The organism is Streptomyces himalayensis subsp. himalayensis (genome assembly GCF_013778455.1).
In the GTDB taxonomy this organism is placed as follows: domain Bacteria; phylum Actinomycetota; class Actinomycetes; order Streptomycetales; family Streptomycetaceae; genus Streptomyces; species Streptomyces himalayensis.
Genome location: NZ_JACEHE010000047.1, coordinates 1 through 44029, shown reverse-complemented (window position 1 = coordinate 44029; position 44029 = coordinate 1). Strand labels below are relative to the sequence as shown.

Here is a 44029-nt window from a genome sequence, read left to right as displayed (position 1 = left end):
CCCGAGAGCGTGGACCCGGGGCGCTAGCCCTGAGGCCGCGAGTCGTGCGGCCGGAAGAACTCCGAGTGACCACCCTGTCGGGCCTCCGCCCGGCTGATGATGACGGCGAGCTCGCCCGTCGCCTGACGAAGCGCCAGTTCGAGGGCGGCCGGGGTGTGCAGGTCGCCGCTGCCGTCGGGCGGAACGAGCCACTGCAGAGAGCGTCCGGACCGGTAAGGGGGAGGCACGGCGACCCAGGATCCCTTACCTGCGTAGCGGATGCCGGAGCCGATCCAGCGGCAGGCCGGATCCGGCGGCAGGAAGAAGCCGACTCTGTGCGCTGCGAAGTCCGCGAGTGTCGGCCCGGGCTCGTACTGCGGGGTGCGCAGCAGGGTGTCGAGCGTGAGCAGGCCGAGCTCCTCGGGAACGCTGAGCACGTCCCAGAACCGTCCGGAAGCCAGTACCACCGTCCCGTGTTCGCCGTATTCCCACTCCCGTTTGCACGCGCGGGGATCCTTCGCGGCCGCGGCGAGCCACTCCATGGCTTGCCTCGAGGCCGAATTCCTCATGACCCTCCTCCATAAAACATCTGCTCGGCATGATCGGACGGAGAATCAACTCCCAATGGGCACAAACCTGTTCGGATTGGTGCACCGGGTCCGACGCGCTCATGCTGGTAGATATTTCTACGGCGCGGAAGGGGTGGCGAAGCCTGGCGTTTCGTGGAAATGCGTTCGCATGTGGTGGCGCGTTCACAATCCGCCCACATGTCCGGCGTCACGACTTCACCCATGGGACGACTGTCCGATCGCCGTGGGGCCGTGGGGCCGATTGAAGCCGCAGCGCGGCGGACCTCGATGGCGAACCGCCTGAGGGGAAGGGACCCGCCGCGCGCGGAACGGAGCGGGGGACCGGCTCGCGAGGCAGGCAGCGCCGCCCACGGCGCTCCGGCAACATCCGCGTCCTCAAGGTGTGGTGCGTGATCGTGTGGAGAGGTTCTGCCGCAGCAGGTCAGATGCTGTACGCCACGACGGCCTCCACGAACCGGCCCACCTCCTTCTCCGGCAGGTTGCGCGCCAGGTCGGCCTCGCTGATCATGCCGACCAGCCGCTTGTTCTCGTCGATGATCGGAACACGGCGGATCCGGTGCTCCTCCATGGTCTCCAGCACCTGCTTGATGTCCGCGTCCGCCTTCACCGTGACGGGCTTGCCCTGCGCCAGTTCGCCGGCGGTCATCTTCGTCGGATCACCCCCGGCGGCCAGGCACTTCACCACGATGTCGCGGTCGGTGATGATGCCGTGCAGCTTGTCGTCGTCACCGCAGATCGGCAGCGCGCCCACATCGAGGTCCCGCATGCGCCGTGCCGCGGCATCCAGCGTCTCGTGCTCGCCCACACAGTCCGCACCGGTGTGCATGACGTCTCGCGCACTGGTCATGACAGCCTCCTTGGCAGCCTCCTTGGCAGCGGATCGGCCTGCGGAGGCGCGAGGATGCCACGGCATCCCTGATCTGCCACGGTATCTCTGGTCCGCCACGGCATCCCTGGTCTGCCACGACTCCCCTGGTCGCCTCCTGTGCCTTGGCCCAGATCCATTCTCACTCCGGCCGATCCACGATGCATCCGAGGCAGTCGGCGCTACCCGCCCGCGGTGGCGATCCCCTCACCGTCGGCGCGCCGCCTCCACGGCCGCCGCGACAGCGGCGCTCAACCGTCCGCGTCCGCCCCGATGACGGTCGGCGGCATCATCTGCCGGCGCTGTTCCGTCAGCCGCTGCCGTTCCTCCTCGCCGAGCCCGGCGAACACCTGCTCACGCCTCCGGTGGAGTTCGGCGAGCTCCACCGGCCGTACGCCCGGACGGCGAGAGCAGGCCCAGCTGGCCGTAGTGGCGCAGTGTCCGTACGGTGTGGCCGGTTTCGCGCGCCAGCTCGCCGATCTTCCGCATGCTCTCGTCCGTCTCTGCCATCCGTCTCCTCCCAGGGATGCAGGACTCACGCCAGAAGGTGACGTAACGTCAGTTTCAAGGGATGGGGGGGTCACCTGCGCGGCCCCAGGGACTACGACACCCAGGTCGTCGCCGTGTCCGAGTAGCGCAGCAGCACGCCTACCCCGTCTGCCAGCCGCGGTTCCTCGTGTGGCGGTACGACGACCAGCTCGGCGCCCGTACCGACGGCTGCGCGGATCAGGGCGGCATCGGCCGGTTGCTCCTCGACGGCGTTCACGCCGAAGGACCGCAGGTCCACAGGGGACAGGGCGATGTGCATCGGCGCGGGCCCGGTCCACACGCGCGCGTCGAACTCCGTGTGCTCGTTCACGAGGAGGGACCTCGCCTGGCCTCGCTGCAGCGCGGCGACGGTGGCCCCCATGCCCTCCGCCGCGCTCCCGTACCGGGCCCTGTGCGCCATGAACGTCTCCGCCTGGGCCCGGTCCCGCACCGCCATGCGTCCGCGGAACACCTCCTCGAGTTCCTCCTCCAGCAACGCCCGGCCCCCGTCGCCTTCACCCGCGCCGCCCTCGGCGACGATCGCGCGTTCGCTCAGGCGCCGGGGCAGCCTGTGCAGCAGGACGCCACGCGCCCACACCTCCCCGCACACGACGATCACCTCCGCACCGCCCCGGTCAGCCAGCTCCTCCAGCTCGCCCACGACCTGCGCCACGCCCCTCTGCCAGTCCGCTGCGGGGATCCGCCGACAGGAATGCGTGCCGGGGGTGACCCTGCTGATGGGCCACCGACCCGTCTCCAGGTCGACCTGCAGTTCCTCCTGGGCGCCGGTCTCGCCTCTCAGGTCGGCGCGGTGCACGACGACGGCCGCGTACGGAATATCCGGTGCGTGCTGAACCGCCAGCGGCATGGCGTCCGGCAGTGAGGTGAACTCGGCCAGGTCACGGACGGGCGGATCGGGCAGCTCCTCCACCAGAGCGAGCCGCCCCTGTGCCGCGAAGATCGCCTGGCCGTGCCGGCCCGGCACGGTCCTGTCGGTCCCGATCACGGCGGCCACGGCTGCGACGGTGGCGGTATCGGCCCCCTGTGCGGTCAAGTCGTCCCGCACATGACGTCGTCGCAGGTCGTTGGCTGTCTCAGGGTCCTCGATGTCGCGGGACGTATCCACATAGGCACATGCGTAGGGACCCGGCCGTGCGTACAGCGGTTCAAGAAAGGACAGCTTCACGGTTGCCTCCTGGCCTCACCCCTTGTCCTTGCCGGTGCCGGTGCCGGTGCCGTCGCCCCTGGTCACACGAGGGTCTTCACACGAGGGTCTGATGGTCGGCGGCGCGTCGGCGGGACGCCTCGATCTCGGCGTAGGCCTGCTCTCGGCCCTCCCAGTGGGAACCCTCGACGGACTTGCCGGGTTCCAGGTCCTTGTAGACCTCGAAGAAGTGGGTGATCTCCAGCCGGTCGAACTCCGGGACATCGCCGATGTCCTGCGTGGCGGCGTAGCGCGGATCATGGGCGGGCACGCACAGGACCTTCTGGTCCATGCCCTTCTCGTCGCGCATGACGAACATCGCGACCGCGCGGCACTCGATGACGCAGCCGGGAAACGTCGGATCACCGGTGATGACCAGGGCGTCCAGGGGGTCGCCGTCGCTGCCGAGGGTGCCGTCTATGTATCCGTAGTCGGCCGGATACTTCGTGGAAGTGAACAGCATCCGGTCCAGCCGGATCCGCCCCATCTCGTGATCCATCTCGTACTTGTTGCGGGAGCCCTGCGGGATCTCCACGATCACGTCGAATTCCACGGTGGCTCTCCTTGTCCGCGTCCTCGGCCCGCCCACCGGGACCCGGCCGCTCACAGGCGCGGGTCCAGGTGGGGGTCCCCTTGTGTCGCATCGCAGGTCGGCCGCTTCCTGCCGTCCGGCTACCCCGTGGGATCGGCCATGAACGGAATCGGTGCGCGCGTTTTCCTGGATTTGCCTGCGCACGGCCGGATACCCGGTGCGGGATTCCTGCCGTGATCTCCGGCGGAATGCGATTACGTCGGTGCGGAAAGCAGAGCGGATACGGCAGGAAGAGCAGTGACGTCAGTAGGGGCCGAAGACGTTGTCGATCGATCCGTACCTGTCGGCCGCGTAGTTGCACGCAGCAGTGATGTTGGCGACCGGGTCGTAAATGTCCATCGACGTACCGGGCACGTGATAGGCCTGGAACGTGGGGTCGATGACCTGGAGGAGACCCTTGGAAGGTGTTCCCTTCGCGGCGTTGGAGTCCCAGTTGTTGATGGCCTTCGGATTGCCCGAGGACTCACGCATGATGTTCCGGTGGATTCCGTCGTAGGTGCCGGGAATCCCGTTCGCGGCCATGACGTCCAACGACTCCTTGATCCAACCGTCCAGGTTGTCGGTGTACGTCTTCGCGGATGCCGGCGTGACGGTGGTCGTGGTCGGCGTGGCCTTCTCTCCGAGAGTCAGCTTGAGGCCGGCGCGGATCTTCGACGGATCGCTGCCGATGATCGCCTTGTTGTCCTCGTACAGCTTCTTCCAGCCACCCTTCAGGTTGTGCGCGGCCGCGATCTTGGCCAGGGTGTCGCCGGCAACCACCGTGTAGGTCGTCGGGCTGCCCTTCTGGGCGGCGACGACAGGCGAGAGCGCCGCTGCGGCGGTCGCGTAGTGCGCCGCCGGAGCCGCGTCGGCAGTGGCCGCGGTCGCCAACGGTACGGCGAATACGGCACCACCCACGCCCATGGCCATGAGGCCTCGAGCGAATGGATTGGTCCTGGGACGACGGTGCTTGCCGTTTGCGCGCATGACGAATTCCTCTCCGTCGCCTGCGAGGTGAGCTGTCGGGTTCGGGCTGGAGATGCCCGGCCGCATGTGATTGCGACTTCACCCCGAGCCGGTCCGGTTTCCGGATCGGCGACTTACCTGGGTTCCCCGCTCCTGCCATACGTGGGTGATTGCGGTTTTCCGGGCGGCGGCAGGATTCGGCGCGGACCCCCGGATTGGCGCGAACGTAAGCGAGAGCGCCCGACCGGAACAAGGGCCGAAATCACAGAGAAATCCCCATTGCGAATCAAGCCGGGACAGATGCGGTTACGCGTCGGCCGCCGGGGAGCCCAACTCCCCTTGTCTGACGACGACATGGACGAGGGCGTGGGAACGGCAGAGAACGGTCAGCTCGCCCTGAAGTGAGGCATATCACGGTTTCGTGGGAATTCCTCTCTTCGCAACCCCAAGTGAATCACTGCAAGTTGGACCAACAGGCTTAATACGAGCTTTAGTGAGAAAACGAATAAATCGCCCATATATGGTCAGTGGGATTGCTCACCGGGTCGCCCTCCAGGGCGGCCCGCTGCCAAGCCGCCTCCCTCAGCAGCCGCAGTCCGTTGAGGCCGACGATGACGGTGGAGCCCTCGTGACCGGCGACACCGAGCGGAAGCGGAAGAGTGCCCACCAGGTCCCAGGCGACGAGGCCGCCGATGAACACCCCGGCGATCACGAGGTTCTGCACCACCAAGCGCCGTGCCCGGCGGGAGAGCGCGATCACCGCGGGCACGGTGGTGAGTTCATCGCGGACGATCAACGCGTCGGCGGTCTCCAGCGTGAGGTCCGAGCGTGCCCTGCCCATGGCGACGCCGGTGTGGGCGGCGGCCAAGGCCGGGGCGTCGTTGGCTCCGTCTCCGACGACCAGGAGCTTGCGGCCGGCGGTAACGGGCCACGGAGCTGACACCAACACCGCCGCCACGGCACGCGAGGGCCTCGAGACCGTGGGCGCCGCCGATGTGGCCGCCACGCTCCAGGCCCTCGCCACTCCCTCCCGGCTGCGGATCCTGACCCCTCTCACACCGATCCGGAGCGCACCCGCCTTACGACGCGGCGCGCTCGCTGCTGCCCGTACGACGCGGCGCGCTCGCTGCTACGGATGTTCGCCCCGCTGGCCGTTTCCATGGGGGCGGTTACCGTGAAATGGGCAGGACCGGCTGGGGAGGTCACCGCAGATGTCGCCGCTGTCGAACATGCGCCTTCCGGCGCTTTCGGTGCTGGGGACGCTGGCCGGTGGTGTGGCGGGCGGGGTGGCCCTCGGGGTACGCGGCGTGGCGGACGCGACCGCGCTCCTGGTCGGCCTCGACCGGCGCGATGTGTGGTCGCGGCCGGGGCGGTGCCACATCGAGGTCCACGGCGTGCACGGCCCCCGGGGGATGCGGGTGGGCCGGCTGGTGGAGCGCGCCCTGGAGGAGCATCCGGGTGTGGAGTGGGCTCGGGTGAACGCGCCGTCGGAGCGGGTGGTGGTGGCGCTGGGCTCGCCGCCCCCGTCCGAGCGGGAGCTGATCCGGCTCGTCGCGCATGCGGAGGCACACGGCATGGCGGCGCCGGCGGAGCCGAGCGAGTTCGACGAGTGGTGCCCGGAGCCGCACCATCCGAGCGAAGGGCCACGCAGGCGGAAGGAGCTCCCGGCGCTGGCCGCGGACGCGGTGGGGCTGCTGCTCTCCCTCGCCACGCGCCTGTCGCCGTGGACACCGCTGCCGGCCGAAGTCGGTGCGGTGGCCTCGGCCCTCCAATACCACCCTCGGCTGCGGAAGTGGACCGCGCGGGGCCTGACCGGCCGGGAGGAGGCCGAGTCGGTGCTGCCGGTGCTGAACGCGCTGGCCCAGGGCGTGGCCACCCGCGGCGGAGGGCTGGTACTCGACGTCGTCGCGCGAATCTCGCAGTGGCGGGAGGCGAACGCGGACCGCGACGCGTGGGGGGCGGCCGAGCCGCACCTGATGCGCGAGCCGGAGGACGCGGCGGCCGAGCCCATCGTGGTGGAGCGGCCGGGTCCGGTGCACCGGGACGTCACGGCACGCTATGCCGAGCGGGCCATGGGCCTCGGCGCGCTGGCCGGCGCCGCGGCCGCGCCGTATGCCGGCTGGCGGCGCGGGCTGGCGGTGGCGCTGGCGAGCGTGCCGAAGGCGCCGGAGGCCGGACGCGAGGGGTTCGCCACCAGTCTCGGCCGGTTCCTGTCGCTGCGCGGGGTCGTGACCATGGACCGCGGCGCCCTGCGCCGGCTCGGCCAGGTCGACACCGTGGTGTTGGACCTGGAGGCGCTGCGCAGCGGCCGGCACGAGCTGACCGATCTGGTACCGCTGAGGGGGGCCGATCCTGAGCAGATCTCCGACCGGCTCTTCGCCCTGTTCGACCCGGAAGCACCCGGTCGGATGCACCAGGACGACGAGGGCTGGGTGCTGGGCCCGCTGGAGGCGTCGGAGCCGGCCGGGCGCCAGGCCGCGGCCCGGCTGCGACGGCGGGGCAGCGAGCAGATCCTCGGCCTGTCCAAGGCAGGGCGCCTGAAAGCGGTGGCGGGGGTGTCCGCGCAGGTGCTGCCGGGTGCGCAGGCCCTGGCGACGGCCGCCCGCCGCTCGGGCATCCGCGTGGTGCTCGCCGCCGACGAACCCGACCCGGCGCTCGGCTTCGTCGACGCCATGGTGCCCGCCGGTGGGCGACTGGTGGCGTCCGTGCGCGGGCTGCAGGCCGACGGCGCGGTGGTGCTGCTGATCTCGGGCAACCGCCGGGCGCTGGGGGCCTCCGACTGCGGAATCGGGATCCACCTGCAGGGTGAGCCACCGGCCTGGGGCGCCCACCTGCTGATCGGCGACGACCTGGAGGCGGCCGCGCTGATCCTGGCCGGTGTCGGGGTGGCCCGGCAGGTGGACCGGGACAGCGCCGTGCTGGCCGCGGGCGGCAGCGGCGTCGGCGCGGTCGCGGCCTTGCAGGCCCCGCCGGCCATGGCGTGCTCACGGGGCCAGGCCGCGGGCAACACCGCCGGAGCGATCGCCTTCTGCCTGGGCCTTTGGCGGGCCCGGCAGCTGCTCTCCCGCCCGCTCACCCCGGCCGTCGAAACCATCCCCTGGCATCTGATGCCCGCCTCGCGGGTGCTGGAGCGGTTGAACACGAACCTCGACGGACTGACCGCCCAGGAGGCCGCGGCGCGAGCCACGGACACGTCGCTGGGCCGTGAGCCGCTGCACACCAGCCTCCCGTCGGCGTTCATCGACGAGCTGGCCAACCCGCTCACCCCGGTGCTCGCCGCCGGGGCCGCCCTGTCCGCCGCCGTCGGTTCCCGCACCGACGCCGCGCTCGTCGCCGGGATCACCGCCACCTCCGCGCTGGTCGGAGGCGTCCAACGGGTACGGACCGAGCGCGCCCTGGCCGAGCTGACCGCCCGCTCCGCACTCGGCGCGCGGGTGCGCCGTGCAGGTGCCGAACTGCTGGTATCCGCGGAGGAGTTGGTGCCAGGGGACGTCATCGCGCTGCGGCCCGAAGACGTGGTACCCGCCGACTGCCGACTGCTCCAGGCCGAGGGACTGGAGGTCGACGAGTCCTCGCTGACCGGCGAGTCGCTGCCCGTGGCGAAGGACCCGGCGCCGGTGGTCGCCGCGCAGATCACCGACCGCACCTCGATGCTCTACGAAGGCACCACCGTCACCGCCGGGGAGGCGACGGCCGTCGTCGTGGCCACCGGGGCGGCCACCGAGGTCGGGCGGAGCATCGCCACCGCCCGCCAGGCGGCCCCGGTGACCGGCGTCGAAGTGCGCCTGAACAAGCTGACCAAGGCGAGCCTGCCGGTCGCGATCGCCTCCGCGGCCGCGGTGACCGGATCCGCGCTGCTGCACGGGCAGCCACTGTCCAACAGCCTCGCCTCCGCGGTGAACCTGGCCGTCGCCTCCGTCCCCGAAGGGCTGCCGTTCCTGGTCAACGCCGCCCAGCTGGCCGCCGCCCGCCGCCTGGCCGACCACGGCGCCCTGGTGCGCAACCCCCGCACCATCGAGGCCCTCGGCCGCGCCGACGTGCTGTGCTTCGACAAGACCGGCACCCTCACTCAGGGCAGGCTCCAACTCACCGCCGTCAGCGACGGGAACCGGCCTCTGACCGTCGACCGGCTCCCTCTCTCCCACAAGGTGATTCTGGGCGCCGCGCTGCGCGCCACCCCGCCCGCCCGCCATGCCGAGCCCATGGCCCACCAGACCGACCACGCGGTGGCCTCCGGGGCCCGCCGGGCCCGGGTGTCGGTGACCCGCGGCGCTCCCCGCTGGCGCCGTACCGACGATCTGCCTTTCGAATCCGCCCGCTCCTACCACGCCACCGCCGGCCGCACCCAGCGCGGCCTGCTGCTCAGCGTCAAGGGTGCACCGGAGAACATCCTGGCTCGCTGCCGGTACCGGTCCTGGGACGGCAAGGACATCGCCCTCGACGACGCCGCACGCAAGGAACTCACCGCCGCCACCGAGGAGCTCGCCGGTGCCGGCCGCCGCGTACTCGCCGTGGCCGAACGCCCCCTGCGGGCGGGCGAGGAGCTCACCGACGAGGCCGTGGACGACCTGGCCTTCCTCGGCTTCCTCATCCTGGCCGACCCGGTGCGCCCCGGTGCCGCCCCGGCCACCGCTCGGCTGCGCGAGGCGGGGGTGCAGACCGTCATGCTCACCGGCGACCACCCCGCCACCGCCGACGCCATCGCCGCCTCCGTCACCGGGCAAGCGGAGCATGTCGTGTGTACGGGGCCGGAGTTGGACGACCTCAGCGACGACCAACTCGACGCCCTGCTGCCGACCGTGGATGTGATCGCCCGTTGCAGCCCGCATCACAAGGTCCGCATCGTCCAGGCGTACCAACGTCTGGGCAAGGCCGTGGCGATGACGGGCGACGGCGCCAACGACGCCCCCGCCATCCGCCTCGCCGACGTGGGCATCGCCCTCGGGCGCCGGGGCACCCCTGCCGCCACTGCGGCCGCCGACCTGGTCATCAGCGACGACCGGCTGGAGACCATCGTCGCCGCTCTTACCGAAGGCCGGGCGATGTGGACCTCAGTCAGGACGGCGCTGGCCATCCTCATCGGCGGCAACCTGGGCGAGGTGACCTTCAGCGTGCTCGCCTCAGCCGTCACCGGCAGCGCCCCGCTGAACGCCCGTCAGATCATGTTGGTCAATCTCCTGACCGATCTCGCCCCCGCCGTCGCCATCGCGGTGCGGGCACCAGCCGAAGAGGCCGGGGAGCAGCTGCTCCAGGAGGGCCCCCACCAGTCGCTCGGCGCCGCGCTGAACCAGGAGATGCTGCTGCGCGGCCTGACCACCGCCCTCGGTGCAGGCCTCGCCTGGGTGGTCGCCCGCATCACCGGCACCGAGCGCCGCGCGAGCACCGTCGCCCTCGCCGCCGTGGTCGGCACCCAACTCGCGCAGACCCTCACCAGCGGCAGTCTGGACCGCAACGTCCTCCTCGCCGGCCTCGGTTCGGCCGCCGCCCTCATCGGCATCATCCAAATCCCCGGCGTCAGCCACTTCTTCGGCTCCACCCCGCTGGGCCCGTTCGCCTGGGGCATCACGCTCGCCGCGATCGCCGCGGCCACCCTCCTCCACACCGCACTGCAACCGCTCACCCGTCGGCTCGCGGAGTCGGAGGCACTGTCCGCCGCGGCCGGGGGGCAGAGGTAGGAGCAGGCCCAAGGCTGCCTTTTCCCACGGTGGTTGTGGCCACGGGGTTCACGGCGCCGGCGTGGATTCCGAGGACCTCGCGCTGTACCGGGAGAAGTTTCGGCGACGTCCGCCGGAGTCGCTGGACGAGTTGCGCGGCCCGGCCCAGGAGGTCGTGGAGGAAGCGGGAACCTGAGGCCGGTCCGCCCACGCGATGACGTTCCCGCAACGAGTTGCTGAGCGTCGCGCCGTGGCTGGGACGCCAAAGTGCCAGGAGTTCGAGGCCGCCTTGAACCCACCCCGCCGTCCGCAACGACCACGGCTGCGGGACCCGTCACGAGGACGGGGCCCGCAGCCGGTTGTTCGCCGGACAGCGGTCAGCCGCTGACCGTGATGTTCGAGCTTCCGCTGCTCTGGTAACCCTCGGTGGCCATGATCATGTAGTACCTGAACTGGCCCATGTTCATGCCCGCGCGGGCCCAGGCGTCGAAGTGGTTGCCGGTGGTGATGGTGCCGGAGCCGCTGGTCACCTTCGACTGCCGGACGCTCCAGTACTGCTGGAAGGTCTTGGTGCCTTCCACGGACGGGGCGTTGTACCGGGTCGTCTGGTAGATGTCGTACGTGCCGCCGTCACTGTAGACGGTGCCCTTGTGGGTGCCGGTGGGCCGGTAGCTGCCCCAGTTGTCGACGATGTAGTACTCCACCAGCGGGTTCGAGGTCCAGCCGTAGAGGCAGCCGTAGCCGTTGCCCGACGGGTTGAAGTAGCCGGTGTAGCGGACCGTCCTGCGTCCGCCGGTGCTCCAGCCCTTGCCGGCGACGAAGTTGCCGCAGTTGGTCCACCTGGTGCTGTAGCTGCCGCCGCCGTTGAGCGTCATGGAGACGGAGCCGCCGCCGTCGGTCCAGAACGAGTAGTACATGCCGTCGGTGCCGGTCTGGTTGGTGGTGATGGTGGTGGCGGCATGGGCGGTGCCGGGCAGCAGCAGCCCGGACGCGGTGGCGAGCGCGACGGTGCCGGCGCCGCCGAGGAAGCCTCGTCGGCTCATGCCGTTGAGTCGGCTCACGCCGTTGAGGGGAGCGGGGTTCTGCTGGATCTGGTCCTGCTGCGTGCCGTCCTGCTGCATGCATCCTCCCGATGAAGGCTGGTGGGGACCGGGCGGCTTCTGCTGCCCGGCGGCCTTGCATGGAACACGGCGGGGGTCGCCCGTCGTCGTGCAGTACCGACCGACCGGCGTCCCCGGTCACATGACGCGAGGGGAACGACGGACTCCTGTCGTTCGGTGGCCATAGTTTTCGTAGAGCCTCATGACCCTGTCAACGCTTTCGACAGCCTTTCGGAAACATTTCCTTAACCAGAGGAAGCCTTGATGAGTGCGCCTTCGCTGGTCAAGCCGCCTCTCACACGAACCGGCGTGAGGGATGGAATGGAATCCGGGAGGGACAGAACGCCAGCGTGTGCGGGGTTTTCAAAACTTTCTTCGCGTCGCTTTCGAAACTTTCGGAGCCTCTCGGGGCCCTCCGTGGTCCCCTCCTCGTGCCGCTGCGTGACGCACCTACAGGCTCGCGGCCTGGATCAGAGCCAAAGCGTCGCCATCCGAAATCCAGGCACTTTCCCAACGGCCCTCACGACCCCCTGCCGGTCGACTCCACCGGCAGATCATGAGCGTCATACGAGCGTCAAGAATTCCGAAAACCAAGCACGCCGATGCCGCCCCACCCGTCGCCCGAGCACAAATCGCAGGTGAAGCCATGGCAGAAACCTCGACCTGTTGGATCCCCCGAAACAGGTCGAGACCTCCCGCCTCCACTGCAAAGCAGCAGGTCAGGCGCCCTTTCCTGCGGGCTCCAGAATCGCCACGCACTCCACATGATGCGTCATCGGAAACAGATCGAACGCCCGAAGCGTCCGCACCCGGTAGCCGCCCTCGCGGAAGTACGCCAGGTCGCGGGCCAGCGCCGCCGGGTCGCAGGCGACGTAGGCGATGCGGCGGGCGCCCAGTGAGGACAGGTGCTGGACGGTCTTCTTGCCCGCGCCGGCGCGGGGCGGGTCGAGGACGATCAGGTCGACCTCGGTGATGCCGGTGCGCGGCAGGACGGACTCGACCCTGCCCTGTTCGATGCGGACCCGGTCGAAGTCGGCCAGGTTGTGGCGGGCGTCCTCGACCGCGCGCTTGCCGGACTCGATGCCGAGCACCGCGCCTTTCTCGCCGACCCGGTCCGCGAGGGCTCCCGCGAACAGGCCCACGCCGCAGTAGAGGTCGAGCGCCATCTCGCCCTTGCGCGGCAGCAGGCCCTGCATCACGGCCTTGACGAGGGTGTCGGCGGCCTTCGGGTGGACCTGCCAGAACCCGCCGCTGCCGACCCGGTAGGTGCGGCCGTCGGCGCGCTCGCGCACGAAGGGCCGGCCGTGGACGCGGTGGACTCCGCCGTCCTTCTCCTCGACCCGCATCACCGAGACCGGCTTGTCCAGTTCGACGATCGGCAGGCGGGCGCCCGGCTTGGGCGTGAGGATCACCTGGCGGTCCTGGGAGCCGGTCGCGGCGATCGCCTCGATCGACGCCATGCCGGTCCAGTCGCGCTGCTCGATGCCCAGCTCGCTGACGCCCTCCGCGGCGATCATGCAGTGCTCGATCGGCTCGACCTCGTGCGAACGGTGGCGGCGAAGACCGGCCTTCCCGTGCTCGTCCACCGCGTACTGAACGCGCGTGCGCCACGCGGGCACCTGCCCGGCGGGAAGCTTGTCGCCCTCGGCGGGCATGACCGTGCCGTCCCAGCCGGCCTCCTCCGGCGTGAGGCCCGCGAGGCGCTTCAGCTGCTCCGCGACGACCTCGCCCTTCAGCCGCCGCTGCGCGCCCGGCTTGGCATGCTGCCAGTCGCAGCCGCCGCAGCGGCCGGGACCGGCGTACGGGCAGGGCGCCTCGACGCGGTCCTTGGACGGCTCGAGGATCCGTACGGCATCGGCGCGCAGGAAGCGGGAGTCCTCCTCGCCCTCCGTGACGCGCGCGACGACCCGCTCTCCGGGCAGGGCGTGCCGTACGAACAGCACCTGCCCTTCGTCGGTACGGGCGATGCAGTGGCCACCGTGGGCGACGGGGCCGATCTCGACCTCGTACTCCTCCCCCACCAGCGAATTCTTCGGTTCTGCCTGCATGGCGGGGTGACTCCACAACGTAAGGAACGAACGGACGGCGCGAGAAACGAACGGACGACCTACGAAGCGAACGGTCGGCGCACGTCAGAATCGGCCGGACAACAGCCCACCAGTCTACGTTGGGTATCGTCCGGCCGTTCACCACAGGAGCGTCGGCGCCAGGTCAGCTCTTGGCGCTCGGCTCCTTCGGCCGCTTCTCCACGGGACCGCGCCGCACCGAACCGGGCGCGTTCCACTCCTGGCGCTTGCGGGCCCGCTTCCTCGCCACCTCGGAGGACTCCAGCTGATAGGGCACGGAGGTCACCATCACGCCGGGCGTGAACAGCAGCCGGCCCTTGAGCCGGAGCGCGCTCTGGTTGTGCAGGAGCTGCTCGTACCAGTGGCCCACCACGTACTCGGGGATGATCACGCTGATCGCGTCCCGCGGGGACTCGCGGCGCAGACCCTTGACGTACTCGATGACCGGCCGGGTGACCTCGCGGTACGGCGAGTCGAGGACCTTGAGCGGTACGTCTATGCCGCGCCGGTCCCACTCCTCCTTCAGGGCCTTGGTCTCCGCCGGGTCGACATTGACGCTGAGCGCCTCGAGGGTGTCGGAGCGGAGCAGCTTGGCGTACGCGACGGCGCGCAGCGTCGGCCGGTGGATCTTGGAGACGAGTACGACCGAGTGGACGCGGGAGGGGCGGACGATGTCGTCGGCCGGGCCCTCGGGGGCCGCGAGCTCCTCGGCCACGCGGTCGTAGTGGCGGCGGATCGAGGTCATCGTCACGTAGAAGATCACCATGCCGAGCAGGGCGACCCAGGCGCCGTGCGTGAACTTGGTGACGAGGACGACGACCAGGACGAGGCCGGTGAAGAAGGCGCCGAAGGTGTTGATCGCGCGGGAGCGGATCATGCGGCGGCGCTTCGCCGGGTCGGTCTCGGTCCTCAGATGGCGGTTCCAGTGCCGGACCATGCCGGTCTGGCTGAGCGTGAAGGACACGAACACGCCGACGATGTAGAGCTGGATCAGGCGGGTCGAGTCGGCTCCGTAGATCCAGACGAGCAGCGCGGCGGCGCCCGCGAGGAGCACGATGCCGTTGGAGAAGGCGAGCCGGTCGCCGCGGGTGTGCAGCTGGCGCGGCATGTAGCGGTCCTGCGCGAGGATCGAGCCGAGCACCGGGAAGCCGTTGTACGCGGTGTTGGCCGCGAGGAACAGCACCAGCGCGGTGGCCGCGGCGAGGAGGATGAAGAAGAACGTCCCGTCGCCGAAGACGGCAGCCGCGACCTGCGTGATCACCGGGTTCTGGACGTAGTCCTCACCGACCGGAGCGCCGTCGCGGAGCAGGTCGTGAGCGGGGTTCTCGGCCATGCGGACATTCGTGACCATGGCCAGGCCGATGATGCCGCAGAACATGGTGACGGCCAGGACGCCCATCAGCGCGAGCGTGTTCGCCGCGTTCCTGCTCTTGGGCTTGCGGAAGGCGGGCACGCCGTTGCTGATGGCCTCGACGCCGGTCAGCGCGGCACAGCCGGAGGAGAAGGCGCGCAGCAGCAGGAAGACGAGCGCGAATCCCGCGAGGCCCTGGTGCTCCGGCTTGATCTCGAAGTCGGCGGTGGGGGCCTTCATGGTGTCGTCGAGGACGATCCCGCGGAACGCACCCCACATGATCATGATGAAGACGCTGGCCACGAAGACATACGTCGGGATGGCGAAGAGCTTGCCGGACTCCTTGACGCCCCGCAGGTTCATCAGCGTCAGCAGCACGATGATGCCGACAGCGCATGCGACCTTGTGCTCGACGAAGAAGGGGATGGCCGAGCCGAGGTTCTCCACGCCGGACGAGATCGACACGGCGACGGTCAGGACGTAGTCGACAAGGAGGGCGCTGGCGACCGTGCGGCCGGCCTTGGGCCCGAGGTTGGTGTTGGCCACCTCGTAGTCGCCGCCGCCGCTGGGATAGGCGTGCACATTCTGCCGGTAGGACGCCACCACCGTGAACATCAGCACGACGACGGCGAGCGCGATCCAGGGGCTGAAGTGGTACGCCGACAGGCCCGCGATCGACAGGACCAGCAGGACTTCTCCGGGCGCGTAAGCGACGGAGGAGAGCGGGTCGGAGGCGAAAACGGGGAGTGCGATGCGCTTGGGCAGGAGTGTCTCTCCCAGCCGGTCACTGCGCAGTGCGCGCCCGATCAGGATCCGTTTGGGCACGTCGGTCAGTTTGGACACGCAGAGGATCGTAAGCGTTCGAACGGGGGATCGCCCACCCACCACCCCACACGTTCGCAGGATGGCCATAGGAGGACACCCACACATGCGTACATCGGCCGCGAAGGGCGCGGACCACGCCGTGATCCAGGTCCTCGAAAGGCCCGATGTGCACCGGCGACGTGACGTGCGTCATGCAGGTGCGGGCGTCGGGCGAGGTACGGTGGCGGGCGTTTGTCACGCAATGTCCACATCTAACGAGAGGAGGTCGGGCAGCGTGTCCGTCGGCCTTCCGTCCGTCATAGCCGCCACCACCCAGTGGCTGATCCGCGCTTATCCTCCGGCCTCCGGGGCGCTCAATGCCGTACTCGCCGAGGCGCAGGCCCGGCAGGCGGCGACCGTGGCCGCCTGGCTGCGCTATCCGACCGCGGTGGACGCCTCGCTGGTGACGCTCGTCGGACCGGGCGGCGCCGGGCGCCTGGACTGGCTCGTGGGAGCCGACGCCGGTGAGCTCGACGCCGACGAGCACGCGTGGCGCACCTGGGTGGACGAGGTCGTGGCGAGCTGGGCGGCCTCACTGCTCACCGACCCCGCGCTCGCGGCCGCGGCCGTGGCGGCGCTGACCGGGTCCGAGCACATGGGAGCCTCACCGGTCGAGTTCCGGCGCCTCACCGACCCCGACGCATACGAGAGGAACGCGGCTCCTCTGCTGCGCCACCCTGACCTCGTGCTGCCCGTGGCCCGACTGCACCGGGCCGGGCTCGTCGAGCGGCTGCAGGCCGACGCCGTGGGCGCCGACTGACGGCGGTACGCCGCCCACCTCCGTTAGGCGCGCGGCCGGACGGCGCACGCCCTCCGCGCGATCGGTGCTGCTCCGATCAAACACGTACGCGGATGAGGGCAACGCAAGGGTTGCGTCATAAGCTCGTCAACGGGCAACGCCGTACGCGGTTGCCCGGTTGTTGCCCGGCCTACTGAGAGAGAAGAGTGAGCAGTTTGTTTTCGCAGGTCAGCAGGGTGACGAGGACTGCGGGGTAGAGGTCAGGTGCACATCGTCATCATGGGCTGCGGACGAGTGGGCTCCGCTCTCGCGCAGACCCTGGAGCAACAGGGGCACACGGTCGCCGTGATCGACCAGGACCCCACGGCGTTCCGTCGTCTGGGCTCCGGGTTCGGGGGCCGCCGCGTCACCGGTATCGGCTTCGACCAGGACACCCTGCGCGAGGCCGGCATCGAGGAGGCGGGCGCCTTCGCCGCCGTCAGCAGCGGCGACAACTCGAACATCATCGCGGCCCGGGTGGCCCGCGAGATGTTCGGCATCGAGAACGTCGCGGCAAGGATCTACGACCCCCGCCGCGCCGAGGTCTACCAGCGTCTTGGCATCCCGACCGTGGCGACGGTCCGCTGGACCGCCGACCAGATGCTGCGGCGCCTGCTGCCGTCCGGCGCGGAGCCGCTGTGGCGCGACCCCACCGGCGGGGTGCAGCTCGCCGAGGTACACACGTCACCGGCCTGGGTCGGCCACAGGATCAGCCGGCTCCAGGAGGAGACCGGGGTCCGGGTCGCGTTCCTGACGCGGCTGGGCGAGGCGATTCTGCCGACCTCGCAGACGGTTCTGCAGGAAGGCGATCTCGTCCACGTGATGATGCGTACGGACGACGTCGAGAAGGTCGAGGCGGCGTTCGCCGAGGGTCCTGAGGAGGGCGGTCACTGATGAGGGTCGCCATTGCCGGAGCCGGTGCGGTGGGTCGTTCCATCGCCGGCGAGCTGCTGGAGAACGGGCACGAGGTCCTTCTCATCGACAAGGCGCCGACCGCCATCTCGGTCGAGCGCGTACCGCAGGCCGAGTGGCTCCTCGCCGACGCCTGCGAGATCACCTCGCTCGACGAGGCGGCGCTGCAGCGCTGCAACGTGGTCATCGCGGCCACGGGTGACGACAAGGTCAACCTCGTCGTCTCGCTGCTCGCGAAGACCGAGTACGGGGTCCCGCGGGTCGTCGCCCGCGTGAACAACCCCAAGAACGAGTGGCTGTTCAACGAGGCGTGGGGCGTCGACGTCGCCGTCTCCACGCCGCGCCTGATGTCGGCCCTGGTCGAGGAGGCGGTCAGCGTCGGCGACCTGGTCCGCCTGCTGCGCTTCAGCCACGGCGACGCGAACCTGGTCGAACTGACGCTCCCGCCCGAGTCGGCCCTGGCCGGCACGCAGGTCGGCGATGTCGAGTGGCCCGAGGACACGTCGCTGGTGACGATCATCCGCGGCAATCGGGTCCTCGCCCCCACCCAGGAGGACTCCCTGGAGGCGGGCGACGAGCTCCTGTTCGTGGCTGCCCAGGCCCGCGAGGAACAACTCGAGGACCTGCTGTCGGTACGCCGGGAGGACGCGGCGAGCTGACGCGAGCCGCTAGCCGCTGGTCGCTGTGGGGGGTCGTGCCGCTGCTGTGGGCGTGCCGCCGCTGCGGGCAGTCGTGCCGCTGGGCGATAGGGCTCCCACCTGCTCGTGCCAAGCCGAGAGCTCGTGGGAGCGTGGGCACAGCGGCACACCCGCGACGGCGGGCAAACATGGAGGGGGCGCCCGGAATGATTCCGGGCGCCCCCTCCGTCGTTGCGATGGCAGGGCCCTGGCCCTGCTGCGGCCGCCGTACCGGCCGCGCGCGGCCCTACGCCTCGCGGCGGTGGCGCCCCGCCGCGGTCTTGCGGTCCGGGTCCGACTCCTCGCCCGCACCCGGCTTCTCCTGCTCCTTCGCCTTCCTGGCGTGCTCCTCCGCCTCCATCTCGGCGAAGACGTCGATCGGCGCGGGCGCCTTGGCGAGGAACAGCCAGGTGAGCCAGACCGCCAGCAGGAACGGCGGGATCTTCAGCGCCACCAGGACCCAGCCGAGCTGGGTGGTGTCGGCCCACCAGTAGAGCGGGAAGAGGATCGCGCACTTGGCGAGCAGGATCAGGCCCCAGGCATAACTGGCCTTCGCGTACGCCTTCTTGCGGCCGGGGTTCCGGGTCCGCCAGGAGAGGTTCTCCTTGAAGACCGGGCCCAGGATGAGGCCGATCAGCGGGACGCCTGCGAGTGTCGTGATGATGTAGGCGAGGCCCAGGCCGAGCGTGTAGAGCATGCCCGGGAGGTAGAAGTCCTTGGCGTTGCCGGTCATCATCGCGAAGACCACGCCGAAGGCGACGCCGAAGACGCCGCTGAAGGCGTGCTTGACGGTGTCCTTCATGACCAGCCGGACGACGACCAGCAGCAGGGACACCCCGAGGGCCGCGATGGCCGACGTGTGCAGGTCCTTGTTGATCGTGTAGATCGCCACGAAGAGCAGGCCCGGGAGCACCGTCTCCACCATGCCCCGCACACCGCCGAAGGCCTCGAAGAGTGCGGCCTCGGTCACTGCCCTGGAGTCGGTGGATTCGGCGCCCCCGTCCGTGGTCCGATGGTCGGTCGGCTTGTCGAGGGACGTCACCGGCTACTCCCGTCCGAGCGGTCTGAGTTCGTACTTCGGGTTGAAGAGCACCCGGCGGCCCCGGCTCATCGAGATCCGGCCCGATGCGATCAGCTTGCGCCCCGGTTCGATTCCCACGATGGAGCGCCTGCCGAGCCACACCACGTCCAGGGCCGCGGAGCCGTCGAAGAGCTCCGCCTCCAGGGCCGGGACCCCGGCCCGCGGTCGCAGGGTGACCGTGCGCAAGGTACCAGTAACCGTCACTATCTGGCGGTCGTGACAGTCGCCTATACGCGTACAGCCTGCGGTGTCGGCGTCCTCGCGCAGCTCCTCCGACTCCAGGTCCTCCTGGGACGAGGAAAGCCGGTCGAGCATGCGCCGGAACCGGCCCGCCGGCTTTTCGGAACGAGGGTCAGCACTCATGACAGGAAGCCTACCGGGGGGCTGTGACACTGGAAGGTACCTCCCAGGCCCTTGGGGCACTGGGGGAGGAACAGGTGCTCGTCTGCGCGCTCTCCTGCTCGGATACCCGGTCGGCACCTCTCTCGAACCGGCACCCCGCCCCGGGTGGGAGCTCACCGCTCGAACCGATACCCCATCCCCGGCTCCGTAATGAAGTGCCGCGGATGCGACGGGTCCGCCTCCAGCTTGCGGCGCAGCTGGGCCATGTAGACGCGCAGATAGTTCGTCTCAGTGCCGTAGGAGGGCCCCCAGACCTCCTGGAGCAGCTGCTTCTGGCTGACGAGGCGGCCGGTGTTGCGTACGAGGACCTCGAGCAGATGCCACTCGGTGGGGGTCAGGCGCACGTCGCGTCCACCGCGGTTGACCTTCTTGGCGGCCAGGTCGACGGTGAAGTCCTCGGTCTCCACGACGACCTCGTCATCGCCGGCCCCGACAGGCTCCGCGCGGCGGACGGCGGCGCGCAACCGGGCCAGCAGCTCGTCCATGCCGAAGGGCTTGGTGACGTAGTCGTCGGCGCCCGCGTCCAGCGCCTCGACCTTCTCGTCGGAGCTGTGGCGGGCGGACAGGACCAGGATCGGTACGCGGGTCCAGCCGCGCAGTCCCTTGATCACCTCGACGCCGTCCATGTCGGGCAGACCCAGGTCGAGCACGACCACGTCGGGGTGGCGGGCGGCGGCGATCTGGAGTGCGCCGGTGCCGTCGGAGGCCGAGTCCACCTCGTACTTGCGCGCCTTGAGGTTGATGACGAGCGCGCGGACGATCTGGGGTTCGTCGTCGACCACGAGCACCCTCGTGGGGGCCTTGGGGTCTCCCCCAGATGAGTGCAGCATGGGGCCTGCCTTTCTTCTGCTGCGGCGGTCGTGCTTCTGCTGCGGCGGTCGTGAGGTCATCTCGTGCGGAGGTCGTGCGGGCCGGATGCCGCCGTGAGATGACGAGCTGACGAGATCAAGCTGAAGCGATCAAGCGGACGTTCCGTCCCGTGCGCGTGCCGGGTCACGAGGCGGCCTCCGCGGGAAGGCGGGGACCGATCTGCGGGCGGCCCACGACTGCCTTGAGGGTCAGCACCATGGTGAGGCCGCCCCCGGGAGTGTCCTCGGCGTTGAGCGTGCCGCCCATGGCCTCGGCGAAGCCGCGGGCGACGGCGAGGCCCAGGCCGACGCCGGTGCCGCGGGGAGCGTCACCGTAGCGCTGGAAGGGCTCGAAGATGCGTTCCTTCGCCTCGTCCGGCACGCCCGGGCCACGGTCCACCACGCGCACCTCGACCCGGTTGCCGAGCGCACTGGCTGCCACCAGGACCGGCTGTCGGCCCGAGCTGTACTTCACCGCGTTCTCGACGATGTTGGCGACCGAGCGCTCCAGCAGCCCCGGGTCGACGGCCACCATCGGCAGGCTCTCCGGAACGTCCAGGTCCACGCTGTCCTCCGGTACGCCGCCCAGCGCCATCGGCACCACCTCGTCGAGGTCGATCTCCCGGATCAGCGGGGTGACGGTGCCGGTCTGCAGCCGCGACATGTCCAGCAGATTGCCCACCAGGTGGTCGAGCCGGTCGGCGCCCTCCTCGATGCCCTCCAGCAGCTCGGCCTGGTCCTCCTCCGACCACGCCACGTCGTCCGAGCGGAGCGAGGTGACGGCGGCCTTGATGGCGGCGAGCGGAGTGCGCAGGTCGTGGCTGACGGCGGCCAGCAGCGCGGTGCGGATGCGGTTGCCCTCGGCGAGCGCCCGGGCCTGTTCGGCCTCGGACTCGAGCCGCTGCCGGTCCAGGATGACCGCGGCCTGTGCGGCGAACGCGGCAAGCACCCGGCGGTCCTCGGCGGGCAGGACGCGTCCGGACAGCGCCAGCGCCATGTGGTCGCCGACCGGCACGTCCACGTCCGCCTCCTCCGGGCGCTGGACCAGCAGCGACCGCGCGCCCACGCTGCCCGCGCAGGTCCACGGCGCGACGTCGTTCTCGCGCTCCAGCAGCGCCACCGACTCCATGCCGAACGTCTCGCGCACCCGCTCGAGGAGGGCGTCGAGCGTCGTCTCGCCACGCAGCACACTGCCCGCCAGGAACGACAGGATCTCCGACTCGGCCCGCAGCCGCGCCGCCTGGTGGGTGCGGCGGGCCGCCAGATCCACGACGGAGGCGACCGAGACGGCCACGGCGAAGAAGACGCCGATGGCGACGATGTTCCTCGGGTCGGCGATCGTGAGGCGGTGCAGCGGCGGTGTGAAGAACCAGTTCAGCAGCAGGGACCCGACCGCTGCCGAGGCCAGCGCCGGGAACAGCCCGCCGAGCAGCGCCGCGGCCACCGTCAGCGCCAGGAACAGCAGCATGTCGTTGGCGAGCCCGAGATCCGCTTCGACATGTGTGAGCAGCAGGGCCAGCAGTGCCGGACCGGCCACGCCCACCAGCCAGCCCGCGATGATCCGGGACCGGCCCAGGCGCGCGCCCCGCGCCACCGGCAGCCCGCGCCCCTTCGCGACCTCCTCGTGGGTGACGATGTGCACGTCCAGGTCGGGCCCGGACTCGCGGGCGACGGTGGCGCCGACTCCGGGCCCGAAGACGTACTGCCAGGCCTTGCGGCGCGAGGAGCCGAGGACGATCTGCGTGGCGTTGACGCCGCGGGCGAACTCCAGCAGCGCCGAGGGGATGTCATCGCCGATCACGTGGTGGAACGTGCCGCCGAGGTCCTCGACGAGGGTCTGCTGGGCCGTCAGCTCCTTGGTGGAGGCGGACGTCAGCCCGTCGCTGCGGGCGATGTAGACCGCGAGTACCTCGCCGCCCGCACCCTTCTCGGCCAGGCGGGCGGCGCGCCGGATCAGCGTACGGCCCTCCGGACCGCCCGTCAGACCGACGACGATCCGCTCGCGCGAGCCCCAGATCTTCGAGACGTGGTGCTCGCTGCGGTACTCCTGCAGATACTCGTCCACCCGGTCCGCCACCCACAGCAGGGCCAGCTCGCGCAGGGCCGTCAGATTGCCGGGGCGGAAGTAGTTCGACAGGGCCGCGTCGACCTTGTCGGGCTTGTAGATGTTGCCGTGTGCCATGCGGCGCCGAAGCGCCTGAGGCGACATGTCGACCAGCTCTATCTGGTCCGCGCGCCGCACCACCTCGTCCGGCACGGTCTCGCGCTGCCGTACGCCGGTTATCGACTCGACGACGTCACCCAGTGACTCGAGGTGCTGGATGTTGACGGTGGAGACGACATGGATGCCCGCCGCCAGCAGCTCCTCGACGTCCTGCCAGCGCTTGTCGTTGCGCGAGCCGGGGATGTTCGTGTGGGCCAGCTCGTCGACCAGGGCGACGGCCGGGGCGCGCTCCAGGACGGCGTCCACGTCCATTTCCGTGAAGACGGTGTCGCGGTACGCCAGCTCCTTGCGCGGGATCTGCTCCAGGCCGTGCAGCATGACCTCGGTGCGCGGCCGGCCATAGTGCTCCACGAAGGCGACCGCGCAGTCGGTGCCCCGTTCCACGCGCCGGTGCGCCTCGGACAGCATGGCGTACGTCTTGCCCACGCCCGGCGCCGCACCGAGGTATATCCGAAGCTTGCCGCGTCCCATGGCCCCATTGTCTTCCGTGACGGCCGCGGACACCCCGGTCAGCGCTCCGGTGTGCTCCAGTCGGCCTCGACCAGACGGTACCGCCAGGAATCACGGCATACGGGCTGGACAGCAGGGCACGGGGAGTCTTTGACGCAACCCTGATACGGGACCGCGGGCATCACTCGTCGCGCCCGCCCGCGATGTGGACCCCGGCAGGGCCCATCCCGGGTGCCGGTCCCCCTGAAGCGACGGGCCGAGGCGGCGCGGACCCTCCAGCTCCGTCTCGTCGTCGGTGGCCAGCGGGAGGAACGCGGCGTCGCGTCGAGCCCCACCACCCGGCAGCAGCCTCAAGCGCGCCGAAGGGGACGCGCCAGGATGTGCGCCCGCGGCGGGTACTCACCCAGGCCCTTGAGGCACGGGGAGGCGGGCGCAATCCTCCGGAGCCGTCCGACGACAACAGCTCGGCGCCGGGCCTGGGGGTACCACCCAGGCCCTTGAGGCACTGAGGGCGTACATCCCCGCGCGGCGCCGACACCGGACGAAACGGCGCGCGTACCAGCCCGCCCCGGCCCGCACGCTCGCCGCGCAGCCACAAGCCCCCGCCAGCGGACCGCTCTCGCGCCGGAAGGCCGATGGGCCGCACCCCGGTGCAGGGGTGCGGCCCATCGGCCCGGCGCGACTACACGCGTGCGCGAAGCGTCACCGCACCTCGGTGATCTCGGGCCCGCGCGAGAGCTGGCCCATGCCGCCGGAGAAACGCGAGCCGCTCTGGTCCTCCTGCTGAACTCCTTCGGGCACCATCTGCGCGTCGTTCGGCAGCTTCAGGACGATCGGGTCGCGGGGCGCCATCGGGCCCTCCCCGCGGACGACCACGGTGTCCCGGAAGATCTGCTCGAGAAGGCCGGCGGTCCCCGGCTGCACCGCGCCCTGTCCGGAGATCACTCCGCGCAGGAACCAGCGCGCCCCGTCGACACCCACGAACCGGACCACCTGGAAGCCGCCCGTGCCGTCCGGCAGCTGCACCGGCACCTGTGCGCGCAGTTCCCAGCCGAGCGGTCCCTCGATCTCGTCGATCACGCCGCCCTGCTTGGTGATGCCGGAGGCGATCTCCTCGCGGACCTCGCGCCAGATGCCCTCGCGCTTGGGGGCGGCGAAGGCCTGCAGCTGGATCGCGCTGTCCCGCAGCACCACGGTCGCGGCGACGATCGCGTCGCCCGCGACCTCCACGCGCAGCTCCATGCCCTCGACACCCGGGATGAAGAGACCACCGAGGTCCACGCGGCCCTCGGCCGGATCCCGTACCTCGGAGCTGTCCCAGGGGCCGTCGGGGCGCGGCGCGGGCTCGAGCCTTACGCGCTCCGCCTCCGCCTCGTCCGCCGCGTCGACGTCGACGACCTGCTCGGCCTCGCTCGCCGCGTCCGCCGCGTCCTCGGCGGAACCCCTCTTCTTGCGACGTCCGAACACGTCACTGTCCTTCCCGGTCGGATACGACCGAAGCGTATCGATTCCCGCCCACGTGCCCATCCGCGCCGCCCACGGCGGCATGACCGCCGGTGGAACCGAAGCCCCCTTCGGCCCGCGCCGAGTCGGGAAGATCCGCCACCTCCTGGAAGCGCACCTTCTCGACCTGTTGGACGACCAGTTGAGCAATCCGGTCGAAGCGCTCGAACCGCACGGACTCGCGCGGGTCGAGATTCACCACGATCACCTTGATCTCCCCACGGTACCCGGCATCCACCGTCCCTGGGGCATTCACCAACGCCACACCGAAACGGGCCGCGAGACCGGAACGCGGGTGCACGAAGGCCGCGTACCCCTCGGGAAGCGCCACCGCCACCCCGGTGGGGAGAACAGCCCGCTCACCAGGGGCGAGTTCGCATGGTTCGGTTGTCCGCAGATCGGCCCCCGCGTCACCGGGATGTGCGTACTCCGGAAGCGGAACGTCCGGGTCGATACGACGGATCTGCACGACGAGCGGCTCACGGGCGGCGGGGGTCACGGGTTCACCTCGAAGGCGCGGACGCGCCGGATCTGGTCCGGGTCGTTCATGGCGGCCCGGATCTCCGCAGGGCGGCCGTTCTCGATGAAGTGGTCGACCTTGACCTCGATGAAGACGGCGTCGGCGCGGACCGCGACCGGCCCGTCGGGGCCGCCGATCCGGCCGGTGGCGGTGGAGTAGATCTTCCGGCCGGCAACGGCGGTGACCTCGGCCTCCAGATACAGCACCGTGTCGACGGGCACGGGGAGCAGGAAGTCGGTCTCCAGCCTGCCCGTCACGGAGACGACGCGCAGCAGCCAGTTCAGCGAGCCCAGCGTCTCGTCCAGCGCGGTGGCCAGGACACCGCCGTGCGCGAGGCCGGGAGCACCCTGGTGGGCGGGCCGTACGGTGAACTCGGCGGTGACGCTCACGCCGTCGCCCGCGCGGGCCTCCAGCTGCAACCCGTGCGGTTGCCCGGCGCCGCAGCCGAAACACTGTCCGTAGTGCGCGCCAAGCAGCTCCCCGGGAGCCGGCGCTTCGGGGTGCCGCACGGGGGTCACGGCGTCGGCCGGCGGCATCAGGCCCGTAGATGTACCACTCACAGGCGCAGACCTTACCCGGAGTATCCCGCCCCGACCGCCCTGGCCTCGGCCCCTTCCCGTCACCGTGCCAAGCTTGGCTGCATGCAGCATTCCGCACCCTCCGCATCGCCCTACGAAGAACGCCTCACCGCACCCCGCTTCTGGTGGGTGGTCTCCGTCCTGGTCGGGATCTCGCTGGCGCTCATCCTGCTGCCGTTCGGCACGCTGCCGCTGCTGGGCGGCCTCGTCGGCGGCACGGCGGCCGCGGCGGTGGTGGTGAGTTCGTACGGCTCGGTCCGCATCCGAGTGGTCGGGGGTCTGCTGATCGCCGGGGACGCGAAGATTCCGGTGTCGGCTCTCGGTGAGGCGGAGATCCTGGACGAGGACGAGGCCCAGGCCTGGCGCACCCACAAGGCGGACGCCCGCGCCTTCATGCTCCTGCGCGGCTACATTCCGACGGCACTGCGCGTCGAGGTCACCGACCCCGAGGACCCGACGCCCTACCTGTATCTGTCGACGCGCCACCCGGAACGCCTGTCAGCGGCACTTACGGCGGTACGGGCGTCGTAGCGAGGGACGCCCCGTTGTGGGCAGTCGTTCCTCCCCAGCTACCGCTGGGGGTGCCCCGAGGTGCCCCCAGGCGATGGGGGTGCCGTGCCCCTGCAGGGCACGAATGTGCGGCACCTCGTCAGCGAGTGCCGGCGAGAGTCCTGCGCGGCCCCGGCGCGAGCTCAGTGGCCGAGCTCCTTCGGAAGCTCGCCCACCACGATGGCATCGGCCGGCTTCTCCAGAGGCGGCAGCTGCGGCAGCTCGTCCCAGGGCACCTGACGCTTGCGAAGGTCCCTGCGGATGTGCTCGGCCAGCCTCCTGGTGTCGCGGCGGTTCATGAGCGCACCGACGGCCGCACCCACCATGAAGGGCATCAGGCTCGGAAGGTTCCTGACCATCCGCTTCATGATCTGCTGGCGTAGCTGGAGTTTCATGGGGCCGCCGAAGGCGCCAGCGAGCGTCGCCGGCTTCTTGACGTCGACATCGCGCTCCTCCGTCCACGACGTCAGATACGCGGCGCTGCGCTCCCTGAGGTTGCCGGGCGGGCGCACTCCGTAGACCTCGTAGAGCTCGGCGATCAGCTTCAGCTCGATCGCCGCGACACCGGTGATCTCGGCGGCCAGCTCGGTGGGCATCGCCGGCGGTACAGGCAGCATCGCTGCCGCACCGACGCCCGCACCCACGGTGGAGGACGCCTTGGCCGCTCCGGCGACCAGTTTGTCCGCGAGCTCCTCGGGGGTCAGTCCGGGGAACTGCTTCCGGAGAGTCGCCAGGTCGCGTACCGGGACGCGCGGGGCGATCTCGATGATCCGGTCCGCGAGAAAGCCCAGGCCGGCCTTGGCAAGGCTGCCGCTCTTGCGCACGCCCTCTCGGACGGCGGTCGATCGGCGCCTGGCCGGAGGCGTCTCGACGTCCCCTGCCGAGACGTCGTCAGCCCTCTCCAGGGCCCCCGTCATGCCGACGGCCGGCGGGCTGCCCAAGTGGGGGGCTTCGAGCGAGGCCGAGGCCTTACGGCCTCGCTCGTCGTCATGCACGCCGTCAGACGGGCCACCATCCGCTTCCGCAGAGCGGAAGCGGCGCTTCCAGGGCGGAGTCGAGCCTGTCACGGCCGAGTCCGCCTCAGTCGCAGTCGCGGCAGATCGGCTGGCCGTTCTTCTCGCGTGCCAGCTGGCTGCGGTGGTGGACCAGGAAGCAGCTCATGCAGGTGAACTCGTCCTGCTGCTTCGGCAGGACCCGGACGGCCAGCTCCTCGTTCGAGAGGTCCGCTCCGGGCAGTTCAAGGCCTTCGGCGGCCTCGAACTCGTCTACGTCGACCGAGGAAGTCGTCTTGTCGTTCCGGCGGGCCTTCAGTTCTTCAAGGCTGTCAGAGTCGACGTCGTCATCGGTCTTGCGTGGGGTGTCGTAATCCGTTGCCATTTCGCTCTCCCCCTCTGGGTTCTGTGGTGTCTCAGCGCACGTAACGCGTGAGAGGCCGGACTTGTGCCCGACCCGAGGCGGAGATTTTGCCTCACATCAAGGTCTGTTACTCAATCGACACCCAACCGGACTCCCCATGAGTGATCGGCTTGGATGGCGATCGCGACCGTACACGGTCCGAATGTTGCACTTCACGGGCGCCACCCCGTGTACTTCCCGTGATCAGGACCCCCGAAAACCCCCACGTTCCCGGCTTTCCGACGGGATTCTTGATCACGGAGAGTATATGGCCGGAAATCTGCTCCTGTGATCGATCACACACGATCCAGTCCGGCACACGTCCTGAAAATTCCGCGCAAAGCGAACAGCCCCGGCGTGTCGCCGGCGACACGGTTCATCGGCGTGTCGCGGCGACTCTCTCACACCGGGAGTGTGACTCGCATCACAAGCCCACCTCCCTCGCGTGGCTCCGCGATGATGCGGCCGCCGTGGGCACGCGCCACCGACCGCGCGATCGACAGGCCGAGCCCCACACCCTTGTCGCTGCCGGTCCGCTCCGTACGCAGCCGCCGGAACGGCTCGAAGAGGTTGTCGATCTCGTACGCGGGCACGACCGGGCCCGTGTTGGACACCACCAGGACCGCCTGGCCGTGCTGTGCCTCCGTGGTGACCTCGACCCAGCCCCCTTCGGGGACGTTGTAGCGAACGGCGTTCTGGACGAGGTTCAGAGCGATCCGTTCCAGCAGGACGCCGTTGCCCTGGACGACGGCCGGCGCGCGTTCTCCGCGGATCTCGACACCCCCCGCGACAGCCTCCTCCCGCACCTGCTCGATGGCGCGCGAGGCGACCTCCGCGAGGTCGACCGGCTTGCGCTCCACGATCTGGTTGTCGCTGCGGGCCAGCAGCAGGAGGCCTTCCACGAGCTGCTCGCTGCGCTCGTTGGTCGCGAGCAGGGTCTTGCCAAGCTGTTGCAGCTCCGGCGGCGCACTCGGATCGGAGAGCTGCACCTCGAGCAGGGTCCGGTTGATCGCCAGCGGCGTGCGCAGCTCGTGCGACGCGTTGCCGACGAAGCGCTGCTGGGCCGTGAAGGCCCGCTCCAGACGCTCCAGCATCTCGTCGAAGGTGTCCGCGAGCTCCTTCAGCTCGTCGTCCGGACCGTCCATCTCGATACGCCGGGACAGGTCGCTGCCCGCCACCTGGCGCGCGGTACGCGTGATCCGGCCGAGTGGTGAGAGCACCCGGCCCGCCATCGCGTACCCGAAGGCGAAGGCGATCACGGCGAGGCCGAGCAGCGCGAGGAGTGAGCGGCTGAGCAGGTTGTCCAGAGCGGCCTGGCGCTGGTGGTCGATGCAGGTACTGATCGCGGAGTTGAACTCGTCGAGCGACAGCTCGCCGCTGGCCACCTCGGGGCAGTAATGGCTCGAGACCTTGATGTCGGTACCACCGACGATCTTGAACGGTGGCTCGTTGCCGACGTTCAGCGCCTGGGCCGCGAGCAGATAGATGATCGACAGCAGCAGGATGCCGGCGATCAGGAACATCCCGCCGTAGAGCAGCGTGAGCCGTATCCGGATGGTCGGCCGCAGCCACGGGAACGGGGGTTCGGGACGTCGGGGGTCCCAGGTGGGCTTCGGTGGCGCCGCGGGCGGCGCAGGCGTAGTGGCCATGGAGGGCTTCAGATCCGGTAACCGGAGCCGGGAACGGTGACGATGACGGGGGGCTCACCGAGCTTGCGGCGCAGCGTCATCACGGTGACGCGCACGACGTTGGTGAAGGGGTCCGTGTTCTCGTCCCATGCCTTCTCCAGCAGCTGCTCGGCGGAGACGACGGCGCCCTCGCTGCGCATGAGCACCTCCAGGACCGCGAACTCCTTCGGCGCGAGCTGGATCTCCTTGCCGTCGCGGAAGACCTCGCGGCGGTTGGGGTCGAGCTTGATGCCGGCGCGCTCCAGGACGGGCGGCAGCGGGACGCTCGTACGGCGTCCGAGAGCACGCACGCGCGCGGTGAGCTCGCTGAACGCGAAGGGCTTGGGAAGGTAGTCGTCGGCGCCGATCTCCAGGCCCTCGACGCGGTCGCTGACGTCGCCGGAGGCCGTGAGCATCAGGACGCGGGTCGGCATACCGAGCTCGACGATCTTGCGGCACACGTCGTCACCGTGGACGAGCGGAAGGTCGCGGTCGAGGACGACCACGTCATAGTCGTTGACTCCGATGCGTTCCAGGGCGGCAGCACCGTCGTACACGACGTCGACGGCCATGGCCTCCCGGCGCAGTCCGGTGGCCACCGCATCGGCGAGCAGCTGCTCGTCCTCGACGACGAGTACGCGCACGTCGCTTGTCCTTCCTGTGTCACCCGCAAGGCCCAAGGGCGCACGCGGGCACGGTCCGTCGTGGGATGAGGCCTCCATCCTGCCTCTTTCGGCCATAAACCGGCTGTAAGACGGGTGTGCTCACAGGAATGCGCGATTTTTCTCGCGTCAGGCATGTTTCCCCGGAAGTCCGGTGGGGGAAGACGACCTCACACCCGCGATCACGCTTTGTATGTGGCGTGCCACCGATCGCTTTCCGCAGAGCGACGAGAGCCGTGATCGCCCCTTCCAAGGGCACACCCCCGTGCCACCGACCCACGACCCAGGACGAGGGGCGCAGCATGGACGCTTTCACCACCGGACTTCTGCAGCGCATAAGGGCGACCGAGTCCGATCTGACCCGGGCTCGAGAGACGGGCGACGACTTCCTTGCGGAGGTCGAGCAGGGCGAGCTGGACGACCTGCGCCGCCTGGCCGCCGAGCACGGCGTGGAGGTCGGCGCATTGCGCGCCTGAACCGCTTGCAGGAGAGGGCCCCGGCAGTCGGCTGCCGGGGCCCTCTCGCGTGCGGAGGCGACTGCCGTCGGCGCCGCGCGCTCTTGGGAACCAGCCGTCGAGGATTGCGCCCACCACGCCGGGGCGCGGGTCCCACGCCGGGGTCCGGGTCCCAGCCGCGGGCCCGCCGTCGTGGGCTGCGCCCACCCCCGCCGGTGGTTCGGTACCGGGCAGGCACCCGTCGTCGTGGGTTGTGCCCACCCTCCCCCAAGCTCTCGGCTTCTCCCCCAGTGCCTCAAGGGCCTGGGGGAGTACATCCCGGCGCGGCCCCGACCCACCCACCGACACGTCGCGAACCACCCACTAGCGGCAAGCCGCGCGCGTGCCCGAAACGCGCCACCGTCATTGGCGGCCGTAGGCGCATCGGCGCCGCGAGCAGCGCGTCCAGCGGCGCCGAGCCCGGCTCAGTCGTGCCAGGCGCCCAGCTCGTCCAGGCGGGCCTGGAGCGGCTCGAACAGGCCGGGCGGGGCGGCGATCGTCAGGTCGGTTGTGGGGGCGTCGCCGGGGCGGCCGCCGGTGAGGGCGCCCGCCTCGCGGGCGATCAGCTCGCCGGCCGCGTAGTCCCAGGGATTGAGCCCGCGCTCGTAGTACGCATCGAGCCGGCCCGCCGCGACGTCGCACAGGTCGATCGCCGCCGAGCCGCCCCGGCGTATGTCCCGGACCTGCGGGATGAGCTGCCGGACGACCTCGGCCTGCCGGTTGCGGCGCTCGGCGAGGTAGCCGAAGCCGGTGCCGACCAGGGCGAGCTCGAAGGCGGGTGCGGGCCGCACGTGCGCGGGCCTGTCGTTGAGGTACGCGCCCTCACCCAGGACCGCCCGGCAGGTCTCGCCGCGCATCGGGGCGTGCACGACGCCGACGAGCGTCTCGCCGTCCTTGCGCGCGGCGATCGACACCGCCCAACTCGGAAGCCCGTACAGGTAGTTGACGGTTCCGTCGAGCGGGTCGATGACCCACTGCACCCCGCTGCTGCCCTCGATGCTCGCGCCCTCCTCGCCGAGCACACCGTCGTCCGGCCGGCGGTCGGTCAGCAGGCCCGTGATCAGCTTCTCGGAAGCGATGTCCATCTCGGTGACCACGTCGACGGCACTGGACTTGGTGGCGGCGACGCCGAGGTCCGCGGGGCGTCCGTCGCGCAGGAACTCGCCGGCACGGAGGGCGGCCTCGAGCGCGAGCTCCAGCAGTTCGGCCTTCAGCTGGTCGGTCAACGGATCTCCTTGTTCTGGGCGGTCACCGGGGTCTCCACCAGCCGGTCTGACATCTGAGGGCCTTTCGTGGGCGAGCCGGCCCGTATGCGAGGGACCCGCCTCACCGGGTCCGCCGGCAGGCCGTCCATGGGCAGGCCGTCCGCGCCCCTCACGCGTACCGGCTGTCGGCACCGGCGGCCGCGGGTTTCGGCGCGCGGGCCGGGCAGCAGCCCACCGGGCAGAGGTCGTGGCTCGGGCCCAGCGCCCCGAGGGCACAGCGCTCCATGGAGCGCCCGCTCTCGACCGCGGCGCGCTCTATGACGAGCTCCCGCACCGCGGCTGCGAACCGCGGGTCCGCTCCGACGGTGGCCGAGCGGCGGACCGGAAGCCCCAGCTCCTCGGCCTTGGCCTTGGCCTCGGTGTCGAGGTCGTACAGGACCTCCATGTGGTCGGAGACGAACCCGATGGGGGCCATCACCACGGCCGGGACACCGGCCCCGTGCAGTTCTTCCAGGTGATCGCAGATGTCCGGTTCCAGCCAGGGTATGTGCGGGGCGCCCGAGCGCGACTGGTAGACGAGCTGCCAGGGGTGGTCGATGCCGGTCTCCTCGCGCACCGCGTCCGCGATGAGCCGGGCGACGTCCAGATGCTGCTTGACGTACGCACCGCCGTCGCCGTGGTCCTCGACGGGCCCGGAGGTGTCCGCGGCCGAGTTCGGGATGGAGTGCGTCGTGAAGGCGATGTGCGCGCCGTCACGGACGTCCTCGGGGAGGTCGGCGAGGGATTTCAGAAGCCCGTCGATCATGGGCTGCACGAAGCCGGGGTGGTTGAAGTAGTGCCGCAGCTTGTCGATCTTCGGCAGCTCCAGGCCCTCCGCCTCCAGGGCGGCGAGCGCGTCCGCCAGGTTCTCGCGGTACTGACGGCAGCCCGAGTACGACGCGTAGGCACTGGTCGCGAGGACGAGGATGCGGCGGCGGCCGTCGGCGACCATCTCGCGGAGGGTGTCGGTCAGATACGGCGCCCAGTTGCGGTTGCCCCAGTACACCGGCAGGTCCAGGCCGTGGTCGGCGAAGTCCTTGCGCAGGGCGTCGAGCAGGGCGCGGTTCTGGTCGTTGATCGGGCTGACCCCGCCGAAAAGGAAGTAGTGCTGCCCGACCTCCTTCAGCCGCTCCTTCGGGATACCGCGGCCGCGCGTCACGTTCTCCAGGAACGGGACGACGTCGTCGGGCCCTTCGGGGCCGCCGAACGAGAGCAGCAGAAGGGCGTCATAAGGGGCGGGATCCAGCACTCGTGACATGCCTCCGATCCTGCCACCCGCCACTGACACCCGGAAAACGGGCTTGTGAACGGCGGGCTCAGCGGCCCGAAAACCGTCTGCGACACAGCCACCGCACCCGTAAGCTGTATCGGCCAGCTTTACGCCTTACCGATGCCCGCCGGAGTCCTCGTTGCCCAGCCCCTACCGCGCTCTCTTCGCCGCCCCCGGCACCAAGGGATTCTCAGCCGCAGGGCTTCTCGGGCGGATGCCGCTGTCGATGATGGGCATCGGCGTCGTGACGATGATCTCGCAGCTCACCGGGCGGTACGGTCTCGCGGGCGCACTGTCGGCCACCATCGCGCTGTCTGCCGCGGTGATCGGCCCGCAGATCTCCCGCCTGGTCGACCGGCACGGGCAGCGCCGGGTGCTGCGGCCCGCGACGCAGGTGGCGCTGGCCGCGTCGGCCGGCCTGCTGCTGTCCGCCCACTTCGAGCTGCCGGACTGGCTGCTGTTCGCGTTCGCGGCCGGGATCGGTTGCGTACCCAGCGTCGGTTCGATGATCCGGGCGCGCTGGGCGGCCCTCTACCGGGGCACTCCACAGCTCCACACCGCGTACTCGTTCGAGTCGGTGGTGGACGAGATCTGCTTCATCTTCGGGCCGATCATCTCGATCGGCCTGTCCACGGTGTGGTTCCCGGAGGCAGGGCCGCTGCTGGCCGCCGCGTTCCTCGCCGCCGGGGTCTTCTGGCTGACGTCCCAGCGGGCCACCGAGCCGGCACCGCACCCCCGCGAGCACCACACCGTCGGCTCGGCCCTGCGCTCCAAGGGCCTGCAAGTCCTCGTCGCCACGTTCGTCGCGACCGGCGCGATCTTCGGCGCGGTCGATGTGGTGACCGTCGCCTTCGCCGAGGAGCAGGGCCACAAAGCGGCGGCGAGCCTCGTGCTCGCGGTGTACGCGGCGGGCTCGTGCATCGCCGGAGCCGTCTTCGGGCTGCTGCATTTCACCGGCCGTCCGGCCACGAGGTGGCTGCTGGGCGTATGTGCGATGGCGATGAGTATGATCCCCCTCCTACTGGTCGGAAACTTGCCGTTTCTGGCCGTGGCGCTCTTCGTCGCGGGCCTGTCCATCGCACCCACGATGATCACCACGATGGCCCTCGTCGAGGAGCACGTACCACGCGCACAACTGACCGAGGGCATGACCTGGGTGAGCACAGGGCTTTCGGTGGGCGTCGCGCTCGGCTCCTCCATGGCCGGCTGGGTGATCGACGCCGCCGGTGCGGACGCCGGGTACGGGGTTCCGGCGGTGTCCGGAGCCGTCGCGGTGGCGGTCGGTTTCCTCGGGTACCGCCGGCTCAGTCAGCCGGTGCCTGTGCGGGGAGGGGCCCAGCAGCATGGCGAACGGGAAGAGCGGCACGTGGCGTAACTGGGCGGGGAACGTCACCGCCCGTCCGGTACGGGAGGTCACTCCCGCCTCGGTCGACGAGCTCTCCGACGCCGTACGGAAGGCCGCAGAAGACGGTCTGAAGGTGAAGGCGGTCGGCACCGGCCACTCCTTCACCGCTACCGCCGCGACCGACGGCGTGCTGATCCGGCCCGACCTGCTCACCGGAATACGCCGCATCGACCGCGAGGCCGGCACCGTGACCGTGGAGGCGGGCACTCCCCTGAAGCGGCTGAACGCGGCCCTGGCCCGGGAGGGCCTGTCGCTCACGAACATGGGCGACATCATGGAGCAGACCGTCTCGGGCGCGACCAGCACGGGCACCCATGGCACGGGCCGCGAATCGGCCTCGATCGCCGCACAGATACGCGCCCTTGAACTGGTGACGGCCGACGGTTCGGTTCTGAGCTGCTCCGAGAAGGAGAATCCGGACGTGTTCGCGGCGGCCCGAATAGGCCTGGGCGCGCTCGGCGTCGTCAGCGCGATCACCTTCGCCGTGGAACCGCTCTTTCTGCTCTCCGCGCGCGAGGAGCCGATGGCCTTCGACGAGGTCATGGCCCGCTTCGACGAACTCCACGCGGAAAACGAGCACTTCGAGTTCTACTGGTTTCCGCACACCGGGAACTGCAACACCAAGCGCAACAACCGCAGCACGGGTCCGGTCGCCCCGGTCAGCCGGTGGAGCGGCTGGTTCGAGGACGAGTTCCTCTCCAACGGCCTTTTTCAGGCGGTCAATTCGCTGGGCCGGGCCGTCCCCTCGACCATCCCGGCGATCGCAAAGATCTCCAGCCGCGCCCTGTCCGCCCGTACGTACACGGACATTCCCTACAAGGTCTTCACCAGTCCCCGCCGGGTGCGCTTCGTCGAGATGGAGTACGCCGTCCCACGCGAGGCCCTGGTCGAGACCCTCCGTGAACTGAAGGCCATGGTCGACCGCTCGGATCTGCGCGTCAGCTTCCCCGTCGAGGTGCGCACGGCGCCCGCCGACGACATCGCGCTGTCCACGGCATCAGGTCGTGAAAGCGCCTATATCGCCGTACACATGTACAGAGGCACGCCTTATCAGGCGTACTTCACGGCCGCGGAGCGGATCTTCACGGCGCACGACGGACGGCCGCACTGGGGCAAGCTGCACACGCGGGACGCCGAGTACTTCACGGCGGCCTACCCGGGGTTCGGCGAGTTCACCGCCCTGCGTGAACGCCTGGACCCCGAGCGCCGCTTCGGAAACGACTATCTGCGGAGGGTCCTGGGCGACTGAGCAATTAGGTCCATTTCCGGGGACTTTGTGAAGTGCGCCACGCGCAGCGACGCGAATTCGCCGTCCTGCGGCCAACTACCGCCCCCTGATAGAAGTTGGGTGGCGTGCCGCTCCACCCGAGTGGCCCGAATGGAGTACTGTTGCGAGCCCTGGGTCCGGTCTCCCGCCAGGGTGCCCGGGTCCCTCCAGGACCACCGGGAGGGGGCTCGTTGCACAGGGCGACCAAGTTGGTCACTGAGCGTTGCGAATAGGTAACCGTGTCATAACGGCGATCCAGGGCCCATGCCCGACACGCCGGGCAACTCGGCAAGGTTGTGGCAGGCTGCACCCGGGCAGGCCACACTCGACTAGCGGAAGCAGCGACGCACGTGACGTCGGCAGGCACCACCCGGGAGGTCCCCATGCCCGAACTGCGTGTCGTGGCCGTCTCCAATGACGGCACACGGCTGGTGCTGAAGGCTGCGGACAGCACGGAGTACACGCTTCCGATTGACGAACGTCTCCGCGCCGCCGTGCGCGGCGACCGTCCCCGCCTCGGCCAGATCGAGATCGAGGTGGAGAGCCATCTCCGCCCCCGTGACATCCAGGCGCGTATACGTGCCGGTGCCACCGCGGAGGAAGTCGCCCAGCTCGCCGGCATCCCCGTCGACCGCGTTCGGCGCTTCGAGGGTCCTGTGCTGGCCGAGCGCGCCTTCATGGCCGAGCGGGCCCGGAAGACTCCCGTGCGGCGCCCCGGCGAGAACGCGGGGCCCCCGCTCGGAGAGGCCGTCCAGGAGCGGCTGTTGCTGCGCGGCGCCGAGAAGGACACCGTCCAGTGGGACTCGTGGCGCCGCGACGACGGCACCTGGGAGGTCCTGCTCGTCTACCGGGTGGCGGGCGAACCGCACTCGGCGAGCTGGACGTACGACCCGCCGCGGCGGCTCGTACAGGCCGTCGACGACGAGGCGCGCTCGCTGATCGGTGAGTCCGACGACCTCGCCGCGCCCGAGCCCAGCTTTCCGTTCGTGCCCCGCATCGCCCGGCTGCCGCGCGACCGGCCGCTGGACCGCGCCCTGGAGAGGCCGAGCCTGCCGTCGCAAGCGCCCGAACCGCCCGAGGAGAGCATCCCGAGCGAACAGGGCCGCGACTCCCTGACCAGCCTGCTCGAGGCCGTGCCCAGCTTCCGTGGCGACATGATCGTGCCGGAACGTCCCTCGACGGCGCCGGAGCGCCCCGTGGACGAGCCCGCGCAGGAGCCCGAGGCGGAGGAGCCGCCGGCCCCCGCGGCCTCGGCCGGATCTGCCGGTTCCGCCTACGCGGACGTGCTCATGCCGCGCTCGGTGACCAGCCACCGTGACCGACTCGTCGGCGCCACCGACCGCCAGGCCGAGGCGGACGGCGTGCGGCCGGGCCGTCGCGCGGCGGTCCCGAGCTGGGACGAGATCGTGTTCGGCACGAGAAGGAAGAAGCAGGAGTAGCGGCCCGGTCGGGCACGGAGGCGCTCGTACGCCGATGTCGCTCCCGCCGTCGTCACGCCTAAGCGCTCCGCTGGAAGTCCGGTGCAACACCTGCGGGTCCGTCGTGGCTGGTCGCGCAGTTCCCCGCGCCCCTTACGGGGCGCGGTACCGCACCAGACTTCGCCAAGGCCGCTTAGGGGCCCGCGCCGGGTAGGTGCGGGTCCCTCTCCCTTGGCGTACTTGCCCCTCGGGTAGGCGCCAGGCGGACGCGGGACCCTCTGCGCCCACACCCTCGCGATACGCGGCGGGGGACGCACACCCCCGCCACACGCCTCCCGCGGCACACGCCAGGCAGACCCACGCCACCGCCACACGCCTCCCGCGGCACGCGCCAGGTGGACGGTTCAGGTGGCGCAGACGCGTGTGTCAGCCCGACTCCGGGCCCGTCGCCACCGGGCGGGACGGATCCGACGACCACTCCGACCAGGAGCCCACATACAGCGCGGCCGGGATGCCTGCGACGGCCAGGGCCAGTACCTCATGGGCCGCCGAGACACCTGAGCCGCAGTACACGCCGATCTCGGAAGTCCCGGATGCGCCCAGGGACTTGAAGCGGGCGGCCAACTCCTCGGCCGGCAGGAAGCGCCCGTCCTCCGCGATGTTCTCCGTGGTCGGCGCGGAGACGGCGCCGGGGACGTGACCGGCGACCGGGTCGATCGGCTCGAGGTCACCGCGGTAGCGCTCGGCGGCGCGGGCGTCCAGGAGCAGGCCCGTGCGGGCCAGCGCGGCGGCGCCGTCCGCGTCGAGCAGCCCCGTGGCACCCGGCTCGGGCACGAACGTCCCCGGCTCCGGTGAAGGCGTCTCGGTGTCGAGCGGCCCTTCCCATGCGCCGATGCCGCCGTCGAGGACCCGCACCGAAGGGTGACCCGTCCAGCGCAGCAGCCACCACGCCCGCGCTGCGGCCCAGCCCTGCCCGCCGTCGTACGCGACGACCGGGGTGTCGGCCGAGACGCCCGCCCGGCGCATCGCCGCACCGAACTCGGCAACGTCCGGCAGAGGGTGGCGACCGGCCGCGCCGGGCGGTCCCGCCAACTCGGCGTCGAGGTCGACGAAGACCGCCCCGGGGATGTGCCCGGCTTCGTATGCGGCCCGGCCGTCGAAGGGGGCGGCCCCTTGGGCCGTGCTCAACTGCCAGCGGACATCGAGCAGCACCGGCGGCTTGCCACCCGCCAACTCGTTCGCCAGTTCAGACGCGGAGATGATGGCATTCATGGCTCCATCCTTGCGCACGGGGTGGCCCCCACGCCCGCGTCCGGCTAACCTGCTCCGCCGGGGGTCCGACCACGCCCTGTGCGGGTCCGAGCACGCCGTGTACAACTGATCGACATCGCGCGGCAACGGCCCGGGAACGGGTGAGTAACCCGGCAACGCGTGAGTGAGGGATGCGGACATCCTCTCGCCACAAGCCGCCCCGACACGGCGCGGCCGGGGCACGGGCCGCGACAGGGAGTGCGAGCATCTGCCTGACGCGGCGGCATCCGCAGAGTGGCGCGGGGCGCGTATGTGAAGCGTGGAAGCGAGCACAACCGACGGCAGCAGGTGACGGGCTACAGGTGACGGTGGCGGATGACCGGTGATGACGTCATCCGTCGTCCGGCCGCACCGAAGGGGTCGAGGAGAGCGTGACGATGACCGAGGCGGGGTCCCAGGACCGGCAGGACGACTCCGGTCCCGCACGGCGCACACTCGGTGAACCTTGCTGGGTGAGTCTGATGGTGCACGGCATGGAGGCGACTCAGCAGTTCTACGGGGAGCTGTTCGGCTGGGAGTTCCGACCCGGGCCGCAGCAACTCGGGCCGTACGTAAGGGCCCTGCTCGACGGCGAGGAGGTGGCCGGCATCGGCCGGTTGCCCGGCGGGCGGGAACTCCCCGTCGCCTGGACGCCGTATCTGGCCACGGACGACGCGGACACGACGGCCGCGACCGTGCGCCACTGCGGCGGCACCGTCGGCGTCGGCCCGCTGCATGCGGCCGCCGCGGGGCGCATGGCCATCGCGTCGGACCCGGCAGGCGCGGTGTTCGGCATCTGGCAGGCGGCCGCGCACCTGGGCATGGCGGCCGCCGGCGTGCCCGGTGCCCCCGTCTGGAACGAACTCATGACGCGGGACACCGCGAGCGTCGCCCGGTTCTATCAGTCCGTGTTCGGTTACAAGGAGGAGGCTGTCGTCTCGGCCGACTTCGACTATGTGACGCTGCATCTGGACGGCCGCCCGGTGGCGTCCATCCACGGCGTGGGGCGTGCGCTGCCCCGGGATCGTGGCGCCCATTGGATGACGTACTTCGAGGTCGCGGACGTCGACGAGGCGGCGGAACGATTGACCGACCTGGGCGGACATGTGCTGCAGCCGCCGCACGACGGGGACAAGGGGCGGACGGCAACGGTGGCGGATCCGGAGGGAGCGGTGTTCGCGCTCCTACGGACGGCGGGCTGACACCGCGTCGATGCGGGTGGCGCCGGTCAGCAGCCGCCCGAGGCGGTACGGGCTCCGACGCCGATCTGCAGAGTGGTGGGTGCCGCGCAGCAGCCTCCGCCGGACTGTTCGGTGCCCTCCGGCTCGTCGAACAGGCCCGCGCCGCCGCACACTCCGGTCTCGGGGAGGGTCAACTCCACGCGTTCGGCGGCCTCCTGGTCTCCGGCCAGGGCGGCGGCGACCGAGCGGACCTGCTCGTATCCGGTCATGGCCAAGAAGGTCGGGGCGCGCCCGTAGCTCTTCATGCCGACCACGTAGACGTCCTTCTCCGCGTGGGAGAGCTCCTTGGCGCCGTGCGGGTAGACGGTGCCGCACGAGTGGACGTTCGGGTCGATCAGCGGGGCGAGTGCCACGGGGGCCTCGAGGCGCTCGTCGAGGTTCAGGCGCAGCTCGGACAGGATGGAGGTGTCGGGGCGGAAACCGGTCAGGACGATCACCTCGTCCACGGCGTCGAGGCGGCGCTCGTCCTCGCCTACGAGCACGAGTCGGTCGCCGTCCCTCTCCACGGCGGCGGTGCGGAAGCCGGTGACGGCGCTCGCGTATCCGTCCTCCACGGCGGCCCTGGCTCGTAGGCCGAGCGCGCCGCGGGCCGGAAGCTCGTCGGCCTCACCGCCGCCGAAGGTGCTGCCGCTGATGCCGCGCCGGAGAATCCACACCGCGTGCGTACCGGGCGCCTCCTTCGCCAGCTCCGCAAGGTACGCGAGGGCGGTGAAGGCCGAGGCGCCCGAGCCGATGACGGCGGTGCGCCTGCCGGCGTAACGGGCGCGCACGGCCGGGTCGACGAGGTCCGGGACCCGGTAGGCGATGCGGCCGGCGGCCGCCTTCTCGCCGAGGGCGGGCAGGCCGTCGCCACCGGCAGGGCTCGGGGCGGTCCACGTACCGGAGGCGTCGATCACCGCACGGGCGGTGATCCGCTCCTCCGTGCCGTCGGCGTGCGCCACATGGACGGTGAAGGGCTGCTCCTCACGCCCGGCGTCTACGACCCGGTCGCGGCCGGCGCGGGAGACCCCTGAGACCTCGGCGCCGTAGCGGACGCGGTCCCCGAGGACGTCGGCCAGGGGCTGGAGGTAGAGCGAGGCCCAGTCGCCGCCGGAGGGATACGTCGCGCCGTCCGGCTTCACCCACCCCGTAGATGCCAGCAGCTTCTCGGCAGCCGGGTCGACGACCTCGGCCCAGGGGGAGAACAGCCGCACGTGCGACCAGTCGCGCACCGCCGTACCAGCGGACGGTCCGGCCTCCAGGACCAGCGGTTCCAGGCCACGGCCGACCAGATGCGCGGCGGCGGCCAGACCGACCGGTCCTGCGCCGATCACGACCACCGGCAGTTGCTGCTCACCCATGACTGCTGTCTCCTCACGTACCGGCGTGCTGCGGATGCGCCCTGCCCTCACGGACGCTACCTGATTCGACGCCTATCGATATCGCTTTTCGTCCGTGAGCCTGACAGGTGCATCGACATCTGTCAACATAGACACACGTCGAATTTAGCCGCTGCAACACCGACCACCCGTCCAAGCCCGACCCGCCGCCCCCGGCGGCTCGCTCACGACCTTCGGCGCTCGATTTCCGTACAGCGGGACGTCGACGGATGTTCGCCTTACTGTCACCCGTCAACGCGATTGATCCGCGAGCATCGATGATCTGTTCGCGGTACACCGAGGGGGAACCACAGTGCAGCGCCCACATCCGGGACGCAGGACCCGAAGGGTCACTACGATCACCGCCGCTTCCATGGCGGCCGCACTGCTGGCGGGTTGCGGATTCGTGGGCTCGGAGGACGACGGGGACTCGGACATTCCGTCCGCCACGCCTGCTGCGGTAGCCGATATCGACTGCGCCAAGAAGGGCAAGGTCCCCGGCTCGGGGTCCACCGCGCAGCAGAACGCCATGAAGTACTGGATCGGCCAGTACCAACGCGCCTGCCCCGGTGTGCGGATCGCCTACAACCCCGTGGGTTCGGGCGCCGGCGTCGCCCAGTTCCTGCGGGCGGCCACCGCGTTCGGCGGCTCCGACAGCCCGCTCAAGCCCGAAGATGTGGAACTGTCGTCGGAGAACGCCTGCCCGGGCGGCAGAGCCATCGACCTGCCCATGCTCGGCGGCCCCATCGCCATCGGCTACAACCTTCGCGGCGTGGACAACCTGGTGCTGGACGCCCCAACCCTCGCCAGGATCTTCGACGCCCGGATCACCACCTGGAACGACCCGGCCATCCGGAGGCTGAACCCGGACGCCGAACTGCCGGACACACGCATTCGACCCGTGCACCGGTCGGACGACTCGGGGACGACTCAGAACTTCCAGTCCTACCTCTCCGGAGCGGCACCTGAGGTGTGGCAGTACCCGGCCGAGAAGGCATGGCAGGGCAGGCTCGGCGAGTCCGCGGACGGGTCGAGCGGCGTTGCCTCGGTGGTCGATTCGAATGACGGGGCCATCGGCTACTTCGAGCTCTCCTTCTCGGTCGCCCTGAAGATCGAAACGGTCAGCATCGACACCGGAGCGGCCGAGCCCGTGGCTCCCTCTCCGGCAACCGCATCCGCCGGCATCGCCGCGGCCGAGATCGCGGGCGACGGCAAGGACCTGAGGTTGAACTTCGACTACGCGACCCTCCGTCGCCGCCGACGTCCGCCAGGTCGTGCGGACGCTTTCCTGATCACGGGGCGACGAGCAACCTGACGCCCACGGCGGGCAGTTGGCCTTCACCCAAGCACGAAGGCGTACGCCCTTCAGGCGACCGAAGGATCGAGGATCGCGCGTACCTTGTTCAGGCCCTCCTGGTTGACCGAGTACCAGGCCCAGGTTCCGCGACGCTCACGGTTCAGCAGTCCCGCTTCCGTCATTGTCTTCAGGTGGTGACTGACCGTCGGCTGCCGGAAACCCAGGCATGCGACCAGGTCGCATACGCAGGCCTCACCTGCGGGCGCACGCTCGATGATCCGGAATATCTGCAGCCGGGTGGGATCGGCGATCGCCTTGAGCATGGCTGCCAGCCGTTGGGCCTCTTCGCGATCGATCAGCAGACACGCGAGCCCGGGAGTGCACGTCTCCGCCTGCGCCTCATCAACCACCACCGAGGCGCTCAATTCAGTGATAGCCACCTTTTCACGATAAGTGTCCGTCAGAAGTGCGCAGTGTGTTCAAAGACACATCGCGAACCTTGTTCACCAAGCGTTCACTTTGGTGGCCACGGGTGACCCGCACGCATCCGACTCACGGGTCCACGTCGGCGAGACAACAAGGAGTTCACGTTCACGCCTCCGGCGCGCTTCCTATGCGGCGGGGGTCCCGGGAGGACGTTCTGGCCTTCCTGCGCGCGGCTTTCGAAGGGATGTACTCGAGGCGGTAGCCCATGCCGCGGATGGCGTCGATGGTGCAGCGGCTCGCGCCCTCCTCCCGGAGTTTGGTGCGCACTCGGCGGATGTGCACGGTCAGGGTGTTGCTGTCCAAGGTCTCGCTCCCCCACAGGGCCAGGGTCAGCTCGCTCCGGCTGACGACCCGGTTGGCGTTCTCCATCAGGTAGCGCAGCAGCATGAACTCACGTACGGGCAACTGCAGCGAGCGCCCGCGTACACGGACGTGGAAGCCCGCCGGATCGAGTTCGATGTCGCCGACCACCAAGGGCTGGGCGCGGTTGTCTTCGTCCCGGCCTCCGGAGATGAGCAGGGGGACGATCTCATCGGTCCGGTAGGGGCGGGCCACGAAGGCGACTGCGCCCGCCTCCACCGCTGCCGTCGCCTCCGCGGCCCCGTCGGGCCCGGCGGCCACCAGGACCGGCACGAGGTGGAGTTGGGCGATCAGCTGGGTGACCCGCGCGGCGTCGACGACCGGCAGAGGAGCGCCGAGCAGCACCGCGCGGGGATGGTGCACGCCGACCTGCAGCAGAGCCTCGGCACCGTCGTGGCAGACCACGGTCCGAAGGCCCGCCTCTTCGAAGCGCGCCCTGGTCTTGGCGGCCAGGTCCTCGTCGGGCTCGGCCAGCATGAGATCGGGAGCCTTGCCCTCTTCAGGGCGGCCCGGGCCGCTCTTCACGTATGGCTGCGGCGGCCGGTGCGGATCGGGCGTCACCCGTGGCTCTCCTTCACGTGTCGTGCGCAAAGGGACGGACCAGGACCGGTCTCAGGGCCCGGGCCGGTCTCAAGACCCGGATCGGTCTCAGCCGAAGCGGCCGGAGATGTAGTCCTCGGTGCGCTGGTCGGATGGGTTGGAGAAGATGAGTGCCGTCTCGTCGTACTCGACCAGCCGGCCGTGGCGCACGCCTTGTGGGTCGACGTCCGCGGTGAAGAAGGCGGTGCGGTGCGAGACGCGCGCCGCCTGCTGCATGTTGTGTGTGACGACGATGATCGTGAACTCCCGGGCGAGATGCTCCATCAGGTCCTCGATCTTGGCGGTGGCGATCGGGTCCAGGGGCAGGCCTGGGCG

The 44029-nt window shown here is 70.4% G+C and carries 38 protein-coding genes, 2 pseudogenes and 1 riboswitch; of the genes and pseudogenes, 12 read left to right on the top strand and 28 right to left on the bottom strand.

Features of this window, described 5'->3' with window-relative positions; genetic code table 11:
• Positions 1-23: 23 nt before the first annotated feature.
• The 7 genes from H1D24_RS38615 to H1D24_RS38585 all read right to left on the bottom strand — a co-directional run bounded on the left by H1D24_RS38615 (position 24) and on the right by H1D24_RS38585 (position 5652).
• A complete protein-coding gene (locus tag H1D24_RS38615) occupies positions 24-548 on the bottom strand; it encodes a hypothetical protein (protein WP_258564666.1) in 525 nt (174 codons plus the stop codon).
• A gap of 442 nt (positions 549-990) precedes the next feature.
• Complete coding sequence (locus tag H1D24_RS38610; protein WP_181662420.1) at positions 991-1416, bottom strand: CBS domain-containing protein; 426 nt, start codon at positions 1414-1416, stop codon at positions 991-993.
• A gap of 372 nt (positions 1417-1788) precedes the next feature.
• Positions 1789-1944 (bottom strand): MerR family DNA-binding transcriptional regulator, encoded by a 156-nt coding sequence (locus H1D24_RS38605; protein ID WP_220137712.1) that lies wholly within the window; start codon positions 1942-1944, stop codon positions 1789-1791.
• 91 nt (positions 1945-2035) lie between these two features.
• Positions 2036-3148, bottom strand: a complete 1113-nt coding sequence (locus H1D24_RS38600) for a baeRF2 domain-containing protein (protein WP_181662419.1) — start codon at positions 3146-3148, stop codon at positions 2036-2038.
• Between the two features lie 76 nt (positions 3149-3224).
• The gene (locus H1D24_RS38595) at positions 3225-3719 is read right to left on the bottom strand and encodes an inorganic diphosphatase (protein WP_181662418.1); all 495 of its coding nucleotides are present in this window, start codon (positions 3717-3719) and stop codon (positions 3225-3227) included.
• Between the two features lie 282 nt (positions 3720-4001).
• Positions 4002-4724, bottom strand: a complete 723-nt coding sequence (locus H1D24_RS38590) for a transglycosylase SLT domain-containing protein (RefSeq protein WP_181662417.1) — start codon at positions 4722-4724, stop codon at positions 4002-4004.
• A gap of 2 nt (positions 4725-4726) precedes the next feature.
• Positions 4727-4882: riboswitch (cyclic di-AMP (ydaO/yuaA leader) on the bottom strand.
• Between the two features lie 311 nt (positions 4883-5193).
• Positions 5194-5652: a hypothetical protein gene (locus H1D24_RS38585; protein WP_508481450.1), complete on the bottom strand. Its 459-nt coding sequence runs from the start codon at positions 5650-5652 to the stop codon at positions 5194-5196.
• On the opposite strand from H1D24_RS38585, the pseudogene H1D24_RS43275 reads away from it, so the two are divergent.
• Positions 5612-5758, top strand: a pseudogene (locus H1D24_RS43275) (transcriptional regulator); the annotation flags it as partial. The gene H1D24_RS38585 and the pseudogene H1D24_RS43275 overlap by 41 nt on opposite strands.
• A gap of 156 nt (positions 5759-5914) precedes the next feature.
• Entirely contained in the window at positions 5915-10378 is a 4464-nt protein-coding gene (locus H1D24_RS38580; protein ID WP_258564665.1) for a cation-translocating P-type ATPase, read from the top strand.
• A 356-nt stretch (positions 10379-10734) separates the two neighbouring features.
• On the opposite strand, the gene xynA is transcribed toward H1D24_RS38580, so the two are convergent.
• The 3 genes from xynA to H1D24_RS38565 all read right to left on the bottom strand — a co-directional run bounded on the left by xynA (position 10735) and on the right by H1D24_RS38565 (position 15717).
• Complete coding sequence (gene xynA, locus H1D24_RS38575; protein ID WP_181662416.1) at positions 10735-11478, bottom strand: endo-1,4-beta-xylanase XynA; 744 nt, start codon at positions 11476-11478, stop codon at positions 10735-10737.
• Between the two features lie 698 nt (positions 11479-12176).
• Complete coding sequence (locus tag H1D24_RS38570; RefSeq protein WP_181662415.1) at positions 12177-13505, bottom strand: class I SAM-dependent RNA methyltransferase; 1329 nt, start codon at positions 13503-13505, stop codon at positions 12177-12179.
• A 163-nt stretch (positions 13506-13668) separates the two neighbouring features.
• Positions 13669-15717 carry an APC family permease gene (locus tag H1D24_RS38565; RefSeq protein ID WP_181662414.1) on the bottom strand — a complete coding sequence of 683 codons (2049 nt, stop codon included), beginning with the start codon at positions 15715-15717 and terminating at the stop codon, positions 13669-13671.
• A gap of 256 nt (positions 15718-15973) precedes the next feature.
• Between H1D24_RS38565 and H1D24_RS38560 the strand changes: the two genes are divergently transcribed.
• The 3 genes from H1D24_RS38560 to H1D24_RS38550 all read left to right on the top strand — a co-directional run bounded on the left by H1D24_RS38560 (position 15974) and on the right by H1D24_RS38550 (position 18087).
• Positions 15974-16498, top strand: a complete 525-nt coding sequence (locus H1D24_RS38560) for a hypothetical protein (RefSeq protein ID WP_309484607.1) — start codon at positions 15974-15976, stop codon at positions 16496-16498.
• Positions 16499-16741: 243 nt separating this feature from the next.
• Positions 16742-17410, top strand: a complete 669-nt coding sequence (locus tag H1D24_RS38555; RefSeq protein ID WP_181662412.1) for a potassium channel family protein — start codon at positions 16742-16744, stop codon at positions 17408-17410.
• Positions 17410-18087, top strand: coding sequence for a potassium channel family protein (locus H1D24_RS38550; protein ID WP_181662411.1), 678 nt, complete (start codon positions 17410-17412; stop codon positions 18085-18087). Before H1D24_RS38555 ends, H1D24_RS38550 begins: the two co-directional genes overlap by 1 nt.
• Positions 18088-18352: 265 nt before the next feature.
• Here H1D24_RS38550 and H1D24_RS38545 read toward each other — a convergent pair whose 3' ends face one another.
• The 7 genes from H1D24_RS38545 to H1D24_RS38515 all read right to left on the bottom strand — a co-directional run bounded on the left by H1D24_RS38545 (position 18353) and on the right by H1D24_RS38515 (position 25693).
• Positions 18353-19147, bottom strand: a complete 795-nt coding sequence (locus H1D24_RS38545; protein WP_181662410.1) for a DUF3159 domain-containing protein — start codon at positions 19145-19147, stop codon at positions 18353-18355.
• Between the two features lie 3 nt (positions 19148-19150).
• Positions 19151-19549, bottom strand: a complete 399-nt coding sequence (locus tag H1D24_RS38540) for an OB-fold nucleic acid binding domain-containing protein (protein WP_181662409.1) — start codon at positions 19547-19549, stop codon at positions 19151-19153.
• Between the two features lie 152 nt (positions 19550-19701).
• On the bottom strand, positions 19702-20418 hold the full coding sequence (locus H1D24_RS38535) for a response regulator (protein WP_181662408.1): 717 nt from the start codon (positions 20416-20418) through the stop codon (positions 19702-19704).
• A 163-nt stretch (positions 20419-20581) separates the two neighbouring features.
• The gene (locus H1D24_RS38530; RefSeq protein WP_181662407.1) at positions 20582-23131 is read right to left on the bottom strand and encodes a DUF4118 domain-containing protein; all 2550 of its coding nucleotides are present in this window, start codon (positions 23129-23131) and stop codon (positions 20582-20584) included.
• Positions 23132-23812: 681 nt separating this feature from the next.
• On the bottom strand, positions 23813-24577 hold the full coding sequence (locus H1D24_RS38525; protein ID WP_181662406.1) for a DUF3710 domain-containing protein: 765 nt from the start codon (positions 24575-24577) through the stop codon (positions 23813-23815).
• Between the two features lies 1 nt (position 24578).
• The gene (dut, locus tag H1D24_RS38520; RefSeq protein WP_181662405.1) at positions 24579-25112 is read right to left on the bottom strand and encodes a dUTP diphosphatase; all 534 of its coding nucleotides are present in this window, start codon (positions 25110-25112) and stop codon (positions 24579-24581) included.
• Complete coding sequence (locus H1D24_RS38515) at positions 25109-25693, bottom strand: PaaI family thioesterase (protein WP_181662404.1); 585 nt, start codon at positions 25691-25693, stop codon at positions 25109-25111. The genes dut and H1D24_RS38515 overlap by 4 nt, the downstream gene beginning before the upstream one ends.
• Before the next feature lie 81 nt (positions 25694-25774).
• Between H1D24_RS38515 and H1D24_RS38510 the strand changes: the two genes are divergently transcribed.
• Positions 25775-26242 carry a DUF3093 domain-containing protein gene (locus H1D24_RS38510; RefSeq protein ID WP_181662403.1) on the top strand — a complete coding sequence of 156 codons (468 nt, stop codon included), beginning with the start codon at positions 25775-25777 and terminating at the stop codon, positions 26240-26242.
• A 161-nt stretch (positions 26243-26403) separates the two neighbouring features.
• Here H1D24_RS38510 and H1D24_RS38505 read toward each other — a convergent pair whose 3' ends face one another.
• From H1D24_RS38505 to H1D24_RS38490, 4 genes are all read right to left on the bottom strand, one after another.
• Positions 26404-27327: a hypothetical protein gene (locus H1D24_RS38505; protein ID WP_181662402.1), complete on the bottom strand. Its 924-nt coding sequence runs from the start codon at positions 27325-27327 to the stop codon at positions 26404-26406.
• Positions 27328-27340: 13 nt separating this feature from the next.
• A complete protein-coding gene (locus tag H1D24_RS38500) occupies positions 27341-27637 on the bottom strand; it encodes a DUF4193 domain-containing protein (RefSeq protein ID WP_053655247.1) in 297 nt (98 codons plus the stop codon).
• A 419-nt stretch (positions 27638-28056) separates the two neighbouring features.
• Positions 28057-29304, bottom strand: a complete 1248-nt coding sequence (locus tag H1D24_RS38495; protein ID WP_181662401.1) for a sensor histidine kinase — start codon at positions 29302-29304, stop codon at positions 28057-28059.
• Positions 29305-29312: 8 nt separating this feature from the next.
• Entirely contained in the window at positions 29313-29966 is a 654-nt protein-coding gene (locus H1D24_RS38490; protein WP_181662400.1) for a response regulator transcription factor, read from the bottom strand.
• 320 nt (positions 29967-30286) lie between these two features.
• Between H1D24_RS38490 and H1D24_RS38485 the strand changes: the two genes are divergently transcribed.
• A complete protein-coding gene (locus tag H1D24_RS38485; protein ID WP_181662399.1) occupies positions 30287-30460 on the top strand; it encodes a hypothetical protein in 174 nt (57 codons plus the stop codon).
• Between the two features lie 443 nt (positions 30461-30903).
• Here H1D24_RS38485 and H1D24_RS38480 read toward each other — a convergent pair whose 3' ends face one another.
• On the bottom strand, positions 30904-31704 hold the full coding sequence (locus H1D24_RS38480; protein WP_181662398.1) for an inositol monophosphatase family protein: 801 nt from the start codon (positions 31702-31704) through the stop codon (positions 30904-30906).
• A 148-nt stretch (positions 31705-31852) separates the two neighbouring features.
• Positions 31853-32980 (bottom strand): ferrochelatase, encoded by a 1128-nt coding sequence (locus tag H1D24_RS38475; RefSeq protein WP_181662397.1) that lies wholly within the window; start codon positions 32978-32980, stop codon positions 31853-31855.
• Positions 32981-33131: 151 nt separating this feature from the next.
• Here H1D24_RS38475 and H1D24_RS38470 point away from each other — a divergent pair, with 151 nt between their 5' ends.
• From H1D24_RS38470 to sepH, 3 genes are all read left to right on the top strand, one after another.
• Positions 33132-34367, top strand: coding sequence for an MFS transporter (locus tag H1D24_RS38470; RefSeq protein WP_181662396.1), 1236 nt, complete (start codon positions 33132-33134; stop codon positions 34365-34367).
• A complete protein-coding gene (locus H1D24_RS38465) occupies positions 34336-35646 on the top strand; it encodes a D-arabinono-1,4-lactone oxidase (RefSeq protein WP_181662395.1) in 1311 nt (436 codons plus the stop codon). Before H1D24_RS38470 ends, H1D24_RS38465 begins: the two co-directional genes overlap by 32 nt.
• A 401-nt stretch (positions 35647-36047) precedes the next feature.
• Positions 36048-37103, top strand: coding sequence for a septation protein SepH (sepH, locus tag H1D24_RS38460; protein ID WP_181662394.1), 1056 nt, complete (start codon positions 36048-36050; stop codon positions 37101-37103).
• A 405-nt stretch (positions 37104-37508) separates the two neighbouring features.
• On the opposite strand, the gene H1D24_RS38455 is transcribed toward sepH, so the two are convergent.
• On the bottom strand, positions 37509-38354 hold the full coding sequence (locus tag H1D24_RS38455) for a sulfurtransferase (protein WP_181662393.1): 846 nt from the start codon (positions 38352-38354) through the stop codon (positions 37509-37511).
• Positions 38355-38770: 416 nt separating this feature from the next.
• Here H1D24_RS38455 and H1D24_RS38450 point away from each other — a divergent pair, with 416 nt between their 5' ends.
• Positions 38771-39574, top strand: a complete 804-nt coding sequence (locus H1D24_RS38450) for a VOC family protein (RefSeq protein ID WP_181662392.1) — start codon at positions 38771-38773, stop codon at positions 39572-39574.
• Positions 39575-39600: 26 nt separating this feature from the next.
• On the opposite strand, the gene H1D24_RS38445 is transcribed toward H1D24_RS38450, so the two are convergent.
• Positions 39601-40953, bottom strand: a complete 1353-nt coding sequence (locus H1D24_RS38445; protein ID WP_181662391.1) for an NAD(P)-binding domain-containing protein — start codon at positions 40951-40953, stop codon at positions 39601-39603.
• A 391-nt stretch (positions 40954-41344) separates the two neighbouring features.
• Here H1D24_RS38445 and pstS point away from each other — a divergent pair, with 391 nt between their 5' ends.
• Positions 41345-42286, top strand: coding sequence for a phosphate ABC transporter substrate-binding protein PstS (pstS, locus tag H1D24_RS38440; RefSeq protein ID WP_181662390.1), 942 nt, complete (start codon positions 41345-41347; stop codon positions 42284-42286).
• Between the two features lie 50 nt (positions 42287-42336).
• On the opposite strand, the gene H1D24_RS38435 is transcribed toward pstS, so the two are convergent.
• The 3 genes and pseudogenes from H1D24_RS38435 to H1D24_RS38425 all read right to left on the bottom strand — a co-directional run.
• Positions 42337-42708 carry an ArsR/SmtB family transcription factor gene (locus H1D24_RS38435; RefSeq protein WP_374064612.1) on the bottom strand — a complete coding sequence of 124 codons (372 nt, stop codon included), beginning with the start codon at positions 42706-42708 and terminating at the stop codon, positions 42337-42339.
• Positions 42709-42859: 151 nt separating this feature from the next.
• On the bottom strand, positions 42860-43675 hold the full coding sequence (locus tag H1D24_RS38430) for a winged helix-turn-helix transcriptional regulator (protein WP_309484606.1): 816 nt from the start codon (positions 43673-43675) through the stop codon (positions 42860-42862).
• Between the two features lie 87 nt (positions 43676-43762).
• A pseudogene (locus H1D24_RS38425) lies at positions 43763-44029 on the bottom strand (phosphate ABC transporter ATP-binding protein); the annotation flags it as partial.

Excerpts from the sequence above, each read along its gene's own strand:
- H1D24_RS38570 (WP_181662415.1), bottom strand. The coding sequence starts at position 13,505 with ATGCAGGCAGAACCGAAGAATTCGCTGGTGGGGGAGGAGTACGAGGTC.
- H1D24_RS38450 (WP_181662392.1), top strand. The coding sequence starts at position 38,771 with ATGACCGAGGCGGGGTCCCAGGACCGGCAGGACGACTCCGGTCCCGCA.
- H1D24_RS38590 (WP_181662417.1), bottom strand. The coding sequence starts at position 4,724 with ATGCGCGCAAACGGCAAGCACCGTCGTCCCAGGACCAATCCATTCGCT.
- H1D24_RS38510 (WP_181662403.1), top strand. The coding sequence starts at position 25,775 with ATGCAGCATTCCGCACCCTCCGCATCGCCCTACGAAGAACGCCTCACC.
- H1D24_RS38610 (WP_181662420.1), bottom strand. The coding sequence starts at position 1,416 with ATGACCAGTGCGCGAGACGTCATGCACACCGGTGCGGACTGTGTGGGC.
- H1D24_RS38500 (WP_053655247.1), bottom strand. The coding sequence starts at position 27,637 with ATGGCAACGGATTACGACACCCCACGCAAGACCGATGACGACGTCGAC.
- pstS (WP_181662390.1), top strand. The coding sequence starts at position 41,345 with ATGGCGGCCGCACTGCTGGCGGGTTGCGGATTCGTGGGCTCGGAGGAC.
- xynA (WP_181662416.1), bottom strand. The coding sequence starts at position 11,478 with ATGCAGCAGGACGGCACGCAGCAGGACCAGATCCAGCAGAACCCCGCT.
- H1D24_RS38455 (WP_181662393.1), bottom strand. The coding sequence starts at position 38,354 with ATGAATGCCATCATCTCCGCGTCTGAACTGGCGAACGAGTTGGCGGGT.
- H1D24_RS38580 (WP_258564665.1), top strand. The coding sequence starts at position 5,915 with ATGTCGCCGCTGTCGAACATGCGCCTTCCGGCGCTTTCGGTGCTGGGG.
- H1D24_RS38530 (WP_181662407.1), bottom strand. The coding sequence starts at position 23,131 with ATGGGACGCGGCAAGCTTCGGATATACCTCGGTGCGGCGCCGGGCGTG.
- H1D24_RS38605 (WP_220137712.1), bottom strand. The coding sequence starts at position 1,944 with ATGGCAGAGACGGACGAGAGCATGCGGAAGATCGGCGAGCTGGCGCGC.
- H1D24_RS38465 (WP_181662395.1), top strand. The coding sequence starts at position 34,336 with ATGGCGAACGGGAAGAGCGGCACGTGGCGTAACTGGGCGGGGAACGTC.
- H1D24_RS38615 (WP_258564666.1), bottom strand. The coding sequence starts at position 548 with ATGAGGAATTCGGCCTCGAGGCAAGCCATGGAGTGGCTCGCCGCGGCC.
- sepH (WP_181662394.1), top strand. The coding sequence starts at position 36,048 with ATGCCCGAACTGCGTGTCGTGGCCGTCTCCAATGACGGCACACGGCTG.
- H1D24_RS38475 (WP_181662397.1), bottom strand. The coding sequence starts at position 32,980 with ATGTCACGAGTGCTGGATCCCGCCCCTTATGACGCCCTTCTGCTGCTC.
- H1D24_RS38495 (WP_181662401.1), bottom strand. The coding sequence starts at position 29,304 with ATGGCCACTACGCCTGCGCCGCCCGCGGCGCCACCGAAGCCCACCTGG.
- H1D24_RS38540 (WP_181662409.1), bottom strand. The coding sequence starts at position 19,549 with ATGAGTGCTGACCCTCGTTCCGAAAAGCCGGCGGGCCGGTTCCGGCGC.
- H1D24_RS38485 (WP_181662399.1), top strand. The coding sequence starts at position 30,287 with ATGGACGCTTTCACCACCGGACTTCTGCAGCGCATAAGGGCGACCGAG.
- H1D24_RS38445 (WP_181662391.1), bottom strand. The coding sequence starts at position 40,953 with ATGGGTGAGCAGCAACTGCCGGTGGTCGTGATCGGCGCAGGACCGGTC.
- H1D24_RS38535 (WP_181662408.1), bottom strand. The coding sequence starts at position 20,418 with ATGCTGCACTCATCTGGGGGAGACCCCAAGGCCCCCACGAGGGTGCTC.
- H1D24_RS38550 (WP_181662411.1), top strand. The coding sequence starts at position 17,410 with ATGAGGGTCGCCATTGCCGGAGCCGGTGCGGTGGGTCGTTCCATCGCC.